This is a genomic window from Streptomyces sp. NPDC030893 (genome assembly GCF_055571535.1).
Genome location: NZ_JBVIFC010000003.1, coordinates 183,838 through 240,034 on the forward strand (window position 1 = coordinate 183,838; position 56,197 = coordinate 240,034).

48 protein-coding genes (1 of these 48 cut by a window edge) are annotated in these 56,197 nt (G+C 72.8%); 17 read left to right on the plus strand and 31 right to left on the minus strand.

All coding sequences use genetic code 11. The features are described 5' to 3' along the window. Positions 1-417: 417 nt before the first annotated feature. The 8 genes from ACZ434_RS08505 to ACZ434_RS08540 all read right to left on the minus strand — a co-directional run bounded on the left by ACZ434_RS08505 (position 418) and on the right by ACZ434_RS08540 (position 13,332). Positions 418-1,575 (minus strand): inositol-3-phosphate synthase, encoded by a 1,158-nt coding sequence (locus ACZ434_RS08505; protein WP_468453209.1) that lies wholly within the window; start codon positions 1,573-1,575, stop codon positions 418-420. 151 nt (positions 1,576-1,726) lie between these two features. Continuing rightward, the gene (locus tag ACZ434_RS08510) at positions 1,727-5,443 is read right to left on the minus strand and encodes a ThuA domain-containing protein (RefSeq protein ID WP_468453211.1); all 3,717 of its coding nucleotides are present in this window, start codon (positions 5,441-5,443) and stop codon (positions 1,727-1,729) included. 277 nt (positions 5,444-5,720) lie between these two features. Further along, entirely contained in the window at positions 5,721-6,719 is a 999-nt protein-coding gene (locus ACZ434_RS08515; RefSeq protein ID WP_468453213.1) for a sugar phosphate isomerase/epimerase family protein, read from the minus strand. Between the two features lie 15 nt (positions 6,720-6,734). Next, entirely contained in the window at positions 6,735-7,943 is a 1,209-nt protein-coding gene (locus ACZ434_RS08520; RefSeq protein WP_468453216.1) for a Gfo/Idh/MocA family protein, read from the minus strand. 79 nt (positions 7,944-8,022) lie between these two features. Then, the gene (locus tag ACZ434_RS08525; RefSeq protein ID WP_468453217.1) at positions 8,023-9,069 is read right to left on the minus strand and encodes a substrate-binding domain-containing protein; all 1,047 of its coding nucleotides are present in this window, start codon (positions 9,067-9,069) and stop codon (positions 8,023-8,025) included. Between the two features lie 17 nt (positions 9,070-9,086). Next, positions 9,087-10,106 (minus strand): ABC transporter permease, encoded by a 1,020-nt coding sequence (locus tag ACZ434_RS08530; protein WP_468453219.1) that lies wholly within the window; start codon positions 10,104-10,106, stop codon positions 9,087-9,089. After that, positions 10,103-11,620, minus strand: coding sequence for a sugar ABC transporter ATP-binding protein (locus ACZ434_RS08535; RefSeq protein WP_468453221.1), 1,518 nt, complete (start codon positions 11,618-11,620; stop codon positions 10,103-10,105). The genes ACZ434_RS08530 and ACZ434_RS08535 overlap by 4 nt, the downstream gene beginning before the upstream one ends. A gap of 530 nt (positions 11,621-12,150) precedes the next feature. Beyond that, a complete protein-coding gene (locus tag ACZ434_RS08540) occupies positions 12,151-13,332 on the minus strand; it encodes an ROK family protein (protein WP_468453223.1) in 1,182 nt (393 codons plus the stop codon). Between the two features lie 349 nt (positions 13,333-13,681). Between ACZ434_RS08540 and ACZ434_RS08545 the strand changes: the two genes are divergently transcribed. Further along, positions 13,682-15,415, plus strand: a complete 1,734-nt coding sequence (locus ACZ434_RS08545; RefSeq protein WP_468453225.1) for a serine/threonine-protein kinase — start codon at positions 13,682-13,684, stop codon at positions 15,413-15,415. After that, positions 15,412-16,062: a hypothetical protein gene (locus ACZ434_RS08550; RefSeq protein WP_468453227.1), complete on the plus strand. Its 651-nt coding sequence runs from the start codon at positions 15,412-15,414 to the stop codon at positions 16,060-16,062. Before ACZ434_RS08545 ends, ACZ434_RS08550 begins: the two co-directional genes overlap by 4 nt. A 10-nt stretch (positions 16,063-16,072) precedes the next feature. On the opposite strand, the gene ACZ434_RS08555 is transcribed toward ACZ434_RS08550, so the two are convergent. Further along, positions 16,073-17,020, minus strand: coding sequence for a beta-ketoacyl-ACP synthase III (locus tag ACZ434_RS08555; RefSeq protein ID WP_468453229.1), 948 nt, complete (start codon positions 17,018-17,020; stop codon positions 16,073-16,075). Between the two features lie 216 nt (positions 17,021-17,236). Between ACZ434_RS08555 and fdhD the strand changes: the two genes are divergently transcribed. Continuing rightward, positions 17,237-18,088 carry a formate dehydrogenase accessory sulfurtransferase FdhD gene (gene fdhD / locus ACZ434_RS08560; protein ID WP_468453231.1) on the plus strand — a complete coding sequence of 284 codons (852 nt, stop codon included), beginning with the start codon at positions 17,237-17,239 and terminating at the stop codon, positions 18,086-18,088. Positions 18,089-18,432: 344 nt separating this feature from the next. Beyond that, a complete protein-coding gene (locus tag ACZ434_RS08565; protein ID WP_468453233.1) occupies positions 18,433-19,665 on the plus strand; it encodes a DUF4185 domain-containing protein in 1,233 nt (410 codons plus the stop codon). On the opposite strand, the gene ACZ434_RS08570 is transcribed toward ACZ434_RS08565, so the two are convergent. Then, on the minus strand, positions 19,601-20,656 hold the full coding sequence (locus ACZ434_RS08570; RefSeq protein ID WP_468453235.1) for a bile acid:sodium symporter family protein: 1,056 nt from the start codon (positions 20,654-20,656) through the stop codon (positions 19,601-19,603). The two genes, ACZ434_RS08565 and ACZ434_RS08570, sit on opposite strands and share 65 nt — an antisense overlap. A 410-nt stretch (positions 20,657-21,066) precedes the next feature. On the opposite strand from ACZ434_RS08570, the gene ACZ434_RS08575 reads away from it, so the two are divergent. Both ACZ434_RS08575 and ACZ434_RS08580 read left to right on the plus strand, forming a co-directional pair. Continuing rightward, a complete protein-coding gene (locus ACZ434_RS08575) occupies positions 21,067-22,893 on the plus strand; it encodes an AMP-dependent synthetase/ligase (protein ID WP_468453688.1) in 1,827 nt (608 codons plus the stop codon). A 127-nt stretch (positions 22,894-23,020) separates the two neighbouring features. Continuing rightward, a complete protein-coding gene (locus ACZ434_RS08580; RefSeq protein ID WP_468453690.1) occupies positions 23,021-23,812 on the plus strand; it encodes an aldo/keto reductase in 792 nt (263 codons plus the stop codon). Between the two features lie 94 nt (positions 23,813-23,906). On the opposite strand, the gene ACZ434_RS08585 is transcribed toward ACZ434_RS08580, so the two are convergent. The 3 genes from ACZ434_RS08585 to ACZ434_RS08595 all read right to left on the minus strand — a co-directional run bounded on the left by ACZ434_RS08585 (position 23,907) and on the right by ACZ434_RS08595 (position 27,486). Then, positions 23,907-24,611 carry an SDR family oxidoreductase gene (locus tag ACZ434_RS08585; RefSeq protein WP_468453237.1) on the minus strand — a complete coding sequence of 235 codons (705 nt, stop codon included), beginning with the start codon at positions 24,609-24,611 and terminating at the stop codon, positions 23,907-23,909. A gap of 67 nt (positions 24,612-24,678) precedes the next feature. Beyond that, complete coding sequence (locus tag ACZ434_RS08590) at positions 24,679-25,599, minus strand: class I SAM-dependent methyltransferase (protein WP_468453239.1); 921 nt, start codon at positions 25,597-25,599, stop codon at positions 24,679-24,681. Between the two features lie 168 nt (positions 25,600-25,767). Continuing rightward, positions 25,768-27,486 (minus strand): glycoside hydrolase family 6 protein, encoded by a 1,719-nt coding sequence (locus ACZ434_RS08595; protein ID WP_468453241.1) that lies wholly within the window; start codon positions 27,484-27,486, stop codon positions 25,768-25,770. 491 nt (positions 27,487-27,977) lie between these two features. Here ACZ434_RS08595 and ACZ434_RS08600 point away from each other — a divergent pair, with 491 nt between their 5' ends. From ACZ434_RS08600 to ACZ434_RS08610, 3 genes are all read left to right on the plus strand, one after another. Then, the gene (locus ACZ434_RS08600; RefSeq protein ID WP_468453243.1) at positions 27,978-30,893 is read left to right on the plus strand and encodes a glycoside hydrolase family 48 protein; all 2,916 of its coding nucleotides are present in this window, start codon (positions 27,978-27,980) and stop codon (positions 30,891-30,893) included. Positions 30,894-31,156: 263 nt separating this feature from the next. After that, complete coding sequence (locus ACZ434_RS08605) at positions 31,157-31,714, plus strand: chloramphenicol phosphotransferase CPT family protein (RefSeq protein WP_468453245.1); 558 nt, start codon at positions 31,157-31,159, stop codon at positions 31,712-31,714. A 17-nt stretch (positions 31,715-31,731) separates the two neighbouring features. Beyond that, complete coding sequence (locus ACZ434_RS08610; RefSeq protein WP_468453247.1) at positions 31,732-32,424, plus strand: Type 1 glutamine amidotransferase-like domain-containing protein; 693 nt, start codon at positions 31,732-31,734, stop codon at positions 32,422-32,424. Between the two features lie 18 nt (positions 32,425-32,442). On the opposite strand, the gene ACZ434_RS08615 is transcribed toward ACZ434_RS08610, so the two are convergent. Continuing rightward, positions 32,443-33,198 carry a class I SAM-dependent methyltransferase gene (locus tag ACZ434_RS08615; protein ID WP_468453249.1) on the minus strand — a complete coding sequence of 252 codons (756 nt, stop codon included), beginning with the start codon at positions 33,196-33,198 and terminating at the stop codon, positions 32,443-32,445. A gap of 5 nt (positions 33,199-33,203) precedes the next feature. Further along, positions 33,204-33,509 carry a 4a-hydroxytetrahydrobiopterin dehydratase gene (locus ACZ434_RS08620; protein ID WP_468453251.1) on the minus strand — a complete coding sequence of 102 codons (306 nt, stop codon included), beginning with the start codon at positions 33,507-33,509 and terminating at the stop codon, positions 33,204-33,206. A gap of 127 nt (positions 33,510-33,636) precedes the next feature. On the opposite strand from ACZ434_RS08620, the gene ACZ434_RS08625 reads away from it, so the two are divergent. Next, positions 33,637-34,464 carry a helix-turn-helix domain-containing protein gene (locus ACZ434_RS08625; RefSeq protein WP_468453253.1) on the plus strand — a complete coding sequence of 276 codons (828 nt, stop codon included), beginning with the start codon at positions 33,637-33,639 and terminating at the stop codon, positions 34,462-34,464. Here the strand turns inward: ACZ434_RS08625 and ACZ434_RS08630 are convergent. Continuing rightward, positions 34,446-34,871 carry a hypothetical protein gene (locus ACZ434_RS08630; RefSeq protein WP_468453255.1) on the minus strand — a complete coding sequence of 142 codons (426 nt, stop codon included), beginning with the start codon at positions 34,869-34,871 and terminating at the stop codon, positions 34,446-34,448. The two genes, ACZ434_RS08625 and ACZ434_RS08630, sit on opposite strands and share 19 nt — an antisense overlap. Before the next feature lie 238 nt (positions 34,872-35,109). Here ACZ434_RS08630 and ACZ434_RS08635 point away from each other — a divergent pair, with 238 nt between their 5' ends. Then, positions 35,110-35,973: a helix-turn-helix domain-containing protein gene (locus tag ACZ434_RS08635; protein WP_468453257.1), complete on the plus strand. Its 864-nt coding sequence runs from the start codon at positions 35,110-35,112 to the stop codon at positions 35,971-35,973. Positions 35,974-35,992: 19 nt separating this feature from the next. Here the strand turns inward: ACZ434_RS08635 and dnaK are convergent, their stop codons facing one another. From dnaK to ACZ434_RS08675, 8 genes are all read right to left on the minus strand, one after another. Then, the gene (gene dnaK / locus ACZ434_RS08640) at positions 35,993-37,873 is read right to left on the minus strand and encodes a molecular chaperone DnaK (protein WP_468453259.1); all 1,881 of its coding nucleotides are present in this window, start codon (positions 37,871-37,873) and stop codon (positions 35,993-35,995) included. A 95-nt stretch (positions 37,874-37,968) separates the two neighbouring features. Further along, positions 37,969-38,712: a glycerophosphodiester phosphodiesterase family protein gene (locus ACZ434_RS08645; RefSeq protein WP_468453261.1), complete on the minus strand. Its 744-nt coding sequence runs from the start codon at positions 38,710-38,712 to the stop codon at positions 37,969-37,971. Between the two features lie 80 nt (positions 38,713-38,792). Continuing rightward, a complete protein-coding gene (locus tag ACZ434_RS08650; RefSeq protein ID WP_468453263.1) occupies positions 38,793-39,221 on the minus strand; it encodes an OsmC family protein in 429 nt (142 codons plus the stop codon). A gap of 98 nt (positions 39,222-39,319) precedes the next feature. Then, positions 39,320-41,122, minus strand: coding sequence for a vWA domain-containing protein (locus tag ACZ434_RS08655; RefSeq protein ID WP_468453266.1), 1,803 nt, complete (start codon positions 41,120-41,122; stop codon positions 39,320-39,322). After that, on the minus strand, positions 41,119-42,180 hold the full coding sequence (locus ACZ434_RS08660) for an ATP-binding protein (protein ID WP_468453268.1): 1,062 nt from the start codon (positions 42,178-42,180) through the stop codon (positions 41,119-41,121). Before ACZ434_RS08660 ends, ACZ434_RS08655 begins: the two co-directional genes overlap by 4 nt. Before the next feature lie 141 nt (positions 42,181-42,321). Further along, entirely contained in the window at positions 42,322-42,828 is a 507-nt protein-coding gene (locus ACZ434_RS08665) for a hypothetical protein (protein WP_468453270.1), read from the minus strand. A 44-nt stretch (positions 42,829-42,872) separates the two neighbouring features. After that, positions 42,873-44,957 (minus strand): phage holin family protein, encoded by a 2,085-nt coding sequence (locus ACZ434_RS08670; RefSeq protein WP_468453272.1) that lies wholly within the window; start codon positions 44,955-44,957, stop codon positions 42,873-42,875. A gap of 93 nt (positions 44,958-45,050) precedes the next feature. Further along, a complete protein-coding gene (locus tag ACZ434_RS08675) occupies positions 45,051-45,452 on the minus strand; it encodes a hypothetical protein (RefSeq protein WP_468453273.1) in 402 nt (133 codons plus the stop codon). 78 nt (positions 45,453-45,530) lie between these two features. Between ACZ434_RS08675 and ACZ434_RS08680 the strand changes: the two genes are divergently transcribed. After that, positions 45,531-46,304 (plus strand): MBL fold metallo-hydrolase, encoded by a 774-nt coding sequence (locus ACZ434_RS08680; protein ID WP_468453275.1) that lies wholly within the window; start codon positions 45,531-45,533, stop codon positions 46,302-46,304. 38 nt (positions 46,305-46,342) lie between these two features. Continuing rightward, positions 46,343-46,975 carry a DedA family protein gene (locus ACZ434_RS08685; protein ID WP_468453692.1) on the plus strand — a complete coding sequence of 211 codons (633 nt, stop codon included), beginning with the start codon at positions 46,343-46,345 and terminating at the stop codon, positions 46,973-46,975. Between the two features lie 98 nt (positions 46,976-47,073). Here the strand turns inward: ACZ434_RS08685 and ACZ434_RS08690 are convergent, their stop codons facing one another. The 5 genes from ACZ434_RS08690 to ACZ434_RS08710 form a co-directional block, all read right to left on the minus strand. Then, complete coding sequence (locus ACZ434_RS08690; protein WP_468453277.1) at positions 47,074-48,144, minus strand: MBL fold metallo-hydrolase; 1,071 nt, start codon at positions 48,142-48,144, stop codon at positions 47,074-47,076. Next, a complete protein-coding gene (locus ACZ434_RS08695) occupies positions 48,141-49,388 on the minus strand; it encodes an aminotransferase class I/II-fold pyridoxal phosphate-dependent enzyme (protein WP_468453279.1) in 1,248 nt (415 codons plus the stop codon). The genes ACZ434_RS08690 and ACZ434_RS08695 overlap by 4 nt, the downstream gene beginning before the upstream one ends. Before the next feature lie 95 nt (positions 49,389-49,483). Beyond that, positions 49,484-50,227 (minus strand): hypothetical protein, encoded by a 744-nt coding sequence (locus ACZ434_RS08700; RefSeq protein ID WP_468453281.1) that lies wholly within the window; start codon positions 50,225-50,227, stop codon positions 49,484-49,486. 145 nt (positions 50,228-50,372) lie between these two features. Continuing rightward, positions 50,373-51,173: an RNA polymerase sigma factor SigF gene (locus tag ACZ434_RS08705; RefSeq protein ID WP_468453283.1), complete on the minus strand. Its 801-nt coding sequence runs from the start codon at positions 51,171-51,173 to the stop codon at positions 50,373-50,375. A 143-nt stretch (positions 51,174-51,316) separates the two neighbouring features. After that, positions 51,317-51,457, minus strand: coding sequence for a hypothetical protein (locus ACZ434_RS08710; RefSeq protein WP_468453285.1), 141 nt, complete (start codon positions 51,455-51,457; stop codon positions 51,317-51,319). 158 nt (positions 51,458-51,615) lie between these two features. Between ACZ434_RS08710 and ACZ434_RS08715 the strand changes: the two genes are divergently transcribed. Genes ACZ434_RS08715 through ACZ434_RS08725 form a run of 3 tightly spaced genes read left to right on the plus strand, consistent with a single transcriptional unit; the run spans position 51,616 to position 53,023 of the window. Next, a complete protein-coding gene (locus tag ACZ434_RS08715; RefSeq protein ID WP_468453287.1) occupies positions 51,616-52,008 on the plus strand; it encodes a DUF2795 domain-containing protein in 393 nt (130 codons plus the stop codon). Between the two features lie 29 nt (positions 52,009-52,037). Further along, positions 52,038-52,472 carry a CBS domain-containing protein gene (locus tag ACZ434_RS08720; RefSeq protein ID WP_468453694.1) on the plus strand — a complete coding sequence of 145 codons (435 nt, stop codon included), beginning with the start codon at positions 52,038-52,040 and terminating at the stop codon, positions 52,470-52,472. Between the two features lie 8 nt (positions 52,473-52,480). Continuing rightward, positions 52,481-53,023 (plus strand): type 1 glutamine amidotransferase domain-containing protein, encoded by a 543-nt coding sequence (locus ACZ434_RS08725; RefSeq protein ID WP_468453289.1) that lies wholly within the window; start codon positions 52,481-52,483, stop codon positions 53,021-53,023. Between the two features lie 100 nt (positions 53,024-53,123). Here ACZ434_RS08725 and ACZ434_RS08730 read toward each other — a convergent pair whose 3' ends face one another. Beyond that, positions 53,124-53,411, minus strand: a complete 288-nt coding sequence (locus ACZ434_RS08730; protein ID WP_468453291.1) for a DUF6158 family protein — start codon at positions 53,409-53,411, stop codon at positions 53,124-53,126. A 61-nt stretch (positions 53,412-53,472) separates the two neighbouring features. On the opposite strand from ACZ434_RS08730, the gene ACZ434_RS08735 reads away from it, so the two are divergent. Next, the gene (locus ACZ434_RS08735; RefSeq protein ID WP_468453292.1) at positions 53,473-54,582 is read left to right on the plus strand and encodes a baeRF2 domain-containing protein; all 1,110 of its coding nucleotides are present in this window, start codon (positions 53,473-53,475) and stop codon (positions 54,580-54,582) included. Between the two features lie 107 nt (positions 54,583-54,689). Here ACZ434_RS08735 and ACZ434_RS08740 read toward each other — a convergent pair whose 3' ends face one another. Then, positions 54,690-56,197, minus strand: the 3' portion of a protein-coding gene (locus tag ACZ434_RS08740; RefSeq protein ID WP_468453294.1) for an ABC-F family ATP-binding cassette domain-containing protein. It continues 115 nt past the right edge of the window; the window shows 1,508 of its 1,623 coding nt (coding positions 116-1,623); the start codon falls outside the window, past its right edge; its stop codon occupies positions 54,690-54,692.

The following is a 56,197-nucleotide window of genomic DNA, read 5'->3' on the forward strand; positions in this document are numbered from 1 at the left end:
CGTTGTGCGGGTGCGTGGGGGTTGGTCGCGCAGTTCCCCGCGCCCCTGGGGGGTTGCCCTGCACGGGCTCGTGCTGTGCGGGCTCGTCCCGGGCAGGCGTGGGCGTGTGCGGGTGCGTGGGGGTTGGTCGCGCAGTTCCCCGCGCCCCTGGGGGGTTGCCCTGCACGGGCTCGTGCTGTGCGGGCTCGTCCCGGGCAGGCGGGCTCTGCCCGTGTCCCGTTGTCGGCGTGTGCGGGTGCGTGGGGGCTGGGCGCGCAGTTCCCCGCGCCCCTGGGGGGGTGCCCTGCACGGGCTCGTGCTGTGCGGGCTCGTCCCGTGCAGGCGTGGGCGTGTGCGGGGGCGTGGGGGTTGGGCGCGCAGTTCTCCGCGCTCCTGGGGGGGTGCCCTGCACCGGGGATTCCTGTGCGGGCTTGCGGGTCATCGGTGGGCCTCGGTGGTGGTGGGTCGGAGGTGTTGGGCGAAGTGGCGTAGGTGGGTGTACTGCTCGGCCAGGGCGGAGGGGCCGTCGCCTAGCGGGTCCTTGAAGTAGAAGCCCAGGTCGGTCAGCGGGCCGCTGAGGCCCTTCTGGTGGGCGCGGGCGGTGAGGCGGGCCAGGTCGAGGACGAGGGGGGCGGCGAGGGCGGAGTCGCAGCCCTGCCAGGTGGTCTGGAGGATCATGCGGGCGCCGAGGAAGCCGTCGAAGGCGATGTGGTCCCAGGCCGTCTTCCAGTCGCCGAGGGCCGGTACGTCGTCGATGTGGACCTCGCCCTCGGGCACGGTCCCGAGCGTGTCGGTGAGGACGCGTTCCTTGCCGGCGTTCTTGGCGGCGGCGGCCGCGGGGTCGGCGAGGGCGGCGCCGTCGCCGCCGCCCAGCAGGTTGGTGCCGGACCAGGCGCGTACGGCGAGGGCGCGCTGGAGGAACATCGGCCCGAGTACCGAGCGCAGGAGGGTCTGGCCCGTCTTGCCGTCGCGGCCCGCGTACGGCAGGCCCGAGGACGCGGCGAGCCGGGCCAGCGCCGGGTGGTGCAGGCCCGTGGAGGGGGTGAAGTTGACGTAGGGGCAGCCGGCGCGCAGGGCGGCGGCCGCGTAGAGGGAGCTGGGCGGCAGGGAGCCGTCGGTGGGGGCCGGCTCGGTGGAGGCCACGTTGATCACGACGGCGCCGGCGAGGTCCTGGCGGCGCACGAAGTCGCGGATGTCGGCGGCGAACACGTCGATCCACTGGTCCTGGGTGCGGCCGGTGTCGCCGGGCGGGGGGCCGCCGGGCCTGATCTCGGCGTCCGCGGCGACGAGTTCGGCGTGCACGGCGGACGGCAGGCCGTGCGGCAGGACGCCGCCGGCGGCGAGGTGCTCGGCGCGCTTGGGCAGCGGGCAGTCGAGGGTGTCGTGACCGCCGAAGACGAGGGAGGACAGCGGTGGCAGACCGCACGCGGCGAAGTCGGGGGTCTCGGTGACCATGCCGGTCGGCGGGTGGAGCCCGGCGGCGACGGCGGCGCAGCCCGTGATCGCGGTCGTGGCGACGGATCCGCGGGCCCCGATGAACCAGACGCCGTGGCGGGGGGCCGGGGTGGGGGTGGGGAGGGACGGTTCGGCGGACATGGGCAGCCTCCTTGTCGTACGCGAACCGGGTGCGAGCGCCGGAGGGGGGCGAGCGGGGGTGCCGGGTGCGGGCCCGGCGGGACGGCGGGCGGAGGTCCGGCGTCCTCCGCCCGCCGCCGTTCCGGTGGCCCTCAGGGCCTGTCGTAAGCCCTTAGGAGGGCAGTTCCTTCAGCTGGATGTTGCGGAAGGAGACCTGGTCGCCGGCGCCGTGGTTCTGCAGGCCGATGTAGCCGTCGGTCAGGCTCCGCTCGGGGTCCTTGTTGGTGAAGTCGTTGATCTTGACTCCGTTGAGGAACACCTGGAGGCGTTCGCCGCGGACCTTGATCTCGTAGGAGTTCCACTGGCCGGGCGGGCGGAGCACCTGGTCACGGGCCTTGATGTTCGCCGACTTGAAGGAGTAGACGGAGCCCGTGGTGCGGTCGGGCGCGTCCGTGGCGTCGATCTGGATCTCGTAGCCCTTGTTCACCGCGGACCAGGGGTCGTCGGAGGCGGGGAAGCCCACGAAGACTCCGGAGTTGTCGTCGCCCTGCATCTTCCAGTCGAGCTTGAGGGAGTACGACTTGAGCTCCTTGGCCTGGTACCAGAGCAGGCCCATGCCGCCCTCGGTCTCCATCACGCCGTCCTTGACGGTGAACGTGCCGGGGCCGGCCTGCTTCCAGCCGTCCAGGGTCTCGCCGTTGAAGATGGTCCGGTAGCCCTTGTCGGGCTTGCAGTCCGCCTTGACCTGGCCGGTGGCGTACTGCATGCCGCCGAGCAGGTGGCTGCGGAACGCCTCGTCGGCGTAGGACTCCTTGGTGTGGCCGCCGCCGGTGTAGAAGGAGCGGCCGCCGCCGTAGCTCTGGCACCAGGCGATCGGGTGGTCGCCCTTCATCGTGCCGCCGTCGTACGTGGTCTCGTCGAGGGTGGCGAGGACCTTGGCCTGCTCACGCGGGTTGGTGCGGTAGTTGTACCACTCGTCGGTGCGCTCCCAGGTGTCGCCGAGGTGCGCGGTGGAGGGGTGGTCGTGGTCGTGGACGCGCACGGTGGCCTTCTGGATGGCCGGGTGCGAGTCGAAGTAGGCGCCCACGAGACCGCCGTAGAACTCCCAGTCGTACTCGGTGTCGGCGGCGGCGTGGATGCCCAGGTAGCCGCCGCCGTTGGCGACGTAGTTCTCGAACGCCTTCTGCTGTTCGGCGTTGAGGACGTCACCGGTGGTGGACAGGAAGGCGACCGCGTCGTACTTGGCGAGGTTGGCCGTGGTGAACTGTCCGGCCTCCTCGGTCGCGGTGACGGAGATGCCGGCCGGGGTGCCGAGCTCCTTCAGGGCGGCGATGCCCTCCGGGATGGAGTCGTGGCGGAAGCCGGCCGTCTTCGAGAAGACCAGGACCTTCTTGCCGGCCTTGAACGGCTCCTTGGAGAACTCGAAGTCGTCCACGTCGTACAGGGCGCCGTCGCCGCCCCGGAAGACCAGGAAGATCTCCGTGGTCTTCTTCGGCAGCGACCGCAGCGGCACGTCGACGTTCTGGAACGTCTCCCAGCCGCCGGTCGGCGGGATGTAGGCCGAGCCGTGCAGCTTGCCGGTGGGCGAGCCGGTGCGCAGTTCGATGAAGCCGCCGCTGCCGCCGGAGGAGGCCCGTACGGTCATCTTCTTCTGGCCGTCGAACTTGTAGGGGGTGAAGGAGATCCAGTCGCCGTCGTTGATGTCGCCGACGGTCTTGCCGCCGTTGGCGCCGGTCTTGTCGATCAGCGCCACGCCCTGCTGGGTGGTGAAGTGCTCGGCCTGGCGGTGCAGCGGCTGGAGCACGGTGCGGGCGGTGCCGGTCAGGGCCTCCTGGCCGTTGGCCCCGCCGTCGGTGTAACTGGCGCCGACGACACCGTAGATGTTGGCGTTGGGGTCGTGACCGCCGTCCCCGGCGGGCGGCTTGAGGGTGCCCTCACAGCCCATCTCGCTGGTCAGCTCGTGGGCGTGGGAGTCGTGGCCGAGGCTGTAGACGACCTTGACCTTGGAGCAGTCGATCCGCTCCTCGGGGTCGGTGACGGTCACCTTGAAGGGGACGGGCTCGCCGAAGGCGGCCAGGCTGCCGTTGCCGGGCACGGTGATCTTCACCGTGGGCTCGGTGTTGCCGACCACGATCCGGACGCTGGCGTTGCCGGTGTTGCCCTCGGGGTCCTTCGCGGTGAAGGTCGCGGTGTAGGTGCCGGCCTTCTTGTACTTGTGGGTGGGGGTGAGTCCCTCGCCCTTGGTGCCGTCGCCGAAGTCCCAGCTGTAGGTGAGGTCCGGGGAGTCGGCGTCCTTGACGGAGGCGGTGAACCCGACCTTCAGGCCGACCGCGCCGGAGGTCTTGTTCGCGCTCACCTCGGCGATCGGGGAGAAGCCGTCCTCGGCGTTCTCGATCCGGTACAGGGCGGAGTTCTCGTCGCCCTGGAACCAGGAGACGCCGTAGTCGAGGACGTAGAGCGCGCCGTCGGGGCCGAACTCCATGTCCATGATCTGGGTGCCGGTCCACGGGAAGTCGTTGATCTTCGCGACGGAGCCGTCCTCGGTCTGCTCGATCCGCTTGATCCAGCGGCGGCCGAACTCGCCCGCGAAGAAGTCGCCGTCGTACGCCTCGGGGAACTTCACCGAGGAGTCGAGGTCGGGGTCGTAGCGGTAGACCGGGCCGGCCATCGGGGACTCGGAGCCGCTGCCGAACTCGGGCACGCTGCCGCCGTCGTAGGGGATCCAGGCGGGCTGGGCGGGCGGCAGGTCGACGAGGCCGGTGTTGTGCCGGGAGGTGTTCTTCGGGGCGGCGCAGTCGAACTTCCCGCCGGAGGTGCCGGTGGCGAAGTCGTAGTCGTTGTAGGCGTCGTTGTCGCCGGTGCAGAACGGCCAGCCGAAGTTGGCGGCCTCGGTGACCTTGGCGAACTCGACCTGGCCGGCCGGGCCCCGGTTCGGGTCGGCGGCGCCGGCGTCGGGGCCGTAGTCGCCGACGTAGACGATGCCGGTCTTGTCGTCGACGCTCATCCGGAACGGGTTGCGGAAGCCCATCGCGTAGATCTCGGGGCGGGTCTTCTCGGTGCCGGGGGCGAAGAGGTTGCCGTCCGGGATCGTGTAGGAGCCGTCCTCGGCGACCTTGATGCGGAGGATCTTGCCGCGCAGGTCGTTGGTGTTGCCGGAGCTGCGGCGGGCGTCGAAGGCCGGGTTGCGGTCGGCCCGTTCGTCGATGGGGGTGTAGCCGTCGGAGGCGAAGGGGTTGGTGTCGTCGCCGGTGGACAGGTAGAGGTTGCCCTCGGCGTCGAAGTCGATGTCGCCGCCGACGTGGCAGCAGGTGCCGCGGGTGGCGGCGACGTCCAGGACCTTCTTCTCGCTGGCCATGTCCAGCGTGCCGTTGGGGTTGAGGACGAACCGGGAGAGGCGGTTGACGCCGTCGAACTTCGCGAAGTCCTCGGCGGTGCCGTTCTCCGGGGCGTCTCCCGCGGGGGTGTCGAGCGGCGGGGCGTAGTAGAGGTAGATCGCCCGGTTGTTCTCGAAGTCGGGGTCGACGCCGACGCCCTGGAGGCCCTCCTCGTCGTGGCTGTAGACGGGGATCCTGCCGGCGACCTTGGTGACGCCGCCCTGGTCGGTGAGGCGGAGGGTGCCGTCGCGGGAGGTGTGCAGGACGCTGCGGTCCGGGAGCACGGTGAGCGACATCGGCTCGCCCATCTCGGGTTCGCCCTTGGCGAGCGGCACCTGCTGGAACTGCCCCTCGGCGGCGGCCGGTTCGTCGTGCTCGGGGTGTCCTGGGTGGGCGCCGGCGACGGTGGCCGGGGTGCCCACGGCCAGCAGCAGGCCGGTGAAGAGGGCGAGTCCGGTGCGAAGCCCGGGACGACGCCTCTTGGCGTGGGTGGATGTGAGTCTGCTTCTGTGCACGAAGTCCCTCCGGGAACGGGGTGGGGCCGTACGGAACAGGTGCGAAGACATGTACTGCGTGCGGTGCGTGCGAGCGCCGGGGTGCGCCGTCACCCCGGAGGCGTGGGTGTCCTGAACACTTCAGGGACGGTAACCGCGTTCTTCCGGGGCGAACAGCCCTTGGACCGCGTCCGGTTGAACTTTTTCCCAACTCAGGACAAAGCAGGATGCGGGCAGGCCGGACCGGGGACCGGCCACATCGCGGGTCCCCGTCCCCGGCCTGCGGCCGGGCGTGCGGTCAGCTGTTGAACGCGGCGTCGAAGGAGGCGCTGGGCGGCTCGTAGTCGAACGCCTTGAGGCGGGCCAGGGCCTCGGGGGCGCCCTGGAGGCGGTCCATGCCGGCGTCCTCCCACTCGACGGAGACCGGCCCCCGGTAGTCGATGGAGCGCAGCATGCGGAAGACGTCCTCCCAGGGGACGTCGCCGTGGCCGGCGGAGACGAAGTCCCAGCCGCGCCGGGGGTCGCCCCAGGGCAGGTGGGAGCCGAGGCGGCCGTTGCGGCCGTCGAGGCGCTTGCGGGCCTCCTTGCAGTCGACGTGGTAGATGCGGTCACGGAAGTCCAGGAGGAAGCCGACCGGGTCGAGGTCCTGCCAGACGAAGTGGGAGGGGTCGAAGTTGAGGCCGAAGGCCGGCCGGCGGCCGACCGCGTCCAGGGCGCGTACGGTCGTCCAGTAGTCGTAGGCGATCTCGCTGGGGTGCACCTCGTGCGCGAAGCGCACGCCCTCGGCGTCGAAGACGTCCAGGATCGGGTTCCACCGCTCGGCGAAGTCCTCGTAGCCGCGCTCGATCATCGACTCGGGGGCGGGCGGGAACATGGCGACCAGGTGCCAGATGGCGGAGCCGGTGAAGCCGATGACGGTGTCGACGCCGAGGAGGGCCGCGGCGCGCGCGGTGTCCTTGATCTCGGCGGCGGCCCGCTGCCGTACGCCCTCGGCCTCGCCGTCGCCCCAGACGCGGGCGGGCAGGATCGCCCGGTGGCGTTCGTCGATGATGGCGTCGCAGACCGCCTGCCCGACCAGGTGGTTGGAGATCGCCCAGCACTTCAGGCCGTACTTGTCCAGGAGCTGGTGACGCCCGGCGACGTAGGCGGGGTCGGCGAGTGCCTTGTCCACCTCGAAGTGGTCGCCCCAGCAGGCGAGTTCGAGGCCGTCGTAGCCGAAGTCGCGGGCGAGTCGGCAGACCTCCTCCAGGGGCAGGTCCGCCCACTGGCCGGTGAACAGGGTGAAGTTGCGCGGCATCCGTTGTCCGTCCTCTCAGGCGGCGATCGGGGTGTAGACGGAGTTCTTCTCGGCGCTCTCCTCCACCGCCGCCAGGACGCGCTGCACCTGGAGCCCGTCGGCGAAGGAGGGTTCGGGGCCGCGGCCCTCGGCGACCGCGTGGACCAGGTCGCGGGCCTGGTGCACGAAGGTGTGCTCGTAGCCGAGGCCGTGGCCCGGCGGCCACCAGGCCTCGAGGTAGGGGTGGTCGGGCTCGGTGACCAGGATGCGCCGGAAGCCGCCGTGCGTGCCGGGCCCGGTGCCGTCGTGGAACTCCAGCTCGTTGAGCCGCTCCAGGTCGAAGGCCAGCGACCCCAGCTCGCCGTTGAGTTCGATGCGCAGGGCGTTCTTGCGTCCGGTGGCGTACCGGGTGGCCTCGAAGGAGGCGAGGGCGCCGGAGGTGAAGCGGCCGGTGAACAGGGCCGCGTCGTCGACGGTGACCGGTCCGGTGCCGGAGGCGGAGACGGCCGCCAGGCCGCTGCTCGGGGCGTCCGGCAGCGGCCGTTCCCGTACGAACGTCTCGGTGAGCGCGGAGACGCCCGCGAGCTGCTCGCCGGCCAGGTACTGGGCCAGGTCGACGATGTGCGCGCCGAGGTCGCCGAGCGATCCGGAGCCGGCCTGCTCGCGGCGCAGCCGCCAGGTCAGCGGGAACTGCGGGTCCACCAGCCAGTCCTGGAGGTAGGCGACCCGCACGTGCCGCAGGGTGCCGATCCGGCCCTCGGCCACCATCCGCCGGGCCAGCGCGGTCGCGGGCACCCGGCGGTAGTTGAAGCCGACCATCGCCAACTGGCCGCGCCGCCCGGCCTCTTCGGCGGCACGTGCCATCGCCTCGGCCTCGGCGACGGTGTTGGCGAGGGGCTTCTCGCACAGTACGTGCTTGCCCGCGGCGAGTGCGGCCAGCGCGATCTCGGCGTGGCTGTCGCCGGGGGTGCAGATGTCGACGAGGTCGATGTCGTCCCGCTCGACCAGGGCGTGCCAGTCGGTCTCGGTGCCGGCCCAGCCGTGCCGGTCGGCCGCGGCGCGCACGGCCTCGGCGTCCCGGCCGCAGATCACGGCCAGTTCGGGCCTGAGCGGCAGGTCGAAGACATGGCCCGCGGTGCGCCAGCCCTGGGAGTGGGCGGCGCCCATGAAGGCGTAACCGACCATGCCGATGCGCAGCGGCGGCTTCCCCCTCCGGTCCCCTGCGGACGCTTGCGGCTGTGCCATTCGGATGTCCTCCTCGTCGTCGTGGCGGGCGGGGTGGGCCCCGCCCGGTGGGCTGGTCAGGCCCGCGGGGCGGGGCTCCTCACTTGAAGCCGGTGGACATGTACTGGTCCACGTTCTCCTTGTCGACGACGGCCGAGTAGCAGGTCACCGACGAGGGGATCTCGAACTCCGCGAGGCCGCTCACCCCCTTGCCCTGGCCGAGGGCGCGGGCGAGGTCGATCGCGGAACCGGCCATGGTCGGCGGATACAGGACGGTGGCCTTCAGGACACCGTTGTCGGCCTTGATGGCCTCGAACGCGGAGAGCGCTCCCGCGCCGCCCACCATCAGGAACTCGTCCCGCCCGGCCTGTTCGATGGCGCGCAGCGCGCCCACGCCCTGGTCGTCGTCATGGTTCCACAGCGCGTCGATCTGCGACTGCGCCTGGAGCAGCTGGGCCATCTTGGCCTGGCCGGACTCGACGGTGAACTCGGCGGCCTGGCGGGCCACCTTCTGGATGTTGGGGTAGTTCTTCAGCGCGTCGTCGAAGCCCTGGGTGCGCTGCTTGGTCAGCTCCAGGTTGTCCAGGCCGGCCAGTTCGACGACCTTGGCGCCCTGCTTGTCCTTGAGCTTCTCGCCGATGTAGTGGCCGGCGTTCAGGCCCATGCCGTAGTTGTCGCCGCCGACCCAGCAGCGGTACGCCTGCGGGGTGTTGAAGATGCGGTCGAGGTTGACGACGGGGATGCCGGCGCGCATCGCCTTCAGCCCGACCTGGGTGAGGGCCTTGCCGTCGGCGGGCAGGATCACCAGGACGTCGACCTTCTTGTTGATGAGGGTCTCGATCTGGCCGATCTGCTGGGCGGTGTCGTTGGAGCCCTCGGTGACCTCCAGGGTGACGTCGGAGTACTTCTCCGCGCGCTTCTTGGCGTTGTCGTTGATGGCGTTGAGCCAGCCGTGGTCGGCCAGCGGTCCGGCGTAGCCGATCGTGACCGGCTTGCCGGGCTTGTCGTCGGCGGCGGGCTGGTCCTTCGCAGCCGGCTCGTCGTCGCTGGACTCGTTGCTCGTACAGCCGGTGACGAGCACGCCGGCGGATACGGCGGCCGCTCCGAAGAGCAGTCCTCTGCGGCTGGTGAAAGGTGTCTCTGGCATGGCGGTGAACCCTTTCCCTAGGTCGTGCTCGCGGTACGGCGCTGGACCAGCACGGCGGCGACGATGATCGCGCCCTTGGCGATCTGCTGGACGTCGCTCTGCAGGTTGTTCAGGGCGAAGATGTTGGTGATGGTGGTGAAGATCAGGACGCCGAGGACGGAGCCGACGATGGTGCCGCGGCCCCCGGTGAGCAGGGTGCCGCCGATGATCGCGGCGGCGATGGCGTCGAGTTCGTAGAGGTTTCCGTTGGTGTTCTGGCCGGATCCGGCCAGGACGATCAGCAGGAAGGCCGCGATGCCGCAGCACAGTCCGGACAGCAGGTACAGGTAGAGCTGCTGGCGGCGCACGTCGATGCCGGCCAGCCGGGCGGCCTCCGCGTTCCCGCCGACGGCGACGGTGCGGCGGCCGAAGGTGGTCCGGTTGAGCACCAGCCAGCCGATGACGGTGACCGCGGCGAACACGAGCACCAGCGGCGGCACACCGAGGATGTAGGAGTCGCGCTCGCCGAGGTCGAGGACGCCGTCGACGGTGACGATCTGGGTGCGCCCGTCGGTGATCTGCAGGGCGAGACCGCGGGCCGAGGCGAGCATGGCGAGGGTGGCGATGAAGGGAACCATCCCGCCGTACGCGATGAGCACTCCGTTGACCAGCCCACATCCCAGGCCCACGAGGACGGCGGTGAAGAGGATGCCGCCGAAGCCGTACTCCTGGGTGGCGACCGTGGTGGCCCACACCGAGGCGAGGGCGACGATCGCGCCGACCGACAGGTCGATGCCGCCGGAGATGATGACGAAGGTCATGCCGACGGTGACGACGCCGATGACGGAGGCCTGGGTGAGGACGAGCTGGAGGTTGCGGGTGTCCAGGAACTGGTCCGGTTTGGTGATGCCGCCGATGAGGACCAGGACGGCGAGTACGCCGAGCAGCGACATCGTACGGACGTCGGCGCGGAACAACACGGCGCGCCAGGCGGGTGGTTCGGCGGCCGACGACACCTTTCCGGTGCTGTCCCGCGGCGGGGAGACGGGCTGCGTCATGACGCCGGGCTTCCTTCCATGACCAGGTCGAGTACACGGTGTTCGTCGAGTTCGCGGGCGGGTGCGGTGTGGACGACGTCGCCCTCGCGCAGGACCAGGACGCGGTCGGCGAGGCCGAGGACCTCGGGCACCTCGCTGGAGACCAGCAGTACGGCGAGGCCTTCGTCGGCCAGCCGGCGGACGACCGCGTACAGTTCGGCGCGGGCGCCGACGTCGACGCCGCGGGTGGGTTCGTCGAGCAGCAGCACCCGGCAGCCGCGCAGCAGCCAGCGGGCGAGCACGGCCTTCTGCTGGTTGCCGCCGGACAGGGTGCGCACGGGCACGTTCGGGTTGTCGGGCCGCAGGGACAGTTCGCGGACCGCCGCGCGCGCCGCCCCCAGTTCGGCGCCGCGGTCGATCCAGCCGAGCCGGGCGAAGCGGGACATGGAGGAGACCGACACGTTGCGGGTGACGGACTCCAGCATGAGCAGCGCCTGTGCCTTGCGTTCCTCGGGGGCGAGCCCGAGACCTGCCCGTACGGCCGCCCGCACACTGCCCGGTTTCAGCGGCCGCCCGTCGACGAGCACGCGGCCGGTGTCGGGCTTGCGGGCGCCGTAGACGGTCTCCAGGATCTCGGAGCGCCCCGAGCCGACGAGTCCGGCCAGTCCGACGATCTCGCCGGGGCGCACCTGGAGGTCGATCGGCGCGAACTCCCCCTTGCGGGAGAGCCCTTCGACGACCAGTACCGGTTCGCCCTCCGGTGCGGAGGCGGGCCTCGGCGGGAAGACGTACTCGACGTTGCGTCCCGTCATCAGCGCGACCACGTCACTGGTCGGTGTCGACTCGGCGGGCAGTCCGCCGGCCACGGCCCGGCCGTCCTTGAGCACGGTGACCCGGTCGCCGATGCGCCGGATCTCCTCCAGGCGGTGGGAGATGTAGACGACGGCGACCCCGTCGGCGGTGAGGTCGCCGACGATGCGGAAGAGGTTGTCGACCTCGTCCGGGTCGAGGGCGGCGGACGGCTCGTCCATGACGATGAGCCGCACCTCGTGGGAGAGGGCCCGTGCCATCGACACGATCTGCTGCTGCGCCGCCGACAGGTCCCCCACCAGCCGGGCCGGGTCGATCTCCGGGTGCCCGAGCCGTGCGAGGAGTTCGGCGGTCGACGCCCTGGCGGCCCGGCTCCGTACGACGAACCCGGCGGTCGTGGGTTCGTGGCCGAGGTGGACGTTCTCGGCGACCGACTGGTGTTCCAGCAGGTCGAGTTCCTGGTAGATGGTGGCGATGCCGAGGCGCATGGCGGCGATCGGCGAGCGGAGCGTGACGTCGTCGCCGCGCCAGCGGATGGTGCCCGAGTCGGGCTGGTGGGCGCCGGCCAGCACCTTGATCAGGGTGGACTTGCCGGCACCGTTCTGGCCGAGCAGGCAGTGCACCTCGCCGGCCTGGACGTCGAGGTCGACGCCGTCCAGGGCCCGGACTCCGGGGAACGACTTGGTGATGCCGGACATGCTGAGCAGCGGTGGTTCTGATGCCATGCGGATTCCCCTCGGCGGGCGTGCGGGGCCGGTGTCAGGGCGATCCCCTCGCGGGGCAAGCGTTTTCGGGCAGGGCGGAGCAGAGCGGTGGCGGGGGGTTGTTGCTCGGGGGTGGCGCGGGTGCGACGGGGTGCGGGGCTGTTGCTTCGGGCGATCGGGCGGGGCGGGAACTGAGCTGAACCGTGCAGGTGGTGCGGGGAGACGCGGAGTTGTTTCTTGCGGCGAGGCAAGTGGTGCGGGAAGCGGAGCTGTTCCGTGCGGTGGAGCGCGTGGGGCGAGGGGCTGAGCTGTTCCGTGCGGTCGAGCAAGTGGGGCGAAAGGCCGAGCTGTTCGTTCCGTGCGGTCGAGCAAGTGGGGCAAAAGGCCGAGCTGTTCGTTCCGTGCGGTCGAGCAAGTGGGGCGAAAGGCCGAGCTGTTCGTTCCGTGCGGTCGAGCAAGTGGGGCGAAAGGCCGAGCTGTTCGTTCCGTGCGGTCGAGCAAGTGGGGCGAAAGGCCGTGCGGTCGAGCAGGGTGACGACGGGTGGTGCTGCTTACGCGGGTGAGAACAGGTGGTCGCTGATCAGCCGGGCTCCGCCGATGACTCCGGCGGTGGGGCCCAACTCCCCCAGGACGATGGGCAGGTTGTTGGTGGCCAGGGGCAGCGACCCGCGGTAGACCTGGGTGCGGATCGCGGCGAGCAGGGTGTGGCCGAGGCCGGTCACCCCGCCGCCGATCACCACCAGGCCGGGGTTGAAGAAGCTGACCAGGCCGGCGATGACCTGGCCGGTGCGGTTGCCGCCCTCACGGATCAGGTCGAGGGCGGTGGCGTCACCGGCCGCGGCCGCGGCGGCGACGTCCACGGCGCTGAGCGCGCCGTTCGACTCCAGCCGGCCGGCGAGTTCGGCGGAGCGCTGCTGCTGGGCGGCCTCCGTGGCGTCCCGGGCGAGGGCCGCGCCGGAGAAGTGCGCCTCCAGGCAGCCCCGGTTGCCGCAGGCGCACGGGCGTCCGTCGGGCACGGCCTGGATGTGCCCGATGTCGCCCGCGCTGCCCGTCGTACCGCGGTGGACCTCACCGCCGACGACGATGCCGCAGCCGATGCCGGTACCGATCTTGACGCAGAGGAAGTCGGCGACGGTGCGGGCGACCCCGGCGTGCTGCTCCCCCATGGCCATCAGGTTCACGTCGTTGTCGACCATGACCGGACAGCCGAGGTCCTGGCTGAGCGCCTCCCGCACGGGGAAGCCGTCCCAGCCCGGCATGATCGGCGGGGCCACCGGGATGCCCTCGGGGAAGCGGACCGGGCCGGGGACGCCGATGCCGGCGCCGTCGAACCCCTCCGCCAGCCCCGAGGCCTTCAACTTGGCGGCCATGGAGAGTACGTGCTCGAAGACCGCGACCGGCCCCTCGCGTACGTCCATGGGCTGGTTGATGTGTCCGAGGATCTCCAGTTCGGCGTTGGTGACGGCGACGTCGATCGAGGTCGCGCCGATGTCGACGCCGAGGAACCGCAGGTGCGGGTTGAGCCGGATGTTGTGGGAGCGCCGGCCGCCGCGCGAGGCGGCGAGTCCGTCGGCCACGACGAGTTCGGTCTCCAGCAGCCGGTCCACCTCCACGGCCAGCTTCGACCGCGAGAGGTCGACCTGGTCGCCGAGCTGGGCACGGGAGTTGGGGCCGCCGTCGCGCAGCAGCCTGAGCAGCCGGGCCTGGTGGGCGTTGGCGGGTCGCGCTGTCATACGTCTCACGAGCCCCTCCCCGCCTCGTCGGCCTGTGCGCGCCGGATTCCGGCCACGTGTGTGGCGTTCCTTCGGATGGGAAAGTAGCAGCGCCTGCCGAAGGTGGGAAGAAGTCGCGCAGGAATTGACCCCTACTTTTTCCACTCACAGGACAAAGGCGGGTCCGCGGCCCCTCGGTCGCCCGTCGCGCCGGGCGTGGGCGGTCGGCCGTGCCGGGGCCCGCCGGGGTGCGAAGAGGGGTGGTTCCGCAACCGCGGTGGCCGGAAGCGTGTCTGTCATCGCGAGGGCCGGAATCCCCGGAGTGCCGCGATGCTCCCGGGGACGGAGACCGGCCCCCGGGGGGTTGTCGATGAGTACGTGGACGGTTCCGGGATACACCGAGTCGCTGGAGCTCGGTGCCGGGGCGAGCGGGCGCGTCGTCCTGGCCATCCACGAGGTGACCGGTGTGCCGGTCGCGGTCAAGTACCTCAGCGAGTCGCTGCACACGCGCCCGGGTTTCGTGCACGGCTTCCGCGCCGAGGCGCGGCTGCTCGGGGGCCTGGACAGCCCGTACGTCGCCGGTCTGTACGAGTACGTGGAGAGCCCGGACGGGGCCGCCATCGTGATGGAGCTGGTGGACGGCGTGTCCCTGCGGTCGCTGCTGGCCGGGCGGGGCCCGCTGGACCCCGAGGCCGCGCTGCTGATCCTGAAGGGGTCGCTGCTGGGCCTCGCCGACGCGCACCGCCTCGGCGTGGTGCACCGTGACTACAAGCCGGAGAACGTCCTGGTCACGCCCGGCGGGGCGTCGAAGCTGGTGGACTTCGGGATCGCGGTGGACAACCGGGCGCGGGCCGGTGTGGCGGGCACTCCCGCCTATATGGCGCCCGAGCAGTGGCGCGGCGAGCCCGCCTCTCCGGCCACCGACGTGTACGCGGCCACGGCGACGTTCTTCGAGTGTCTCACCGGCCGCAAGCCGTACGCGGGCGACAACATCGCCGAGCTCGCGCTGCGCCATGTCGACGCGCCGGTCCCGGCGGAAGCGGTGCCCGAGGCGGTGCGGTCCCTGGTCCGCCGGGGTCTGGCCAAGGAGGTCTCCGGGCGGCCGGCCGACGCCGAGGCGTTCGTCGCCGAGCTGGAGGCGGCCGCCGGTGCCGCGTACGGGCCCCGCTGGGAGGAGCGGGGCCGCGGGCGGCTGGCGGCGCTGGTGGCGCTGCTCCCGCTGCTGCTGCCGTCGGCCCGCACGCCGGGGCGGTCGACGACCGACACCGCGCGCACCGTGCTGCGGCAGCCGCCCGGCCGGGGCTGGGCGCAGGCCTGGAAGCCGACCGGGCCGGGGATGCTCGCCGCCGCGGCCGCCGCACTGCTGGCGGTCCTGCTGGCGTATGCCGCGCCGCCGGACTCCGGTGGGCCCGCGGAGCGGACGGCCGAGGCGCTCGCCACGACCAGTGCCCTCCCGGAGGTGACGTCGGGGCCCACCGATCCGTCGGCGTCCGCCCCGGCGGGGTCGCCCTCCGCACCGGTGACCGCGAGCCCGGGAGGGCCGTCGCCCGGTGCCACCGGGACGCCCGCGGATCCCGGGACGACGCCCACCGCGCCGGATCCGGGTACGGACCCCGGGGCAGGTCCGGGTACGGACCCCGGGGCGGGTCCGGGTACGGGCCCCGGGGCGGATCCGGGTACGGACCCCGGCACGGGCCCCGGGGCGGGCGCGCCCACCGGTCCGGGCACCGCGCCCGGCACCCCGACGGCACCCCCTGCCGACACCGCCCCGGCCGCGCCCGCGGTCAAGGACGTCACCGTGTCGGAGTTCCGGCAGACGGGCTCCGGCACCGCCACGGCCACGGTCACCGTCGTCACGGATGGCCCCGGGCCGGTGTCGATCGAGCTCCGCTGGTTCGCGGGCGACACCGCCGGCACGCCGGGCGCCCCGGACGGCGCCGGCCAGGTCTTCCGGCGCAGCGGCGCCACCCAGTACACGGTGACCGCCGAGCACGCCTTCCAGAACCTGGGCTGCTACTGGACGGTGACGGCGACGACCACTCCGGCGTCCGCGGACGGGGGCGCGTCCCAGCAGCTTCTCACCAGGCGGTGCGACCTGCGATGAACGCCACCGACGAGCCCGCTCCCCCGCCCGGCGACGACTACAGCGCCACCGTCCTGGGGAGCCACTGGGTGCAACGGCCCGACCCGGACACCACGGCGACGGCGACGGTACGGGACGGCGGCGGTACCCGGCCGGACCGGGTGGAGGGCGCCGTACTGCGCTTCGGCCCGGGTGTGCAGTGCGCGCTCGCGCACCGGTCCACCCGGCCGCCGCCCCCCGTACCGCCGCCCTCCCCGCCCGGACGGCACGGTGCACGCCGGTACGCGCTGCCGGTTCTCGTCCTGCTCGCCGTGCTCGCCTTCCTGGCCTGGCAGCGACTCGGCCCGGCGCTGACGGTGCGCGGCGCGTCGGTCACGGCCCCGTCCGCCGCGGTGGACTGCGACGGCACCGCGGACCTCGTGGGCACGGTCACCACCAACGGCCGCCCGGGCACCCTGACCTACCGCTGGACACGCAGCGACGGCACCTCGTCCGGCGTACTGCGCGAGGAGGTGACACGGGGTCAGGAGCAGGTGCGGCTGCGTCTGTTGTGGACCTTCGAGGGCACGGGCCGCTACGAGGCACGGGCCGAGCTGCGGATCCTCTCCCCCGCCGGCCGCACCGCCACGGCCGGTCTGACGTACGACTGCCGGCCGGGTCGGCGGTAGCGGGGCCCGTTCAGGGGCAGCGCACGACCTGGCCCGCGTACGACAGGTTCCCGCCGAAGCCGAAGAGCAGCACGGGGTCGCCGCTCGACACCGCGCCCTGCTCGACGAGTTTGGAGAAGGCCAGCGGGATGCTCGCGGCCGAGGTGTTGCCGGACTCGGTGACATCGCGGGCCACGACGGCGTTGACGGCGCCGAGCCGGCGGGCGAGGGGTTCGATGATCCTCAGGTTGGCCTGGTGGAGCACCACCCCGGCGAGGTCCTCGGGGGCCAGGCCCGCCTTCTCGCAGGCCTTGCGGGCGACGACCGGCAGCTGGGTGGCCGCCCAGCGGTAGACGCTCTGTCCCTCCTGGGCGAACCGCGGCGGCGTCCCCTCGATCCGTACGGCGTTCCCCATCTCGGGCACCGAGCCCCACAGCACCGGGCCGATCCCCGCCTCCCGCCGCGGGGCGCAGGCCTCCACGACGGCCGCGCCCGCCCCGTCGCCGACGAGGACGCAGGTGGAGCGGTCGGTCCAGTCGGCCACCTCGGACATCTTGTCGGCGCCGACGACCAGCACCCGGCTCGCGCCGCCGGCCCGTACGGCGTGGTCGGCGGTGGCGAGGGCGTGGGTGAAGCCGGCGCACACCACGTTGATGTCCATGACGGCGGGCCCGGGCATGCCCAGGCGGGCGGCGACCCGGGCGGCCATGTTGGGCGAGCGGTCGATCGCGGTGGACGTGGCGACCAGGACCAGGTCGATGTCGGCGGGGGTGCGGCCGGCCGCCGCGAGTGCCTTGGCGGCGGCGTGCGCGGCCAGCTCGTCGACGGGTTCGTCGGGGCCCGCGATATGACGGGTACGGATGCCCACCCGGCTGGTGATCCACGCGTCGCTGGTGTCGACCATGCCCGCCAGGTCCTCGTTGGTGAGGACCCGGGCGGGCTGGTAGTGGCCGACGGCGGCGATGCGCGAGCCGATCATGGGTGGGTCCCCCTCGTTTTCGGTTGCGGGATGCACCAGTCTGATCAGTGACTCACCGGTACGAGGGCAGGTGATACGACAGGAAACGCGTGCCTGGCTTGTCGGCTTCCGTCAGCCTCATGCCGCACGAGCCGGCCACGGCGGCCTTCCCCGTCCCCTCCTCTCGGGCCCCGCCCCGGGCCGCCCCGGGCGCAGGACAATGAGATCGTGGGGGGCATGGGACGAGTCACGGAACGACGCAAGGTGCTCCGCATCAGGGACGGAGCGGTCTCCAGCCGGCCCGACACACTCGTCGCCGAGGAACCGCTGGAGATCAGGCTGAACGGCAAGCCGCTCGCCGTCACCATGCGCACACCGGGGGACGACTTCGCCCTGGCGGCCGGGTTCCTGGTGAGCGAGGGGGTGCTCGCCACCGCCTCCGACCTGCGCAACATCGTCTACTGCGCGGGAGCGACGGGTGAGGGAGGCGCGAACACCTACAACGTGGTCGATGTGCAGACCGCTCCCGGCGTGGCCGTCGCGGACATCACGCTGGAACGCAACGTCTACACGACGTCGTCCTGCGGTCTGTGCGGCAAGGCGAGCCTGGACGCCGTGCGGACGACGGCCCGTCATCCCATCGCCGACACTCCCCCGCTGCGCGTGGAACCGGAGCTGCTGGCGGACCTCCCGGACCGGCTGCGCGCCTCGCAGCGGGTCTTCGACCGCACCGGTGGGCTGCACGCGGCGGCCCTGTTCGACGAGCGGGGCGAGCTGCTCGACGTACGCGAGGACGTGGGCCGGCACAACGCGGTCGACAAGCTGGTCGGCCGTGCCCTGCAGAGCGGCGGGCTGCCGCTGTCCCGGACGATCCTGCTGGTCTCCGGGCGGGCCTCGTTCGAGCTGGCGCAGAAGGCGGTGATGGCCGGCATCCCGATGCTGGCGGCGGTATCGGCGCCGTCCTCACTGGCCGTGGACCTGGCGGCGGAGACGAGGCTGACCCTGGTGGGCTTCCTGCGCGGCAGGTCCATGAACGTGTACGCGGGCGAGGACCGCGTCGTCGTACGAACTCCGGCGCCCCAGGGCTGACGGCCCCGCTCGCCACGGGGTGGCGGACCGGCGCCGCGGGATGGCGTCCCCACCACCCCAAGGTTGCGGACCGGCACCACGGGAAGGCGTCCCCCGCCACCCCAAAGCTGCCGACCGCCACACGGGAAGGCGTCCCCGCCACCCCAAAGTTGCGGACCGGCACCACGGGAAGGCCTCCCCCGCCACCCCAAAGCTGCCCACCACCACCAGGCGGAGGCGGGGACCACCACACCGCGTGGTCGCGGGTGGCGTCCCGGCGAGTGGGGCAGCCGGTCACCCCCCGCCCCACGGATCGCCGAGGCCCCATGGACCCGGGGCCCGGCGACCCACTAACGTCCCCGGTCATGGCCGACGACGCTGCCGGAGCACGGCGACGGACGGGGGCCGGGATCGCGTTGGCGCTGGCCCTGGTCCTCGGCGCCGTGCTGGTCACCGGCCGGGCCGGCGACTCCGGTGGACCGGACGACGCCGGCTGCCGGCCCCGTACGGTCGCCTCCTGGTCCGCCGACGCCGCCCTCACCGGTGAGTTCGCCCGCTACGGCGACGACGCCGCCCGCACCGACGACTGGACCGGCGGCGACGGCACCCACTCGGTGCGGCTGCCCGACGGCCGTCTGTTGTGGCTGTTCTCCGACACCTTCCTCGGCCCGGTGCACCGTCCGCCGAACCCGGCCGGCGAGTCGTACACCTGGCGGGACGCCACCGCGCCGATGGTGCGCAACTCGGCCGTGCTCATGCGCGACGGCCGGCTCGAGGGCACGCTGCCCGCCCCGCTCTTCCCCGACCCGGCACCGGACCGCTGGCGCTGGCCGGTCGCCGCCCGGGTCGAGCCCCGCTCCCCCGGCTCCGCCGAGCAGGTCGTGAGGGTGCTGCTGTGGGTGCGCCAGACCGGACAGCACCCGTGGATCTACGGTGTCCCCACCGCCACCGAGGTCGCCACGCTCTCCCTGCCCGGTCTGCGCCTGGAGTCGATCGCCACGGTGTTCGACCAGCAGCAGGTCGCCGACCCGTCCCGGCGGGTGCTGTTCGGGACCACCCTCGTCGAGGAGGACGGCTGGACGTACGTCTTCGGCGGTGACGACGGCCGCCCCGCCTCCCGCCCGGCCTCGCACGCGTACGTGGCGCGGGTTCCGGAGGGCGGGCTCGCCGACCCGGCCGCCTGGGAGTTCTGGAACGGCTCGGCCTGGCAGACCCGCGCCCGCCCGGACCCCGTGCTCGGCGACGGGCGGCGCACCGGCGTGGGCAGCGCGTTCTCCGTGGTCCGGGACGAGGGGACGTACGTCCTGTTCACCATGGCCGCCGGCGCCGAGGGGCTGACCACGGTGGCGGCCTACTGGGCCTGCTCCCCGACCGGGCCCTGGCACGGGCCGGCGCACGAGTTCACGCCCGCGCTGCCCGAAGGCGGCACGGGCGCCTACAACCCGCAGACGCACCCGGAGCTGAGCGGGGACGGGCGGCTGGTGCTCAGCTACGACGTGAACTGGCTGGAGATGTCCCAGGCCGCCACCATGCTCAGCCGGAACGTGTCGCTGTACCGGCCCCGGTTCCTGCACGTCCGGCTCGGTCCGGCGCGGTGACCTCCCCGGACCGGGCCGGACCGACGGGGTCGTGCGAGCGGCGTCTGGCGATCACCGCGCAGACCATCAGCTGCATCTGGTGGAACAGCATCAGCGGCAGCACGGCCAGCGAGGCCTGCGCCCCGAACAGCACGCTCGCCATGGGCAGCCCGGCGGCCAGCGACTTCTTCGAGCCGGCGAACTGGATCGCGATCCGGTCCTCCCGGCCGAACCGCAGCGCCTTGGCGCCGTACCAGGTCAGCAGCAGCATCACGGCGAGCAGGACGGCCTCGACGGCGAGCAGTGCGCCGAGCCGGGCGGGGCTCACCCTGCTCCAGACGCCCCGGACCATGCCCTCGCTGAACGCGGTGTAGACGACCAGCAGGATCGACCCCCGGTCGACCAGCCCCAGCACCCTGCGGTGACGGGTGAGGAACCCTCCGATCCATCGCCGCAGCAGTTGCCCGGCGACGAACGGCACCAGCAGCTGGAGCACGATCTTCAGCACCGATCCCCCGGAGAACCCGCCCCCGCCGCCGCCCAGCAGCGTCGCCGCGAGCAGCGGGGTGACGACAATGCCGGCCAGCGAGGAGAAGGAGCCGGCGCAGATCGCGGCGGGCACGTTGCCGCGGGCGATGGAGGTGAACGCGATCGACGACTGGATGGTGGACGGGACGAGGGTGAGGAAGAGCAGGCCCTGGTACAGCGGGTCGGTCAGGAGCACCGGGACGAGCCCGCGGGCGGCGAGACCGAGCAGCGGGAAGACGACGAAGGTACAGGCCAGCACGGTGACGTGGAGCCGCCAGTGTTTCAGCCCGTCCAGGGCCTCACGGGTGGACAGGCGGGCGCCGTAGAGGAAGAAGAGGAGCGCGATGGCGGCCGTGGAGGCGCCGGAGGCGATGTCCGCGCCCGTTCCGCGGGCGGGCAGCAGCGCGGCGAGTCCCACCGTCCCGAGCAGGAGCAGGACGTACGGGTCGATCGGTATCCAACTCGGCCATTGCGGGCGTTTCACGGTGCTCCACTTGCTCGATACTCGGTGCTCGGTGCTCGGTGCTCGGTGCTCGGCGCTCGGTGCTCGGTTCCGGGCCCTGTCGGCCCGGGGTCATGTCCCCCATCCTGGCCCCTCCCCCCTGCGATCGGGAATCCCGTGCAGCGGGGCGGCCCGCCCTGGCACCCCAAGGGCCGGTCATGTGGTCGTACAGATTCGGTGGAGATTGCTCCACCGAAACTTACTCATCGGTCAGGTTTCTGTCCGGCCCTTCCCCTTGTGCGCGCATTTTCCTCCCCTGACCAGCGCGGACGGCGGCTCCGCCCGCTCCGCGGACCCCCTCCCGCGCCGCGTCCGCGTGGGGTAGCTTTCACGGCGCCGTGCGGGACGACGACGTCGCGCGCGATCCGGGAGCCGAGGAGCGGGGAGTGGGTTTGCGCGAATTCACCAGCCCGTCACTGGCCCTGGAGCCCCCGGTGGGCGGCCTGGCCGACGTGGTCTTCCGGTACGCCGAGGAGGACCCGTCCCGCGTGGTGCTCGGCCGCAAGGACGACTCCGGGCGGTGGCGGGACGTGACCGGCGCCGAGTTCCGCGACGAGGTGCTCGCCCTCGCCAAGGGCCTGCTCGCGGGCGGGGTCCGGTTCGGCGACCGGGTCGCGATCATGTCCCGCACCCGCTACGAGTGGACGCTGTTCGACTTCGCGCTCTGGACCGTCGGCGCGCAGGTGGTGCCCGTCTATCCCACGTCGTCGGCCGACCAGTGCTTCTGGATGCTGCACGACGCCGAGGTGACGGCCGCGGTCGTGGAGCACGAGGACCACGCGATGACCATCGCCACCGTCATCGACCGGCTGCCCCGGATGCGCCGGCTGTGGCAGCTCGACGCCGGCGCGGTGCAGGAGCTGTACGACGCGGGCGCGCACCTCGACGACGAGGTGGTGCACCGGCACCGGAAGGCGGTCACGCCCGACTCGGTGGCGACGGTCATCTACACCTCGGGCACCACCGGCCGCCCCAAGGGCTGTGTGCTCACGCACGGCAACTTCATGTACGAGGCGGACACCGTCGTCGCTCGCTGGGAGCCGGTGTTTCGCTCCCGCAGGGGCGACGAGCCGTCGACGCTGCTGTTCCTGCCGCTCGCGCATGTCTTCGGGCGGATGGTGGAGGTCGCGGCGATCCGCGGCCGGGTGAAGTTCGGCCATCAGCCGCAGCTCCACGCGGCGGCCCTGATGCCGGATCTGGCCGCCTTCCGGCCGACGTTCATCCTGGCCGTGCCGTACATCTTCGAGAAGGTGTTCCACGCGGCGCGGCGCAAGGCCGAGCGCGAGGGCCGCGCGGGGCCGTTCGAGAAGGCCGTCGACGTGGCCGTCCGGTACGCGGACGCCATGGAGGCGAAGGCGTGGGGCAGCGGCCCCGGACCGTCCGCGGCGCTGCGGATGCAGCACCAGCTCTTCGACCGGCTCGTCTACTCCAAGCTCCGCGCGGCGATGGGCGGCAGGATCCGGCACGCCATGTCGGGCGGTTCGGCGATGGACCGCCGGCTCGGGCTGTTCTTCGCGGGCGCCGGTGTGCACGTCTACGAGGGGTACGGGCTCACCGAGTCGACCGCGGCGGCCGTCGCCAACCCGCCCGAACGCACCCGCTACGGCACCGTCGGCCGGCCCGTCCCCGGCGTCACCGTGCACATCGCGGAGGACGGCGAGATCTGGCTGCACGGCGACAACGTCTTCGAGGGCTACCTCAACAACGCCGAGGCCACCGGCGAGACCCTGCACGACGGCTGGCTGGCCACCGGGGACCTCGGAAGCCTGGACGAGGACGGCTACCTGACCATCACGGGGCGCAAGAAGGAGATCCTGGTGACCTCCGGCGGCAAGAGCGTCTCGCCGGGGGTGCTGGAGGAGCGGGTGCGCGACCATCCGCTGGTCGGCCAGTGCATCGTGGTCGGCAACGACCGCCCGTACGTCGCCGCCCTGATCACCCTCGACCAGGAGGCCGTGGAGCACTGGCTGGCGATGCGCGGCAAGGCGCCGATGCCGCCGGCCGAGCTGGTGCACGACGCGGACCTGGAGACGGAGGTGCGGCGCGGGGTGGTCGCGGCCAACACCCTGGTCTCCCAGGCCGAGTCGATCCGTACCTTCCGCATCCTGGCCCAGCCGTTCACCGAGGAGCACGGGCTGCTCACACCGTCGCTGAAGCTGAAGCGCAGGGCGATCGAAAAGGCGTACGGGGACGAGGTCGAGGCGCTCTACGGCGCGTGAATTCTCCGGTCAGGAATGCGCCACGGGCCGTGATCGTTGACGATGGGGTCAGCAACCGACCACAACCGAAGGATCGAGAGAGCTCGTGAGCAAGGTCCCCCCGATCATCCTGAACAACGGCGTCGAGATGCCCCAGCTGGGGTTCGGCGTCTGGCAGGTGCCGGACACGGAGGCCGAGACGGCCGTGGCGACGGCACTGGAGGCGGGCTACCGCAGCATCGACACCGCGGCGATCTACGGCAACGAGGAGGGCACCGGCCGGGCCCTCGCGCGTTCGGGCGTCCCCCGCGAGGACCTCTTCGTCACCACCAAGGTCTGGAACAGCGACCAGGGGTACGACTCCACCCTGCGGGCCTTCGACACGTCCCTGGCGAAGCTCGGTCTCGACCACGTCGACCTGTACCTCATCCACTGGCCGACGCCCGCCCGCGACCGGTACGTCGACACGTACAGGGCGCTCGAGAAGCTGTACGCCGACGGCCGGGTCCGTGCCGTCGGAGTCTCCAACTTCCTGCCGGAGCACCTGGAGCGTCTGATCGCCGAGACGTCGGTCGTCCCGGCGGTCAACCAGATCGAGCTGCACCCGCATCTGCAGCAGCGGGCCGTGCGCGAGTACCACGCCGAGCAGGGCATCGCCACGGAGGCGTGGTCGCCGCTCGGTTCCGGCAAGGGCATCCTGGAGATCCCGGCGATCGTGGCGATCGCGCAGAAGCACGGCCGGACGCCGGCCCAGGTGGTGCTGCGCTGGCACCTCCAGCTGGGCAACGTCGTCATCCCGAAGTCGGTGACGCCGTCCCGGATCGAGGAGAACATCGACGTGTTCGGGTTCAGCCTGGACGCCGAGGACCTCGCCGCGATCAGCGCGCTGAACGAGGACCGGCGACTGGGTCCGGACCCGGCGGAGTTCAACGGCGGCTGACGCCGGGCGCGTACGGCCGGCATCCGGCCCGTACCGCTGCCACCGGGCGCGTACGACGGCCTCCCCGCGGTGGGGAGGCCGTCGGCGGGTCCGGCTAGTTGGGCTGCCCGACGGGGCGTACGACCACGGTGTTGACGTCGACTCCGGCGGGCTGCCCCATGGCCCACACGATGGAGTCGGCGATCTGGTCGGCGGTGAGCAGACGGCCGGGCGGGAGGCTGCCGTGGGCGTCCCAGAACGGGGTGTCCACGCGGCCCGGCGCGATCAGGGTGACGCCGACGCCCCAGTCGGTGACCTGCCGCCGGGTGTTCTCGGCGAGCCCGGTCACCGCGTACTTGGTCGCGCCGTAGAGGTTGCCGGGCGTGGGCACGAACCCGGCGACGCTGCCGACCAGCACGATCCTTCCGCGGGTCTCCTTCAGCGCGTCGACGGACGCCCTGATCAGCAGGGCGGGCCCGAGGACGTTGGTCAGCACCATCTCGGTCCACCCCGCGGGATCGCCCTCGGCGACCGAGTCACCGGTGGCGAAGCCCGCGTTGGCGACGACGGTGTCCAGCCGGCCGAACTCCGTCAGCACGGTGTCGACCGCCGACCGCACGTCGTCGTACACCGCCGTGCTTCCGGGGATCGTCAACAGGTCCTCCGGCTCGCCGAGTTCCTTCGCGAAGCCGCGCAGCCGTTCCGCGCTCCGCCCGGTGACGGCCACCCGCTGCCCCTGCTCCAGCAGCCGCCGTGCGACGGCCGCGCCGATGCCGCTGCTGCCACCGGTGACGAGTGCGACCCGGGATTCTCCGGTCATGGACACCCCCTGTGTGTCGTTGGGTGCCGGGCAGTCCATCACTTGGAGAGCTCTCGAAGTCAAGCCGTCACACGGGCCGTACCGCCGAGTGGACGGTGTGGGCGGCCAGGACGAACACGTCCGGGCGGTGGTGCACGCTCGCGGTGTCGTCGGGGTCGAGGAGGCGGTCGAGGGTGGCGCGGTCGTCGGCGTCCAGGTCCTCGGCGAGGACGTCCCGGGTGCGGGTGAGGGCGGTGACCACGTAGGCGCGGGCGCGGTCCGTGGCCGGGGCGGGGAGGTCGAGCAGGAAGGTGCGCGAGCGGGTGTGGTGCAGGCCGGCCGAGGTCAGCAGGGCGGGCCAGTCCTCGACGGCCGGCACCGAGCCCGGCAGTTCGGCCCGCATCCGGCTGAACCGGTCCTCCTGCACCGCGTCGATGCGCGCCTGGAGTCCCGGCCGGCCGAAACCGATGTCGCGGGGCAGGAACCGGGCCGGCAGTCCGCCCTCCAGCACGGCCAGGGTGCCGCCCGGCGCCAGCCGCTCGGCGCAGCCGGCGAGCGCGGCGCGCTGGTCGCCCAGGTGGTGGATGCTGCGGCTGGCCCACAGCAGGTCGGCCGGGTAGTCCAGTTCGCCGAGCACCTCGGGGAGTTCACCGGCGAGGGTGCCGAAACGGTCGGCCGCGCCCTGGCGTTCCGCCCGTGCGCGGGCCCGCTCCAGCAGTTCCTCGGAGCCGTCGACGGCCATCACCCGTGCGCCGGGGAAGGTCTCGGCGAACAGGCATGCGATGACGCCGGGACCGCTGCCGGCGTCCACGATCAGTCCCGGTTCGGTCACCTCCTTCGCCAGCCAGTTCAGGGCGCGCTCGTACAGCGGGGCGAGCAGTTCCGCCTCCGCTTCGAGCAGGGGGGCCATCTCGGCCCAGTCGATGTCGTCGTGGTCGTGGCCGTGGCCGTGGCCGTGCTGGTGACCGTGGCCGTGGCCGTGCCGGGGTTCGTGGTCGTGGTGCGCCATGGGGGTCAGCCTCTCCGCTCGGATGCCGCCAGCCTGCGACGACGCACCGGGGAGGGGCAATCGATGTTGCCGCTTCCGCAAAGACCCGCCCGTCGGGGCGGGGGGGGTGCGGCGGTGCGCCGGGGCCGGACCTGGCCGGCCCGGTCCCGGCGTACCGCGGTCAGCCCGTCACGGCAGCGGCGGGTAGGCGTTCTTCATCAGCTCCTGGAACTGGGCGGAGAACCAGTGCCCGGAGACGGGGGCGTCGGGCAGCGCCCCCGACATGTTGCCGTTGTTGCGCGGGTTACCGGTGTACGTGGGGTCGCACATCCGGTCGAAGCCCTTGCCCTCGTCGTTGTCGATGGGCTCGCTCGACCCGTCGGACTCGCCCGGGGGCTTCATCCACACGTAGGCGTCGATCCCGGCCTCCGGGGAGGCCTGGGGCCGCTCGCCGAGGCCCGCGCCCGACTGGTTGCACCAGTTGCCGAGGTGGATCCGGCGGTCGTAGCGGCCGCCGTCGACGTAGGTGTCCACGCTGGTGGTGGCGCCGGGTCCGGTGGGCCGCTCGGTGCCGCCCCAGCCGTTGCGGGAGGTGTCGATCAGCATGCCGATGTCCGAGTCGAAGCCGATCGAGACCAGTTCCCCGCGCAGTGCCTGGGCGTAGGAGAGCTCGTCGGTGTAGCGGTTCCAGTCGACCCACTTCGACTCGCGCACCGACTTGCCGGCCACGTTGTCGCCGATGGAGAAGTTCTCCTCCTTCAGGGCGCTGTAGTTGGCCGTGTTGGCGATGAAGCCGTGCACGTCGGCGACGGTGGCGCCCTCGGCGTTCGCGGCCTGCCGGAACAGTTCCGCGGAGGCGCCGAAGTTGTCGTCCCAGCCCAGCCAGCCGTGGTGGCCGGCGTCCACGTAGTTGTAGACGTTGGGCGCGTCGCCGAGCTTGTTCAGGGCGTAGCCGACGCCCTTCACGTAGTTGCCGTTGGCCTTCATGACGTCGCAGTTCTCCGTGGCGGTGGGCCTCGGGGTGACGTTGGTGACCAGGTTGGGCAGGGAGTCGATCTCGACCGTGGTGACGATCCGCAGGCCGGCGTACTTCGGGTCGGAGAGGATCTCCGCGATCGGGTCGATGTACTCGCTCTTGTAGCGGTCGATCTCCGTCGGGCCGAGCTCGCCGTTGGAGGCGAGGGCGGCGCAGTCGCGGCCGGGCAGGTTGTAGATGACGACCTGGAAGACGAGTTCGCCGGAGCCCTTCTGCTCCAGTGCCTCGTCGAGGTGGTCGCGCAGGCCCATCTTGCCGTTGGCGCCGCTGATGGCCGCGATGCGGTCCATCCAGACACCGGTGGGCTGGTCGGCGATGCGGTCGCCGCCCGGCTCGGCGGCGGCGTTCGCGGACCACTCGGGGTTCACGTACACCTGGGCGCCGTCGTAGGGGTTGTCGACCCGCTCCCCCTCGGGCGGGTCGGTCGGGTCGGGCGGATCGGTCGGGCCGCCGGAGTCGACGTTGCAGGTGACGCCGTCGAGGGTGAAGGTGGCGGGGACCGCGTTGCTGCCGCTGTAGGTGCCCTGGAAGCCGAAGGTGGCCGAACCTCCGGTGGCGAGCGTCCCGTTGTAGGACTCGTTGGCGGCGGTGACGTTCGCGCCGGACTGGGTGACCTTGGCGTTCCAGCCGCTGGTGACCCTCTGGTTGCCGGCGTAGGACCACTTCACCGTCCACGACGACTTCGCGGCACCGTTGTTGGTGACCTTCACGGACGCGGTGAATCCGGTGTCCCACTGGTTCTGCACCTGGTAGTCCACGGTGCAGGGGACGGCGGCCGCGCCGACGTCGCCGGGGGCGGCGGCGATCGCCGTTCCGGTGGCGCCTGCGACCAGCGCCGTGGCGGCGAGGAGCGCGGTTCTGGTGCGACTCATGGTGCGGGTTTCCTATCCGTAGGGGGCTGTCCTTCAGGGGCGCGCGCAGACGATCGCGCGGCCTGGTGCCTTACGGGTGGGGATGCCGTCCGGGCCGGCCGGGACGGGCCGGTGAGGCCGCCGGGGATGTTTCCGGGCAGCACGGACGACACACGGATCCCACGGGAGAGCGACCCCGCGTCAGGTGCTCCACAGGTGCACGGGGGTGGCTAAAAGTACTGAACGCGGGGGGTGGCGCATCGAGCGTCTCCTTGCAGCTCGGACGCGTCGTGACGGACGCGTCGACTGATGGAAGCGCTCCCACTGGTGCTCTTGAAGCTAGCGTCAAGTGACGGCGAAGAACAGAGGGTGTGCCGACTTTCGCCCGACTCTCGCCGTCGAATCTTTTCGATTCTCCACAAGGCTTGACCGCCCACCACCCCGTCTCCACTATGGGAGCGCTCCCACTGGTTCAAGGCTTGTCATGTCCGAGTCGCAGGAGGAACCAGCACATGCATCCCCCACCCAGGAGACGCAGCGGCGTCCGGCGATGGTCAACGGCCGCCGCGGCGGCTCTGGCACTCCCGCTGACGATGCTCTCGACCGGCTCGACCCCCGCTCAGGCGGCCGCCGTGCAGTGCAGCGTCGACTACAGAACGAACGACTGGGGCTCCGGATTCACCGCCGAGCTGACCCTCACCAACCGCGGTGCGGACCCCATCGACGGCTGGACCCTGACGTACGGCTACACGGGCAACCAGAAGCTGGTGAACGGCTGGAACGGCAGCTGGTCGCAGTCCGGCTCGACCGTGACCGTGAAGAACGCCGGGTACAACGCCCGGATCGCCGCCGGCGCCGCCGTCACGACCGGCGGCCAGTTCACCTACAGCGGCGGCAACGCCGCCCCCACGTCCTTCGCCGTCAACGGCACCACCTGCGCCGGGGCGCACCAGCCGCCGATCACCGTGCTGACCAGCCCGCAGGCCGGCGCCGTCTACACGCGGGGCGAGACGGTCCCGCTCGCGGCCACCGCCGCGGCGGCCGACGACGCCACGATCACCGAGGTGGAGTTCTACGACGACACCGAGCTGCTGGGCACCGACACCAGCGCCCCCTTCACCCTGTCGGTCGCCGGCTTGACCGTGGGCAGTCATTCACTGGTGGCGAAGGCGTACGACAGCTTGGGCGCCTCCGCGAGTTCCACGCCGGTCGGGATCACGGTCGCCTCGGGGCCCGCCGTGGTCGCCTCCCCGTCCCAACTCGGCGTCCAGCAGGGCGAGTCGGGCACCTACGAGGTGAAGCTGTCCAAGCAGCCGAGCACCAACGTGACCGTCACGACGGCACGGGCGAGCGGCAACTCGGGCCTGTCGGTCTCCGCCGGCGCCTCGCTCACCTTCACCCCGGCGAACTGGAACACCGCGCAGACGGTGACGATCACCGCCGACGACTCCGGCAGCGGCACGGCCGTCTTCGAGTCCTCCGCGCCCGGCCACGCCGAGGCGGCGGTCACGGTGACGCAGCTGGGCGCGTCGAAGACGTACGACGCGCGCTTCCTGGAGCTGTACGGGAAGATCACCGACCCGGCCAACGGCTACTTCTCCCCCGAGGGCATCCCGTACCACTCGGTGGAGACGCTGATCGTCGAGGCGCCGGACCACGGTCACGAGACGACCTCGGAGGCGTACAGCTATCTGATCTGGCTCCAGGCGATGTACGGCAAGGTCACCGGTGACTGGTCGAGGTTCAACGAGGCCTGGGGGATCATGGAGCGGTACATGATCCCGACCCGTGCCGACCAGCCCACCAACTCCTTCTACAACGCCTCGAAGCCGGCCACCTACGCGCCCGAGCACGACACCCCGGACGAGTACCCCTCGCAGCTCGACACCGGTGTCTCGGTCGGCCCCGACCCGATCGCCGCCGAGCTGAAGAGCGCGTACGGCACGGACGACGTGTACGGCATGCACTGGATCCAGGACGTCGACAACGTGTACGGCTACGGCAACTCGCCCGGCAAGTGCGAGGCGGGCCCGGCGGACACCGGGCCGTCGTACATCAACACCTTCCAGCGCGGTCCGCAGGAGTCGGTGTGGGAGACCGTCCCGCAGCCCACCTGCGACGCCTTCGAGTACGGCGGGACCAACGGCTATCTGGACCTGTTCACGAAGGACGCGTCCTACGCCGAGCAGTGGAAGTTCACCAACGCGCCGGACGCCGACGCCCGCGCGGTGCAGGCCGCCTACTGGGCGGACCTGTGGGCGAAGGACCAGGGCAAGGGTTCCCAGGTGTCCGCGACCGTCGCCAAGGCCGCGAAGATGGGCGACTACCTGCGCTACGCCATGTTCGACAAGTACTTCAAGAAGATCGGCGACTGCACCAGCCCGTCGTGCCCGGCCGGCACCGGCAAGGACGCCTCGCACTACCTGCTCTCCTGGTACTACGCCTGGGGCGGCGCGACCGACTCCTCGGCGGGCTGGGCCTGGCGCATCGGCTCCAGCCACGCGCACGGCGGCTACCAGAACCCGCTCGCCGCGTACGCGCTGAGCGAGTACGCGCCGCTGAAGCCGAAGTCGGCGACGGGCGCGGCGGACTGGGGCAAGTCGATGCAGCGGCAACTGGAGTTCTACCGCTGGCTGCAGTCCGACGAGGGGGCCATCGCGGGCGGCGCGACCAACAGCTGGGCGGGCCGGTACGCCGCCCCGCCGGCGGGCACGCCGACCTTCTACGGCATGCACTACGACGAGAAGCCGGTCTACCACGACCCGCCGTCGAACCAGTGGTTCGGCTTCCAGGCGTGGTCGATGGAGCGGGTGGCCGAGCTGTACCAGCAGACCGGCAACGCGCTCGCCAAGACGGTCCTCGACAAGTGGGTGGACTGGGCGCTGTCCGAGACCACGGTCAACCCTGACGGCACCTTCCTGATGCCGTCGACGCTGCGGTGGTCGGGCAAGCCCGACACCTGGAACGCGTCGTCCCCCGGCGCCAACGGCGGTCTGCACGTCACGGTCGCGGACTACACCAATGACGTCGGAGTGGCGGCGGCCTACGCCAAGACGCTGACGTACTACGCCGACCGCTCCGGTGACACGGAGGCGGCGGCCACGGCGAAGGCGCTGCTGGACGGCATGTGGGAGAACAACCAGGACGCGCTCGGCATCGCCGTTCCGGAGACCCGCGCCGACTACAACCGCTTCGACGACCCGGTGTACGTCCCCAGCGGCTGGAGCGGCACCATGCCGAACGGCGACACGATCGACTCGTCGTCGACGTTCGCGTCGATCCGGTCCTTCTACCAGGACGACCCCGCCTGGTCGAAGATCGAGAGCTACCTCGAGGGCGGCGCCGCGCCGACCTTCACGTACCACCGGTTCTGGGCCCAGGCCGACATCGCCCTGGCCATGGGCTCGTACGCGGAGCTGCTCGAATAGCCCCCGCGAAGCGCTCCGCGGGTCGGGCGGTTCTCCGGCTGCGGGCCGGTCGCGCAGTGCGCGGTGGGTACCGCTTCGTCCCGGTGGCGCTTGACGGCTCCGTGTACACGGCCCCGTCACAGGACGACGGGACCACCGACCGGGCGGCCCCACCCACGCGGGGGGCCGCCCGGTCCGCTTCGAGGGACACCGGCCCGGCCCGCTGAACCCCGCCCGTGGACAATGGTCACTCCACCCCACCGGCGACAGTGAGGAATCCCCAGGTGTCCGGCCGGATCATCTTCCTGAACGGCACGTCGAGTTCGGGAAAGTCCAGCATCGCGCAAGAACTGCTGCGCGTGCTGGACGAGCCGTACTTCCACATGCCCGTGGACTCCTTCCACGCCATGCGTTCACGCCGGCCGATCGCCCCGGACGACCTCCCCGACGTACTGCACCGCACGTGGCGGGGGTTCCACCGGGCGGTCGCCGGCATGGCCGCGGCGGGCAACAACGTGATCGTCGACCACGTACTGAGTGAGGAGTGGCGCCTGCGGGACTGTCTGGAGCTGTTCCCCGCCCCGGACGTCGTCCTGGTGGGAGTGCGCTGCTCGCTGGAGGAACTGCGCCGGCGCGAGCAGGCGCGGGGCGACCGCCCCGCCGGTCTCGCGGCCCGGCAGTTCGAGCAGGTCCACTCCCACGGCGTGTACGACATCGAATGCGACACGACGACGGCCGACGCGGCGGAGTGTGCCCGGCGGATCCGTGGTTTCCTGGCACGGCGGCCGGTTCCCACCGCGTTCGAGAGGCTTCGGGGCGGGATGGCGGAGGCCGGCCGGTGAGCGGGGCATCGCGTCGCTTGGCACTGCTCGGGGGTGGTTTCTCCACCGACGGTGACGGGCTGCTGGACGACTGGGTGCTCGGGCATGCGCGGAGGGCGCGGCCCAGGGTGTGCTTCGTGCCCACGGCCAGTGGGGACGCCCCCGCCTACGCCGAGAAGTTCCTGACCGCGTTCGGGGAGCGGGACTGCGAGCCGTCCGTACTGTCCTTGTTCCGGCGGGAGTCGGACGACGAGGCGTTGCGGGACTTCCTGCTCGCCCAGGACGTCGTGTACGTCGGGGGCGGCAACACCGCCAACCTGCTGGCGGTCTGGCGGGTGCACGGGGTGGACCGGCTGATGCGGGAGGCGTACGAGGGCGGGACGCTGATGTGCGGGATCAGTGCGGGCGCCAACTGCTGGGCCGAGGGGTCGCACACCGACTCCTTCGGTCCGTTGACGTATCTGCCCGACGGGCTGGGGCTGTTGGCGGGCTCGGTGTGTCCGCACTACGACAGTGAGCCCGGCCGCCGGGACTCCTACCGGGCGGCCGTCGCGGGCGGCAGGCTGCCCGCCGGGTGGGCCGTGGAGGACGGGGTGGGTGCCCTGTTCACGGACGGCCGGCTCACGGAAGCGGTGACGCGGACGCCGGGGGCGCGTCTGCACCGGGTGGAGGCGGGCAGGGGCGCCGACGCCGTCGAACAGGCGGTGGCGTGCCGTTCGCTCGGACGGTGACGTCCCCGGGTCCGGCCCTCAGGCGCCGGCGAGTGGCGGCCTGCGGTACGCCCGGAGGGTGAACACCGGGTCGGGGCGGGGGCGTTCCTGGTCGGGCAGCGCGGCCAGGCGGGCGGCGAAGGTTTCGGCGAGAGGCTGCCCGGGAGGCAGGGTGACGAACCAGCCGCGCCGCAGGTCCGCGACGGTGCGCCGGGGGCTGCGCCCCTGACCGTGTCCCCGGAAGCGGGCCTCCCCCGCCGGGAGCAGGCCGTGCGCCGTGGCACTGGCGTCGACGGCGGCGGAGGCGTCGGACACCGGGCTGGGCGGGCGGGCGGCGAGGACCGCGTCGATGTCGCTGCCGACGTTGTGGGAGGCGCCCTTGTCGACGGTGGTGACGTACACCCCGCCGGGCCGCAGCACACGGGCGCACTCGCCGACCACCTCCCGTACGCCCTCGGGGCCGGACACGAGGTGCAGCAGCCACACGCTGACCACGGCGTCGAACCGGGCGTCGCCGAAGGGCAGCCGGCGGCTGTCCGCGCGAACCACGGCGCCCGGCAGCCGGGCCGCGGCCCGGCGCGTCATCGACGGGGCCAGGTCGACACCCGTGACCCGCAGACCGGGGCGGGCGGCCGGGAACCGCCGGGTCACGATGCCGGTGCCGCAGGCCACGTCCAGCAGGTCCCGCGCACCGCCCGGTACGAGGCTCAGCACGGCCTCGGCGGCGGCCGCCGCCCGGGGCTCACCGCCGCGCAGGACGTCGTACCGTTCCGCTTCCTCGTCGTAGTCCAGCACGCGCCTCAGTGTGCACCGTGTCCGGGCGCCAGGTCCTCCACCCTGCGGGCGAGATCGAAGTCCTTGGCGGTGACGGTGCCACCCGCGCTGTGGGTGTGCACGGACAGGGACACGGTGTCGTAGCCGAGGGTGAGGTCGGAGTGGTGGTCCAGCTCCTCCTGCACCTGGGCGATGTGGACGACCATCGCGGTCGCCGCGAAGTGCGAGCCGAGCCGGTAGGAGCGGCTGAGGCGGCCCTCGTCGAGGGACCAGCCCGGCAGCTCCGCCAGCCGGTCCTCGATCTCCTTCTGCGACAGCGGTTCGACGGGCATGGGCTGCGCTCCTTCGCCGGGTCCGGTTCTCCTGCGGGACTCCCAGGCTGCCACAGGAGGGCCCCCGGGGCCCTGGTCACGGGGGCGTGGCTCCCCGGTTCGGCCGCTTCTCGACTACCGTCCTGTCATGACCACAGTCCCGTCCCGAGCCGCCTCCGCCGACGGCGTGGGCCCGCTGCTGCGCGCCTGGCGGGAGCAGCGGCGGGTCAGCCAGCTGGAGCTGGCCCTGCGCGCCGACTCCTCCGCGCGGCACATCAGCTTCATCGAGACCGGCCGCTCCCGGCCCAGCGAGGAGATGGTGCTGCGGCTGGCCGAGCGGCTGGACGTGCCGATGCGGGAGCGCAACGCGCTGCTGCTGGCGGCCGGTTACGCGCCCCGGTTCCCGCACACCCCGCTGGACGATCCTGCGCTGGACGCGCTGCGGGACGGCATCGAGCGGCTGATCGGCGGCTTCGAGCCGTACCCGGCGCTGGTGGTGGACGCGATGTACGACGTGGTGGCGGCCAACCGCGGGGTCATGATGCTGTTCGACGGGGTGCCCGAGTCGCTGCTGACGCCGCCGCTGAACGCGGTGCGGCTGACCCTGCACCCGCGGGGGCTGGCGCCGCGGATCGTGAATCTGCGGGAGTGGCGAGGCCATCTGCTGGAGCAGATGCGCCGGCACATCGCGCTGCGCCGCTCCGCACCGCTGCGGGAACTGTACGAGGAGGTCTCGGCCTATCCGGTCCCGGACACCGGCGGGCGGTCCCCGAAGGAACCGGAGGAAGCCGAGGAGCCGGTGGCGTACTTCGCGCTGCCGTTGGTCGTCGAGCACGAGGGGCGCAGGCTGTCCTTCGTGTCGTCGATCTCGACCTTCAACACACCGATGGACGTGACCGTCGCCGAGCTGGCCGTGGAGACGCTGCTCCCGGCGGATCCGGCGACGGCCAAGTACCTTCAGTCCTGGTTGAGTTGACGCTCCCTCAGGGCGGTGTGCTGGAGTACGGCGAACCCCGCCACGGTCAGCGCCTGCAGGACCGTCCACACGGCGCCCGCCGTGGTCGGGGTGAGCCACAGCGCGAGGGCGGCGAGACTGAGCGCCGTCCAGGCGAGGTTGGCCTCGACGACGATCCGTACACCGGCCGCCGGCGGATGCGGCCGGGCGGCCAGCAGGCCCACGCCGGCCGCGTACACCGCGAGGAACGCGCCGAGCGCGAGCAGGAGGCCCTGGCCGGCGCCGAGGAAGCGTCCGAGCGGGCCGGAGAGAGCGAGGTAGGCGAGCGCGTTGGCGCCGGTCACCGCGGCGTCGAGGGCGAGGAAGCGGCGCAGCATCCGCTGCGGCTCCACGGTCCGGGCGAGCACGGCGAGCTGGGGCGCGGACATGATGAATCATCCTCCGTCGGGTTCGGGTCGGGGCGGTTGGTGCCGGGGCCCGGGCCGGAGTGCGCCGGCCCGGGACCCGGTGCGTCCACGATCCCGCGGAGGCCGGGCCGGGTCGATTACCCGCCGGGTAATGAGGCGTGGGGAGCATCGAAACAGGGCGGTTTCCCGCGGCTCGTGAGAGTGTCGGAGGAACATGACAGACTGAGCGCATGCCCGGGCGCGTTGGGGAGGCGTGGCGTTGAGTGAGCGGCGGGCCGCACCGACCGTGGGCCAGGTGGTTCTGGGAAGGCGGCTGTACGAGCTGCGGGAGGCCGCCGGCCTCTCGCGGGAGGAGGCGGCCCGGATCCTGCGGGTGGCTCCGGCGACCGTGCGGCGGATGGAGAACGCCGAGGTCGCGCTGAAGATTCCGTACGTCCAGCTGCTGCTGACCGCGTACGGGGTGCCCGACAGCGAGTCCGTGGCCTTCGTGGAGCTCGCCGAGGAGGCGAACCGGCCGGGCTGGTGGCAGCGGTACCACGACGTGCTGCCCGAGTGGTTCAGCCTGTACGTGAGTCTGGAGGGCGCCGCCCGGATCATCCGCTCCTACGAACCGCACTTCGTGCCGGGGCTGCTGCAGACGGAGGACTACGCGCGCGCCGTCATGGAGGCCGGCACGATCGGCACCGCGGGAACGGAGGCCGTCGAGCGGCATGTGTCGCTGCGCATGGAGCGCCAGCGGCTGCTGGAGCGGGCCGACCCGCCGCACCTGTGGGTGCTGATGGAGGAGACGGTGCTGCGGCGCCCGGTCGGCGTCGACGGCCGGGTGATGCGCGACCAGCTCGACAAGCTGCTCGAATACTCCGAGCGGGACCGGATCACCCTGCAGGTCGCCGAGTTCGCCGACGGGCCGCACCCGGGCACGTACGCGCCGTTCTCCCTGTTCCGCTTCGCCGAGCCGGAGCTGCCGGACATGGTGTTCACCGAGTATCTGACCGGGGCGCTGTATCTGGACTCCCGCAAGGAGGTCTCGGTGCACCTGGAGGTGCTGGACCACATGACGGCGCGGGCGGCCTCGACCCAGCGCACCGAGAAACTGCTGCGGGAGTGCCGCGAGCACTACTGAGACAGGGCGCGGACGGGTCTCAGGCCGCGCCGTCCCGGCGCCCGCCGCTGTCGCCGGTGTCCCTGTCGTCGTCCACGATCTCCGCGTCGACGACGCCCTCCTCCTCCTGCGGTGCGGTGTCCTGTTCGGTGCCCCCGGTGGGCGGCGGGGACTGCGCGTACATCGCCTGGCCCATCTTCTGGCTCACCGCGGCGAGCTTCTCCACCCCGGTGCGCAGCTCGGCCGTGTCGGTGGCCTCCCGCTCCAGCAGCTGCTTCAGCTCCGCGACGGCCGACTCGACCTCCGACTTGGTGTCGCCGGGCACCCGGTCGCCGTTCTCCGCCAGGAACCTCTCGGTCTGGTAGACGAGTTGCTCGGCCTGGTTGCGGGTCTCGGCGGTCTCACGGCGCCTGCGGTCCTCCTCCGCGTACTCCTCCGCCTCCCGCATCATCCGGTCGATGTCGTCCTTGGGCAGCGCGGAGCCGCCGGTGACGGTCATCTTCTGCTCACGGCCGGTGGCGAGGTCCTTGGCGGAGACGTGCATGATGCCGTTGGCGTCGATGTCGAAGGCCACCTCGATCTGCGGGATGCCGCGCGGGGCCGGCGGCAGGCCGGTGAGGTCGAAGACGCCGAGCTTCTTGTTGTACGCGGCGATCTCGCGTTCGCCCTGGTAGACCTGGATGCCGACCGAGGGCTGGTTGTCGACGGCGGTGGTGAAGATCTCCGAACGGCGGGTGGGAATCGTGGTGTTGCGCTCGATCAGCTTGGTCATGATGCCGCCCTTGGTCTCGATGCCCAGGGACAGCGGGGTGACGTCGAGCAGCAGGACGTCCTTGACGTCGCCGCGGATGACACCGGCCTGGAGCGCGGCGCCGAGGGCCACGACCTCGTCGGGGTTGACGCCCTTGTGCGGCTCCTTGCCGGTGAGTTCACGGACCAGGTCGGTGACGGCGGGCATCCGGGTGGAGCCGCCGACGAGGATGACGTGGTCGACCGCGGAGAGCTTCACACCGGCGTCCTTGACGGCCTGGTGGAAGGGCTTCTTGCAGCGCTCCAGCAGATCCTCGGTGAGTTCCTGGAACTGGGCGCGGGTGAGCTTCTCGTCGAGGTGGAGGGGGCCTTCGGCGGAGGCGGTGATGTAGGGCAGGTTGATGGTGGTCTCGGTCGACGACGACAGCTCGATCTTCGCCTTCTCGGCGGCCTCCCGCAGCCGCTGCACCGCCATCCTGTCCTGGGCCAGGTCGACGCCGTACTGCCCCTTGAAGCGTTTGGCGAGGTACTCGACGACGCGCTGGTCCCAGTCGTCGCCGCCGAGGTGGGTGTCGCCGTTGGTGGCCTTCACCTCGATGACGCCCTCGCCCATGTCGAGCAGCGACACGTCGAAGGTGCCGCCGCCCAGGTCGAACACGAGGACGGTCTGGTCGTTCTCCTTGTCCAGGCCGTACGCCAGGGCCGCCGCCGTGGGCTCGTTGATGATCCGCAGCACCTTGAGGCCGGCGATCTCCCCGGCCTCCTTGGTGGCCTGCCGCTGCGTGTCGTCGAAGTACGCCGGTACGGTGATGACGGCGTCGGTGACGTCCTCGCCGAGGTACGACTCGGCGTCCCGGCGCAGTTTCTGCAGCACCCGGGCGGACAGTTCCTGCGCCGTGTAGCGCGTACCGTCGACGGAGCCGTGTTCGGGGAAGCGCCACTGGGCGTCGCCCATGTACCGCTTGACCGAGCGGGCGGTGCGGTCGACGTTGGTCACCGCCTGCCGTTTGGCGACCTCGCCGACGAGCACCTCGCCGTTCTTGGCGAAGGCCACCACCGAGGGCGTGGTGCGCGCGCCCTCCGCGTTGGCGATGACGGTGGGCTCACCGCCCTCCAGCACGGCCACCACCGAGTTCGTGGTTCCCAGGTCGATTCCGACGGCACGTCCCATCGCTGTCCCCTTCCGCCAGGGCACCTCTGTGGACTTTCGGCTCTTCCAGCACAAAACTTGAGCGCCCTGTTGTCAATGGTTTGAACGGGTGGTCGTCAACGAGGGGTGCGGGCGCCGGTGTGCCCGCGCAGTTCCACGGCGCGGCGGGGACGGTCCGTGATCAGCACGTCCACGCGCGGGTCGCCGAGGAAGCCGCGCAGCGCCGCGTCCTCGTTGACGGTCCACACCATGGTGAACAGTCTGTTACGCGCGGCCTCGCGCAGCACGGTGGCGCGGGCCAGACGCTGGTGCACGGCTACCCCGTGGGCGCCGCAGGCACGCACCCGGCGCATGGGCAGCAGTTCGCTGATCCGGGTGGCCACCAGACGGCGCCGGCCGACGTCCTTGCCGTCGCGGCCGAGGGACAGCACGGTGCGGACGCGCGGGTGGGCGGCGGTGATGGCGGCGACGGACCGGTCCTCCAGGGTGGTGGCGACGCATCCGTCCGCGCCGAGCAGGGCGACCGCGCGGTCGATCAGCTCCCGCTCGTGGCCGGTCTCCTTCAGGTCCAGATGGGCGACGAGCCTCCCCGCGACCAGCTCCATCACCTCCTCCACGGCCGGCACGGGGTGTCCGGCGCGCGCGTTCAGCTCGGCGTGGGTCAGCGTGGACAGCGGCGGGCCGGTGCCGGCCGCCCGGGGGTCGTGGTGGACGACGAAGACGCCGTCGGCGGTGCGCCGGACGTCGAGCTCGACGTACTCCGCGCCGGAGGCGAGGGCGTCCTCGTACGCCTCCCAGGTGGCCGGGGCGGCGCGCTCGGAGCCTCCCCGGTGGGCGGAGACGGCGGGGCGTGGCGTCATGGTGGTCGGCTCCCGGAGGGGGACGTGCCGCAGGCCGCCCCGGGTGGAGCGGCCTGCGGTGGCTCGACGGGGTGTGCCGGTCAGGCGAGCTTCGCCGTCAGGGTGATGTCGGTGCCCTTGAGCGCCTGGCTGACCGGGCAGTTCACCTTGGCGTCCTCGGCGGCGGCGAGGAATCCGGCCTCGTCCAGGCCGGGGACGGTGCCCTCGACGGTGAGATGGATGCCGGTGATGCCCTCACCGGGCACGAAAGTGACGTCGGCGGAGGTGGTCAGCTTGGTCGGCGGGTTGCCGGCCTTGTCGAGACCGTTGGACAGGGCCATGGAGAAGCAGCTGGAGTGCGCGGCGGCGATCAGCTCCTCGGGGCTGGTCCTCCCGTTCGCCTCCTCGGCACGCGACGCCCAGGTGACCGGCTGCTCGGCGATGCTGCCGGAGGAGTCGAAGGCGACGACCCCGCTGCCCTTGAAGAGACTGCCTTCCCAAACGGTGTGTGCGGAGCGCGTGGCTGCCATGACGCATCCTTTCGAAAATGTCCGGCCGTGTGTCCGGCGGTGCTCGGTCCGGGTGCCCGGATCACCGGGCACCCTCCCCCATCCGATCACATCACGGCTCAACTCACCCGGAAGACGGGCCCTCTCGCGGTGAACGGCAGCCGCGCGCCCTGCGGGATCAGGTACGCGTGCTCGCGCCGGACCCGCAGGACGTCGTCGCACCAGCCGTCGGTGATGACCAGGATCGGCGCGGTGGGCGGGAAGTCGTCGGCGCGCTGGAGGAGGTCGATGCCCGGCTGGAGCACGGTGCCGCCCCGGCCGTGCACCCGTACCCGGCCGGCGATGTCGGTGACCTGGACGTAGCCCGCGTCGTGCGGGGCCGCGTCGCAGAACACCACGCGGGCGGCCGGTACGTCACGGGCCCCGGCGTAGGAGGCGATGGCACCGAGCGCCTTGCCGAGCAGGACCCGGTCCATGGAGCCGGAGGTGTCCAGGACCACGCCGAAGGTGCAGCGGGCGATCTCCTCCGGCGGGAAATGGCGTCCCGCGCGGGGGATGTCCGGGGTGGACGCCTGGCGGCGGGCGGGACGCGCGTACGACCGCAGCGGTTCGGGACTCGGTACGAACTCGTCGAACCAGCGGGCGAGGCGGGCGTCCCAGGGCAGCGGTGGATGGCTGAGCGCGCGGATCTCCTGGACCAGGCCGACGGGCAGGAGGCCGCGCTCCTGCCGGTCGTGCAGGTCCAGGCCCTGGGCGAGACCGCGGCGGTAGAAGCCGTCGAGGTCGACGTAGTCGCAGGGAGGGCCGAGGGGGGCGCCGAGCAGGTCGCCGAGTCCCTTGCCGCGCAGGGTGGAGAAGCGCCTCAGGCGGCGCGGGTCGCCGGCGACGCGGTCGTAGACCTCCTCGGCGGACAGTCCGGCGAGCTCCTTGTCGTACAGCAGGCCCTCGGGCATGGTGCCGACCCGCATCTCCGCCAGCCAGCCGTTGACGACGTAGTCGCAGGCGACGTTGAACAGGAACGGGTCGCGGGCGCCGCAGCGGTCGCCGTGGCGCAGGGCGGCGTGCAGCATCTCGTGGGCGAGCACGAACCGCCATTCCTCGTCGTCGAGCCGGCGCAGCGGGTTGACGTAGATCTCGCCGGCCTCGGCGTTGACGGCGGCGACGGAGATGCCGTGGGCGCGGGCCAGTTCGGCGTCGGCGACCAGGGTGATGCCGGCGGCGATGCCGCCGAGCAGCGGGTAGGAGGAGACGAACCAGCCGAGCGCCCGCTCCCAGGGGCGGCGCGGGACGGGCTTGCCGTCCAGGCTGTCGAGGCGGCCGGCCGCCATGTCCATCGCGGCGGACACGGTGCGGGTGAGGGCGGTGGCGAACGCGAGCTGGTGGTCGGGCGGCTGCCCGTACCAGCCGTACCACTCCTGGAGGAACAGGTCCGCCTCGCCGCCCGCCGTGCCGCAGCGCTCGTACACCGCCGGGACGCCGTCCCGGCGCCAGCGGGCGGCGAGCCGCTCCTCGTCGCCGTCGGGGTAGGCGGCGGGAAGGTGGTCGGGGGTCCTGCCGACGGGGAAGCCGAGCAGGAAGCGGTTGACGACCACGCAGCGGGCGGCGAGTTCGCAGCGGTCCGGCTGTTCGCGGGTGCCCGCGGCGGCCGGGACGTGGCCGAAGCCGAGGTGGAGGACGGCGTGCGCGAGGGCCCACGCCCAGGCCTCCGGGTCGGCCATGCGGTCCGGGTGGGCGTGCAGGACGGCCTCGGAGTCCACGCGGACCAGCCCGTCGCGGGGCGCGAGCTCGCAGTTCTCCCGGCGGCAGACGTCGAACTCGACGGCGGCCAGCGCGGGGTTGGCCCGCATCAGCCGCAGTCCCGCGTCGAACGCCTCCTGTGCGAGGTCGCGCTTCTTCGGGCCCTTCGCGCGGGCGCGGTTCACCGGCGCGCCTCCACCAGCCGGGGCATGTCCCGGGCCGCCTCGACGAGGAACCAGGACGGCAGCACCGGGTTTCCGTCGCCGTCGGAGGCGATGACGGTCTGGGCGACCTCGACGGAGATCTCGGCGAGCTGCACCAGCAGCGCCTTGGCGCGGTAGGCGGTCTGCCGGCCGTTCGCCGACATGTGCTCCTTGCTCGCGGGGAGTTCCTTGACGAGGCGTCCGCGGAAGGACTCGGCGAGGTAGTAGAGCAGGTCGCGGTCCTCGAGGCGGTGCGGCCAGCGGGCCTCGCCCTTGATGACCGCGTCGATCCCGAAGCGGCTGCGCACGATCTTGACGTAGCCGCAGAAGGCGGTGGCGTGCGCGGGGGTGAGCGTGCCGTGGGCGAGGACCTTCAGGGTGTTCTCGTCGAGGTCGTGGCCGAAGGAGTGCAGCGCGTCGGAGAGCATGTGCCAGGAGCGGGGGGTGGAGAACGGCTCCTCGGTCTTCGGCGGCTTGGACCACAGGTGGTCCGGGCGGTCGGTGAGGTGGTCGGTGATCCACGGGTGGATGCCGTTGTTCCCCGCCCAGACCAGCCAGTCCCGGGCGGACACCTCGAGGTGGACGTGGGTGAGGCGGTTGACCAGCGCGGAGGCGATGGGGCGGGCGAGCGCGTTGTCGGTGGCGCGGTTGCCGGCGCCGATGACGATGGAGCCCTTGGGCAGCTCGTAGTCGCCGATCCGGCGGTCCAGGATCAGCGAGTAGAACGCCTTCTGCACATCGGGGGTGGCCGCGTTGAGCTCGTCCAGGAACAGGCAGTAGGGCTCGTCGCGGGCGATCGCCTCCGGCGGGCAGAACACCGAGCGGCCGTCGCGGATCTGCGGGACGCCGATCAGGTCCTCCGGGGCGAGCTGGGTGCCCAGCAGACTCACGCACTCCAGCCCCAGCGACTCGGCGAACTCCCTGACCAGGGAGGACTTTCCGATACCGGGCGCCCCCCAGAGGAACACCGGCCGCACGGTGGCCAGGCCGAGCAGCAGCTCGGGGACGCGGGAGGGGGTGACGGTGACGGCTGCCTGCACGCAGTGGCTCCAGAGGGTCGGGCGGGAGGTCGGACGGTGCGCGCCGGTCGCCGGCGTCGGGCCGGAGCACTCGGGCCGGGGCGGGCACCGGAACCAGTGAACTGTGCCCCACGGAGGCGGGGCAACGCGTTTTCCGCGGCGTCAGCCCCGCCGGGCACGGTCGAGCGTCTCGGGCACCCAGTCGTGGAACACCAGGCGCGGGAAGAGCCCGCCGCCGGTACGGAAGGGGAACGAGAAGCCGGGCGCCAGTGGCAGCTCCCGGTGGGCCACACGGACGTGGACCCGCGTGTCCGGGGCGAACCGGGGTGAACCGAAGGGGCCGATCCGGTTGATCCTCGCGTGGATCCGGTCGCCGTACACCAGGGCGGCGCAGCCGTGCTCCCGGGCCCTGGCCGCCGGGACGCCCCGCTCCCAGCGGTGGAACTCGTCGAGGTACCCGTACCCGGCCAGCTCCCGCAGGCCGGTCCGCTCCGTGCGGGCCCCGCCCCGGCCGTCGAGGACCACCATGAGCTGGGGGACGCCCCCGCGGCGGCTCCAGCGGTCGGGGAGGTCCGCGACGACGCGCTCCAGGACGCACAGGACGTCCGCGCGCACCGCCGGGTCCAGTTTCCGCAACTCGTCCAGGGTGTACGCGGCGGCCCGGTTCATCGGGCCATCGTGCGCGACGGCCCCCCGGCGCGGCAACGGCGGGGTCAGGCCGCGCGCTTGTGTCCCGCGGCTCCGGGCCGTTCCGCGTCGTCCGATTCCGTCAGCCAGCGGCGCAGCACCCGGTGGATCTGCTCGGCTCCGGCGAGTTCCGTGCCGTCGGCGACGGGCGGGGTCAGGGCGAGCGGGGACAGCAGGAAGGGGCGGGACTGGGCGCCGCCGAGGCCGCCGTGGGAGCCGATCTGCTCCTCGAACGCCAGCACCTCGCCGTCCGCCGGGTCGTGGAACGAGTTGACCATGATGTCGGCGGTGTGCGGGAACGTGTGGGTGCGGCGTACGACGTCGGCGGCGCCGGGGCCGAAGGCGGCCAGCGGACCGGGGTCGGCGTCCAGCTCGTCCAGGGGTATCTCCGCGCCGTACGCGCCGAGCACGACCCCGCCGTGGCGTTCGCTGCGGACGAGGAGGAAGCCGATGCCGGGGTGGTTGGCGAGGGTCGCCAGCAGGGCGGGGTGCCGGGCGTCGATCTCCTCCTTGGTCATCCGGTGCGGCACGTCCGGGAAGGAGACCAGGCCCAGGTTGCCGGAGGCGAGCACGATCGGCTCCGAGCCGCGGGAGGGGCGGTAGTGCTCGATGCCCTCCTCGACGGGGATGCGCAGCGCGGCCCGGACCGCCGCGCGGGCCTCGGCGCCGCTGTGGGTGCGCCGGGCGCGGCGCGGCACGGGCAGTCCGCAGCCGGCCCGCACCAGGTCGCCGAGGGTGAGGCCGTAGCGGGAGCGGAAGGTCTCGCCGGGGCTCTGCCCGTGGTCGGAGAGGACGACGATGCGGTAGGGGCGGGGGGCGTGCTCGGCGACGTTCTCGATCAGGGCGAGGGAGCGGTCGAGGCGCTGGAGGACCTTCTCGGTGTCGCGGCCGGTGGGCCCGGAGTGGTGGGCGACCTCGTCGTAGGCCACCAGGTCGGCGTAGACGGCGGTGCGGCCGGCCAGCAGGTCGCCCATGACGGCGGCGACGACCACGTCCCGTTCGACGACGGTCGCGAAGGCCCGTACGAACGGGTAGAGCCCGCCGCGCGAGACGCGCGGGCGCTGTTTGCGCAGCCGCGCCCGGGTGGACTGGCCGATCTCCCGGCCCACCTCGGCGGCGAAGGACAGGGCGGTGCGCACCGCGTTGGCGGGGTCGGAGAAGTACGCGAAGTAGCCCGCGCGGGAGCGGGCCGCGGGATTCCGCCGGCGGGTGGCGATGGACAGCACCAGCGCCTGCTCGTCGGCGCCTCCGCTGAACAGGTTGCCGCGGCTGGCGCCGTCCCTGGCGAGCAGTCCGGCGTGCCCCGCGTACTCGATGGCGCGGGCCTGGAGCTCGGCGGCGCTGGTGGGCCGGTTGCAGACCATGACCTCGCGGCGGGCCTTCTCGTACCAGCGGAAGGCGGGGACGTCGTGGTTGCTGCCGTGCAGGATGCCGAGCTGGCTGGCACCGGTCTGGCTGGACCAGTCGGTGCGCCAGGGAGTGAGGCGGTGCGTGGGGTGGTCGCCGTCGGTGCCCGTGCCGAGCCAGCGGGCGACGGTCGGCATCAGGCCCTTGTCCACGGCGTCGAGGAGCACCTCGTGGCCGACGCCGTCGAGCTGGAGGAAGACCGTGCCGGGGGTGGCCGGGCAGGGCGGGGTGGAGCGCCGTCTGCGGTGGGCGAGCCGGTAGAGGCGGCGGCGGTAGGCGTCGTCGTCGCGTACGGCGAGGGCGGCGCCCGTGGCCGAGGCGACGGCGGACATGACCGCGGCGACCACGACCGCCGTCTCCGGCGCGGCCGCACCCCGTTCGACGGGGTTGACGTACAGGGCCACCCAGAGCAGGGCGCCGTTGAGGAAGAACACCAGCAGGCCGAGGACGAGCGCCGGTACGAGCAGCAGCAGCCGCACCAGCAGTGGCCAGACCAGGGCGGACAGCAGACCGAAGGCGCCGGCGCCGAGGGCGGCGGTGACCGCGATGTCGGTGGCGCTGTCGCCGTCGGCCGAGCGCAGCCGGAAGTCCGGGAGGATCCCCGCGAGCAGCAGCATGGTGAGCGTGGAGACCGCCCACACGGTCACGCTCCGCCCGATCTGACTGGCGATCCGTCGCCACCGCCCGCCGCCCACGCCCCGCACACCTCACCGTCCCGGCCGGTCCCGGCCTCCGTCCACCCTGTCACAACGGCCGGAGCAGGCGTTTTGTCCCCGGACGCCCGGGCCGCCGGTACCTCAGCGGCCGTCGTAGCCCGCGGTCGGCATCGACAGCCTGCGGTGCACCCGCGCCTTCATCGCCGCGTCGTACGAGGGTTCCGCGCCGCCCACGGTCTCCACGCGCACCCCGCGCCGCGCGCACTCGGCGGTGAACTCCGCGGCGGAGGACAGCGCCCGCTCGAGTACCCGCAGGCTGGGCACCACGAACAGGTCGGCGCCGGGCCGCACCCCCTCCCACAGCAGGCAGTGGTCGGGGCGCAGCCCCCGCACGAGCAGTTCCCGCGCCACCACGTAGCCCTGTTCGGCGGCCCAGCGGGCGCACATGGCGTACTGGCTGCGGGAGTCCACCAGGAAGGGATCGGTGTCCAGTTCCTCCAGCGGTGTCAGACTCGCGATCGCCGTCACCCGCACCGGCCCCATGGCGTCCCCCCTCGGATTTCGCCGCCGACCCTACTCCTGCACGTAGGCTTCGGGGAGTCGCGCGAGGGAGGCGAAGAAGTGCCGGTGGAGGTCACGTGGTGGGGTCACGCCACCTGCACGGTCGAGGACTCGCACACGCGCGTGCTCACCGATCCGCTGTTCGCGCGCCGGCTCGCGCATCTGCGGCGCCGGCGCGGCGCGGTGCCGCCCGCCGAGGCCCGCCGCGCGGACGCGGTCCTCGTCTCCCATCTGCACGCCGACCATCTGCATGTGCCGTCGCTGGCCCTGCTCGCCCCGGGCACGCGCCTGCTCGTGCCCCGGGGCGCACCACGTGCGGTGCCGGGGCTGCGCCGGCTCACGCATCTCCGCGTGAGCGAGATGGCGCCCGGCGAGTCGACCGAGGTCGGCCCTCTGGTGGTGCGGGCCGTGCCCGCGCTGCACGACGGGCGGCGGCTGCCGGTCGGACCGCACCGTGCCCCGGCCCTCGGTTACGTCGTGGAGGGCGAGGCACGGTCGTACTTCGCCGGGGACACCGGGCTGTTCGAGGGGATGGCCAAGGAGGTGGGGCCGGTCGACGTGGCGCTGCTGCCGGTGGGCGGCTGGGGACCGTACCTCGGGCAGGGGCATCTGGACGCGGGGCGGGCCGCCGAGGCGCTGTCCCTGCTGGGTGCGCCCAGCGCGGTGCCGGTGCACTACGGCACGTACTGGCCGATCGGGATGGACGCGGTGCGCCCGCACGAGTTCCACGCGCCGGGGCACGAGTTCGAGCGGCTGGCGGCCCGGCACGCCCCCGGGGTGGCCGTGCACCGGCTGGGGCACGGGGAGAGCGTGCGCCTGGGGGTCTCTCGGTGATCCTTCCCGCCGCGGTGGTCCAGGCGGCCGGCGCGTCCCTGCCGTCGGCGGCCGCGCTGGCGGCCCTGCCGGTCGTGGCGCCCGACGCGACCCAGCAGGCCGTCGGCTATCCCTCGCTGTTCCTGCTGGTGCTGATCGGGGCGCTGGTGCCGGTGGTGCCGACGGGGGCGCTGGTGAGCTCGGCGGCCGTGGTCGCCTTCCACCGGGCGGCACCGTTCTCGATGGCGCTGCTGCTCGTCACGGCGTCGCTGGCCGCGTTCCTCGGGGACATGGCGCTGTACTGGCTGGGGCGGCGCGGGATGAAGTCGCGCAGCGGCTCGCGCTGGCTGGAGGAGATCCGCCGGCGGGCCCCGGAGGACCGGCTGAAGCAGGCGCAGCAGAAGCTCGCCGACCACGGGGTGGCCGTGCTGGTGCTGTCCCGGCTGGTGCCCGCCGGGCGGCTGCCGGTGATGATGGCCTGTCTGCTCGCGAAGTGGCCGATGCGCCGCTTCGTACGGGGCAACCTCCCGGCGTGTGTGGCCTGGGCGGCGACGTACCAGCTGATCGGCGTCCTCGGTGGGTCGCTGTTCAAGGAGCCGTGGGAAGGCGTCCTCGCGGCGATCGTGCTGACCCTGCTGATCAGCGCGGCCCCGGGCATGTGGCGGCGGCTGCGGGGGACGACGGCGGGCTGAGCACGGTCGGCGACTGCGGATCCGTCGGGGCCGGTCGCGCAGTTCCCCGCGCCCCTCGCGCGGGGGGTGCCGGGAGGGTGGGCGCGGTGGGGTTCGGGTCAGTCCAGGATGCGGGAGGCGCCCACCGGCAGGTCCCACAGGTTCTCGCGCGGCAGGCCCGCCCTCTCCCAGGCGGCGCGGACGCGGAGCAGGGGCTCCAGGACCGGTTCCGCGGAGAGGACGAAGGTGCCCCAGTGCATGGGGGCCATGCGGCGGGCGCCGAGGTCCTGGGCGGCGCGGACCGCTTCCTCCGGGTCGCAGTGGACGTCGGCCAGCCACCAGCGGGGGTCGTAGGCGCCGATGGGCAGCAGGGCGAGGTCGATGCCGGGGTAGCGGCGGCCGATGCGGGAGAACCAGTGGCCGTAGCCGGTGTCGCCGGCGAAGTGGACGCGCCGGCCCTCGGGGTCGGTGAGCACCCAGCCGCCCCACAGGGAGCGGCAGGTGTCGGTGAGGGTGCGCTTGGACCAGTGGTGGGCCGGTACGAAGTCGAAGCGCACGCCGTCCAGTTCGGCGGCCTCCCACCAGTCGAGCTCGGTGACCCGGGTGAACCTGCGGCGGTGGAACCAGCGGCCGAGCCCGGCCGGGACGAACACCGGGGTGTCGCGCGGGAGCCGGCGCAGGGTGGGGGCGTCCAGGTGGTCGTAGTGGTTGTGGCTGATGACGACCGCGTCCACGCGGGGCAGCGCCTCCCAGGCGACGCCGACGGGGGTGACCCGGGCGGGGGTGCCGAGGATGCGGCGGGACCAGACGGGGTCGGTGAGCACGGTGAGCCCGCCGATCCGCAGGACCCAGCTGGCGTGGCCCGCCCAGGTGACGGCGACGGTGCGGGCGTCCACGCGGGGCAACGGGCCGGGCTCGTACGGCAGCCGGGGGATGTCCGCGAGACCGTCAGGGGTGGGGCGTACGGCGCCCTCGCGGGCGAAGCGGGCGAGGGCCCTGAGGCCGGGGAGCGGGGCGGTCAGCCGGTCGTGGAAGGCGCGCGGCCACACCCGGTGTTCGGCGAGCGGGCGGGGCTCGGCCAGTGGGGGGTACGGCGGCGCGGCGGACGACGGGGGGCCGGAGTCCGATGCGGATCCGCCGGGGGGTGTGGTCGTGCGGGTCCGCCGCGTCGGCCCGGGCCGCCGCGTCATCGGGGGGACTCCCCTCGCCGGGCCGCGTCACGGAGATCGCCGAAGACCGCCGTCAGATGGCTCAGCGCGCGTCGCACGTGAGGCAGCTCCAGCGGCTCGGACGAGCGCAGGCATTCCGCGCGCAGGTCGGCGGTGTCGCCCAGCAGGGGTGCGGTGGACAGCCGTACGCGCGGTGCTTCGAGCTCGTCGCCGAAACGGTGACCGCCCGGGGCGGGCATGCCGAGCCGGGTGGTGAGGAAGTCCTCCAGTTCCTGGGCGTCCCCGACCCCGTGCGCGGTGAGCGCGGGCACCAGCGGTGTGAGGTCCACGTACAGGTGGCGGCCGCAGCACGGGGGCCGGGACACGGCTCCGGCGTCGACCACGGCACGGTGCGCGGCGGCGGCCAGGCGCGCGTGCAGGCGTACGGAGTCGGCGACACGCGCGGTGACCGGTTCGGGCTCGGACAGCGCGTACGCCGCCGCGGCGGCCACGGGTGCGGCGACCCGCGCGTCGAGCGCGGTGAGCGCGTCGAGCACCCGCGCGTGCAGCGCCTCGCCCTGCTCGCCGGCCGGGAAGCGGGCCACGGCGGCGGGCCAGCCGGGCGGGAGCAGCGCGCCGACCAGGTCGGTGACGACGGTGACCCGGTCGGGCAGCATCTCGGCGGGGCTGAGCAGCACGGTGTCGTGCGGGTCGTGCAGGGTGTCGCGCCAGGTCTCGTCGCTGACCAGGTGCAGTCCTTCGGCGACGGCGGCCTCGACGGTCTCGTGCAGCAGTTCGGGCGGGGCGACCGTGGCGGTGGGGTCGTCGGCGACGGAGAGCACCAGCAGACGCGGGTCGCCGCCCTCGGCGCGCAGCCGGCGGACGGTCTCCAGCAGGGCGTACGGGTCGGGCACGCCGCCGCTCTCGGCGGGGGTCGGCACGGAGAAGGCGGGTCTGCGCAGCAGCCGGGCGTAGGGCGCCCACCAGGCGGCGCAGGGTCGGGGCACCAGGACGTCGCCGCCGATGGCGGCGGTCAGGGCCACGAGCAGGGCGGGGGCCCCGGGTGCGACGGCCACCCGGTCGGGGGCGGCGGGCAGTCCGCGCCGGTCGCCGTAGCCGCAGGCCGCCTCCAGCAGGGCGGGGCCGCCGCCGACCGGCTCGGCGCCGGCCCGGGAGGCCGCCGCGGCCAGTACGGCGGACAGCTCGGGCAGCACGGGGAGTCCGTCCTCGGGGTCGGGCGGCCCGAAGCGGACGGGTCCGTGGCCTTCGGGGTCCGTCCGCCGCATGCCTGCCTCCGCTGTCCCTGGTGTGGGGGTGCCGTGCCCCGGCGTTCGCTCGTACCGCCCTCGGCCAGTCAGTACCCCGCGTGCCGCGAGGGATGTCACGCGTCCGCGCGGGTGGTCCGGTCCCGGTACACGCGGTGGGCGGCGGCGCCGAACGCGCCCGCGATCAGCAGGCCGCCTGCGGCCAGGGCGGGCATGGAGTCGGTGAAGGCGCCGCCTCCGCCGGCGTGGACGCCCTGGTGCGGCGGGGGCGCGGGGGGTGTGGCGGCGCAGGGGGCGCCCTTGGACGCGGTGGGCTTCGGCTCGACCGGCTTGGGTTCGACCGGCTTCGGTTCCAGCGGCTTGGGTCCCAGCGGCTTCGGTTCCAGCGCATCGGATGGGGCGGTTTCCGGCGCGACGGTCCTCGGATCCATGGCCCTTGGTTCCATGGCCTTCGATCCAGCGGCGGGGTCGGTGCCCGGCGGGGCGGGGATCCCGGCGTCCTCGGGGGCGGGGTCCGGGACGAGTCCGTCCGGGGCGGTGTCCTCCGGGACGAGCGCCTCCTCGTCGAGGGCCTCGTCCTCCAGCGCCTCTTCCCCGAGCGCCTCTTCCCCGAGCGCCTCCTCCCCGAAGGCCTCCGGTTCCAGCGCTTCCGGCTGCCCGGCGTCCGGCCGGGCGCTCGTGGGCGCATGCCCGTCCCACGCGTGGTCCCCGGGCCGCGGGCAGGGCGAGGGTGAGGGCGACGCGGTGACCCATGACGGTCCGCTGCCCGGCGCCGTGCCCGCGACCGCGGCCGGTGCGAGCGCGCCGAGGACGGTGCCGGCGACGGCGGCGAGGGACAGGGCGCGGGCGGTGCGGCGCATGGTGCGGGCTCCTTCGAGCGGCGGACGGGGGCGCGGCGATCCGTCGCCCCCCGACCATCACAGCCCGCGGGCCGCCCCGCCGCGCGCGGCCGGACACCATTGGCGGGACCTGGCGCACCCGAGCGGGTGACGTCGGTCGGACGTGTCAGTCCTCGGCCGCGTCGTCCATGACCTGTTCCCGCACCCGGCCGCAGCAGCGGCTGATCAGGCGGGAGACGTGCATCTGCGAGATGCCCAGCTCCTCGGCGATGCCGCTCTGGGTCATGTCGCCGAAGAAGCGCATGTAGAGGATGGCCCGCTCCCGCTCCGGGAGCGCGGCCAGCCGCTCCTTGACGGCTTCCCGGTCGACCACGACGTCCAGCGCCGGGTCGGGACCGCCGAGGGCGTCGCCGAGCGAGTAGCCGTCGTCGCTGCCGGGCAGCACGGCGTCCAGGGACAGCGCGCTGAAACTCTCCAGCGCCTCCTGGCCGGTGCGTACGTCCTCCTCGCTGAGGCCGGCGCGCTCGCCGATCTCGGCCACGGTCGGCCGGCGTCCGGGGATCGTCTGGGAGAGGTCCTGGGAGGCGCAGCGGACGCGGTTGCGCAGGTCCTGGACCCGGCGGGGTACATGCAGGGTCCACATGTGGTCGCGGAAGTGCCGCTTGATCTCGCCGGTGATGGTCGGCACGGCGTAGCTCTCGAAGGCGTTGCCGAGCCCGGGGTCGTACCGGTCGACGGCCTTGACCAGGCCCAGAGCCGCGACCTGGCGCAGATCGTCGAAGCTTTCGCCGCGGCTGCGGAAGCGTCCGGCGAGGCGGTCGGCCATGGGCAGCCACGCCTCGACGAGCTCGTCGCGGAGCGCGTCGCGCTCCGCGCCGGCGGGGAGGGCGGCGAGCCTGCGGAAGGCGGCCGCGGTGTCGGGTGCGTCGTCGTGCGGGTGGTGCTTCGCGGTCGCTCGGGTCGGCATGGTGCGTCGCAACTCCCTCAGGGGTGCTCGGGGACGTCACCGTGGGGGGCGCACCGGCCGGGACAGATGCGCCCGGGGCGGCGTTCCGCCGTTCCCACGGACGTGCCTCCTGTCCGAAGCACTCTCGTGCGCTTGCCCCCGCTTCACGGTCCCAAACGTCCGAGTCCGGACTCCGCGGGTTCCTCCGGTGGCCGCGCGGGCGGCAGCAGGAGGTCTTCGTAGCGGCCCAGCATCAGGATCACACCGAGCATGAAGGAAGGGATGAGCAGGGCGAGCACCGCCATGACCGGGCCTTTCCGGGAGGCTCGTGGGGGGTGTGCGCTCCGGGTCTCCCGGCCTCCGGGCGGCAAACCCGGGCCGTGACGATCCACCGCCCGATCCCTGTGTCGGCCCGCGCTGCCCGGGTACGCGGTGCGCACCCCCGAAGGATCTGGAGGGAGACATGCAGCGAGGCAGTGACCGGCTCAGCGTCCACCGTGACGACGAGATGAAGCACGAACTGCAGGGGCTGCTCAGGTCCGGGCATCCCACCCGCACCGAGGAGTGGAACGACCCGGAGCCGTTCGCCGAGGACGACCCCGAGGTCGCGTACGGCCCGGTGACGCCGGGCCGCGGCCCGACCTCACTGGAGTCGGTGCGGCTGGAACTGGCCAGGATCCTGAGCCGCGGGTCGTTCCCCGCGGGCCCGCGCGAGCTGATGCGGACGCTGGACCGGCGGCACGCGCCCGACGCGCTCGTCGAGGCGCTGGAACGGCTGCCGCAGAAGGCCCGCTACGGCAACGTCCAGGAGCTGGCCGAGGCACTGACCCGGAGCCGGGAGACGGAGACCGCGTGACCGGCCCGGCCGAGTACGTCAAGGACGTGATGACCCCGGGCGTGGTCGCCGTGCGCCCGGACGCCTCGGTCGTCGAGGCGGCGCGGCTGATGCGCGCGCAGAACATCGGCGACGTGGTGGTGGCCGACGGGCAGCACGTCGTCGGGGTGCTCACCGACCGCGACATCACCGTGCGGGCGGTGGCGGAGGGCGCGGACCCGTTCGATGTGAGCGTGCGGGCGGTGTGCACCTCCGGGCCGCTGACGCTCACTCCGGACGATCCGGTGTCCGCGGCCGTCGCCCTCATGCGGGAGCACGCCGTACGCCGGCTGCCCGTCGTCGAGGACGGCCTGCCCGTCGGGCTGGTGAGTCTCGGCGATCTGGCCGAGGCGCGCGACCCCGGATCCGTACTGGCCGGCATCGGCCGCGCGGCCCCGGACGAGAGCGGTGTACGACAGCCGCCGAACGCTGACGAAGGGACGTAGGAACCATCATGCGTATCGCTTTTCTGACCGCGCCCGAGGGCGTCGAGCAGGTGGAGCTGACCGAGCCGTGGCAGGCCGCCGTGGACGCCGGTCACGAGGCCGTGCTCGTCTCGACGCAGCCGGGCACCATCCAGGCCTTCGACCATCTCGACAAGGCGGACACCTTCCCGGTGCAGGAGGTCGTCGGCGACACGTCGGCGGACTCCTTCGGCGGGCTGGTGCTGCCGGGCGGGGTGGCCAACCCGGACTTCCTGCGCATGGACGAGAAGGCCGTGTCCTTCGTGCGGGACTTCTTCGAGCAGGGCCGGCCGGTCGCCGCGATCTGCCACGCGCCCTGGACTCTCGTGGAGGCCGATGTCGTACGGGGCCGGGAGCTGACGAGCTGGCCGAGCCTGCGCACGGACCTCCGCAACGCCGGCGCGACCTGGGTCGACGAGCAGGTGAAGGTCTGCGGGAACGGCCCGAACAAGCTGGTCACCAGCCGTAAGCCGGACGATCTGAAGGCCTTCTGCGAGACGTATCTGGAAGTGTTCGGGGCGGAGGCGGGCTGACGCCCGTCGTGGGACACGGCCGACGGGGCCCGCACACGTGCGTACGCGTGTGCGGGCCCCGTCGCACGCCGGCGTCCGGAGGCGGCCGGTCGCGGGTGCGTCAGGTACCCGGTGCGGTGGGCGTCGCCGTGTCCGCGGCGCCCCGTTCGCGGGCTCCCTCACGCGTGCGGCCCGCGGCCACCGGGCGGCTCGGATTGCGGCGCAGGTACTCGCCCTCCAGCTGCGCCATCCGCTCGTTGTGCGCGCGCAGCGCGCCGTTGGAGCCGTACAGCAGCGTGTCGTGGCGCGTGCGGTGGATGGTCTCCAGCTCCTTCATGAGCTGCTGGTCGTCCAGGCGGTCCGGCTCGACTCCGGTCATCGTGTTGCCCCGCTCGTCGTGTGCGTCCATGGGGTCCGGGTACCCGCCCGGCGGCACAAGCACTACCCCGAACGGCAACCGGGAGGGAGCCATGGAACTCGCATTCCTGCATCCACTCTACGAACGTCCCGGCCCCTGGGCCTCCGTCTATGTCGACACCTCCCGGCACACGGAGAACACGCCCCATGAACGGCAGCTGACGGCCGAGGCGATGGCACGGGAGCTCGCCGACCAGGGCGCCGACGAGGCGACCTGTCAGGCGGTGCGCCGCGCGATCGAGGAACTGCGGCACTCCGCCGAACCGCACGGCCGCGCCCTGTTCGCCCGGGACGGCGAGGTGGTGCTGGATCCGCCGCTCGCCCGGGCCCCGCAGCGCGACTGGGCCGAGTGGGCGCCGCTGCCACGGGCCGCGCCGCTGCTGGATCTGGCCGGTGAGGACCCCGTGTGCGTGATCGCGTACGTGGACCGCAGGGGCGCGGACTTCGAACTGCGCAGCGCCCTCGGCCGGGACGACGCCGGCGGTGTCACCGGGCGCCAGTGGCCGCTGAGCAAGACCCCCTCCGTCGACTGGTCGGAGCGGCACTTCCAGCTGCGCGTGGAGAACACCTGGGAGCACAACGCCGCGGAGATCGCCGACGCGCTCGCCGTCTGCCAGGAGGAGACCGGTGCCGATCTGCTGATCCTCGTCGGTGACGACCGGGAGCGGCGCGCCGTGCGCGAGCGGCTGCCGCAGCGGTTGCACGGCATGGTCGCCGAGACGTCGCACGGTGCGGGCAGCCGGCTGCTCGACGGCGACGTGGAGCGGATCCGCGCGGAGCACGTCCACAGTCGTGCCGCCGACGAGGTGGAGCGTTTCCTCGCCGCCCGCAGTCCCGACGACGAGGGCCGCGCCGGTGCCGTGGAAGGCGTGCCGGCGCTGGTCGAGGCCGCGCGCGAGCACCGGATCGACCAGCTGCTGATCCGGGCGGACGGGCCGGACGCGCACCGGGAGGTGTGGATCGGTGAGGACCCGGACCAGGTGGCGGTGCGGCGTACGGACCTGAAGGTGCTGGGGGAGCAGAACTCGTGGTCGGCGCGGGCGGACGATGCGCTGATCCGGTCGGTGGTGGCGACGGATGCGTCGGCGCTGGGGGTTGCTGCGGCGGGGCCGCGGGAGGATGCGCCGGTGGGGGGGTTGGGGGCGTTGTTGCGCTGGAAGTGAGGGTGCCGTCCGGCGGTGGGGGGCGGGGCGTGGAGCACGGGTCTCCTCGCCCCCGCCGCCCCGTCCCTGGGGGCTCCGCCCCCGGACCCCCGTTCGCGACCGCGCCCCTACGGGCGCGGTCGCTGGACTCGGCGTTCGTCCCAGACCGGTTCCGGGGTTTCGCGGACGTGGCCGTCGGTGGCGAAGACCAGGTAGCGGTCGAAGGAGCGGGCGAACCAGCGGTCGTGGGTGACGGCGAGGACCGTGCCCTCGAAGGCCTCCAGGCCCTCCTGGAGCGCTTCCGCCGACTCCAGGTCGAGGTTGTCGGTCGGCTCGTCGAGCAGCAGGGCCGTCACGCCCTGGAGTTCCAGCAGCAGGATCTGGAAACGGGCCTGCTGACCACCGGAGAGCCGCTCGAAGGTCTGCTCGGCCTGGCCGGTCAGCTCGTAGCGGCGCAGCCGGGACATGGCGGCTCCCCGGTCCTGGGCGTGTTCCTTCCACAGGATGTCCAGGAGGGTGCGGCCCTCCAGCTCGGGGTGGGCGTGCGTCTGCGCGAAGTGGCCGGGGACGACACGTGCGCCGAGGCGCCACCCGCCGGTGTGGGCCACGTCGTCCCCGGCGAGCAGGCGCAGGAAGTGCGACTTGCCGGACCCGTTGGAGCCGAGCACGGCGACGCGCTCGCCGTAGAACACCTCCAGGTCGAAGGGTTTCATCAGGCCGGTGAGTTCGAGCCGCTCGCAGGTGAGCGCGCGCACCCCGGTACGGCCGCCCTTCAGGCGCATCGTGATGTTCTGCTCGCGCGGCGGCTCCGGCGGGGGCCCCGCCTCCTCGAACTTGCGCAGCCTGGTCTGGGCCGCCTGGTAGCGGGAGGCCATGTCGGGGCTGTTGGCCGCGGCCTGGCGCAGGTTCAGTACGAGCTTCTTGAGCTGGGCGTGCTTCTCGTCCCAGCGCCTGCGCAGCTCCTCGAAGCGGGCGAAGCGTTCCCGGCGGGCGTCGTGGTAGGTGGCGAAGCCGCCGCCGTGCACCCAGGCGTCGGCGCCGGCGGGGCCCGGTTCGAGGGAGACGATGCGCTGGGCGGCGCGGGCGAGGAGTTCCCGGTCGTGGGAGACGAACAGGACGGTCTTGCGGGTCTCCGCCAGCCGTTCCTCCAGCCAGCGCTTGCCGGGGACGTCGAGGTAGTTGTCCGGCTCGTCGAGGAGCAGCACCTGGTCGGTGCCGCGCAGCAGCGCCTCGAGGACGAGGCGTTTCTGCTCACCTCCGGACAGGGTGCGGACCTCCCGCCACTGGGCCTTCTCGTACGGGATGCCGAGCGCGGCCGTGGTGCACATGTCCCACAGGGTCTCCGCCTCGTAGCCGCGGGCCTCGGCCCAGTCGGCGAGTGCCTGGGCGTAGGCGAGCTGCGCGGCCTCGTCGTCGACCGTCATGATGGCGTGCTCGGCCCGGTCGACGGCGCGGGCCGCTTCCCTGATGCGGGGCGTGGCGACGGAGACGAGCAGGTCGCGCACGGTCGTCTCGTCCCGTACGGAGCCGACGAACTGGCGCATGACGCCGAGGCCGCCGGTGACGGTGACGGATCCGCCGTGCGGCTTCAGCTCGCCGGCGAGGAGGCGGAGCAGGGTGGTCTTGCCCGCGCCGT

What these genes read in the sequence shown, in the direction of transcription:
- ACZ434_RS08505 (WP_468453209.1), bottom strand. Translation starts at nt 1,575, where the DNA reads ATGTCCGCCGAACCGTCCCTCCCCACCCCCACCCCGGCCCCCCGCCAC.
- ACZ434_RS08515 (WP_468453213.1), bottom strand. Translation starts at nt 6,719, where the DNA reads ATGCCGCGCAACTTCACCCTGTTCACCGGCCAGTGGGCGGACCTGCCC.
- ACZ434_RS08520 (WP_468453216.1), bottom strand. Translation starts at nt 7,943, where the DNA reads ATGGCACAGCCGCAAGCGTCCGCAGGGGACCGGAGGGGGAAGCCGCCG.
- ACZ434_RS08525 (WP_468453217.1), bottom strand. Translation starts at nt 9,069, where the DNA reads ATGCCAGAGACACCTTTCACCAGCCGCAGAGGACTGCTCTTCGGAGCG.
- ACZ434_RS08530 (WP_468453219.1), bottom strand. Translation starts at nt 10,106, where the DNA reads ATGACGCAGCCCGTCTCCCCGCCGCGGGACAGCACCGGAAAGGTGTCG.
- ACZ434_RS08535 (WP_468453221.1), bottom strand. Translation starts at nt 11,620, where the DNA reads ATGGCATCAGAACCACCGCTGCTCAGCATGTCCGGCATCACCAAGTCG.
- ACZ434_RS08540 (WP_468453223.1), bottom strand. Translation starts at nt 13,332, where the DNA reads ATGACAGCGCGACCCGCCAACGCCCACCAGGCCCGGCTGCTCAGGCTG.
- ACZ434_RS08545 (WP_468453225.1), top strand. Translation starts at nt 13,682, where the DNA reads ATGAGTACGTGGACGGTTCCGGGATACACCGAGTCGCTGGAGCTCGGT.
- ACZ434_RS08550 (WP_468453227.1), top strand. Translation starts at nt 15,412, where the DNA reads ATGAACGCCACCGACGAGCCCGCTCCCCCGCCCGGCGACGACTACAGC.
- ACZ434_RS08555 (WP_468453229.1), bottom strand. Translation starts at nt 17,020, where the DNA reads ATGATCGGCTCGCGCATCGCCGCCGTCGGCCACTACCAGCCCGCCCGG.
- fdhD (WP_468453231.1), top strand. Translation starts at nt 17,237, where the DNA reads ATGGGACGAGTCACGGAACGACGCAAGGTGCTCCGCATCAGGGACGGA.
- ACZ434_RS08565 (WP_468453233.1), top strand. Translation starts at nt 18,433, where the DNA reads ATGGCCGACGACGCTGCCGGAGCACGGCGACGGACGGGGGCCGGGATC.
- ACZ434_RS08580 (WP_468453690.1), top strand. Translation starts at nt 23,021, where the DNA reads ATGCCCCAGCTGGGGTTCGGCGTCTGGCAGGTGCCGGACACGGAGGCC.
- ACZ434_RS08585 (WP_468453237.1), bottom strand. Translation starts at nt 24,611, where the DNA reads ATGACCGGAGAATCCCGGGTCGCACTCGTCACCGGTGGCAGCAGCGGC.
- ACZ434_RS08590 (WP_468453239.1), bottom strand. Translation starts at nt 25,599, where the DNA reads ATGGCGCACCACGACCACGAACCCCGGCACGGCCACGGCCACGGTCAC.
- ACZ434_RS08595 (WP_468453241.1), bottom strand. Translation starts at nt 27,486, where the DNA reads ATGAGTCGCACCAGAACCGCGCTCCTCGCCGCCACGGCGCTGGTCGCA.
- ACZ434_RS08600 (WP_468453243.1), top strand. Translation starts at nt 27,978, where the DNA reads ATGCATCCCCCACCCAGGAGACGCAGCGGCGTCCGGCGATGGTCAACG.
- ACZ434_RS08620 (WP_468453251.1), bottom strand. Translation starts at nt 33,509, where the DNA reads ATGCCCGTCGAACCGCTGTCGCAGAAGGAGATCGAGGACCGGCTGGCG.
- ACZ434_RS08625 (WP_468453253.1), top strand. Translation starts at nt 33,637, where the DNA reads ATGACCACAGTCCCGTCCCGAGCCGCCTCCGCCGACGGCGTGGGCCCG.
- ACZ434_RS08630 (WP_468453255.1), bottom strand. Translation starts at nt 34,871, where the DNA reads ATGTCCGCGCCCCAGCTCGCCGTGCTCGCCCGGACCGTGGAGCCGCAG.
- dnaK (WP_468453259.1), bottom strand. Translation starts at nt 37,873, where the DNA reads ATGGGACGTGCCGTCGGAATCGACCTGGGAACCACGAACTCGGTGGTG.
- ACZ434_RS08645 (WP_468453261.1), bottom strand. Translation starts at nt 38,712, where the DNA reads ATGACGCCACGCCCCGCCGTCTCCGCCCACCGGGGAGGCTCCGAGCGC.
- ACZ434_RS08650 (WP_468453263.1), bottom strand. Translation starts at nt 39,221, where the DNA reads ATGGCAGCCACGCGCTCCGCACACACCGTTTGGGAAGGCAGTCTCTTC.
- ACZ434_RS08665 (WP_468453270.1), bottom strand. Translation starts at nt 42,828, where the DNA reads ATGAACCGGGCCGCCGCGTACACCCTGGACGAGTTGCGGAAACTGGAC.
- ACZ434_RS08675 (WP_468453273.1), bottom strand. Translation starts at nt 45,452, where the DNA reads ATGGGGCCGGTGCGGGTGACGGCGATCGCGAGTCTGACACCGCTGGAG.
- ACZ434_RS08690 (WP_468453277.1), bottom strand. Translation starts at nt 48,144, where the DNA reads ATGACGCGGCGGCCCGGGCCGACGCGGCGGACCCGCACGACCACACCC.
- ACZ434_RS08695 (WP_468453279.1), bottom strand. Translation starts at nt 49,388, where the DNA reads ATGCGGCGGACGGACCCCGAAGGCCACGGACCCGTCCGCTTCGGGCCG.
- ACZ434_RS08700 (WP_468453281.1), bottom strand. Translation starts at nt 50,227, where the DNA reads ATGCGCCGCACCGCCCGCGCCCTGTCCCTCGCCGCCGTCGCCGGCACC.
- ACZ434_RS08705 (WP_468453283.1), bottom strand. Translation starts at nt 51,173, where the DNA reads ATGCCGACCCGAGCGACCGCGAAGCACCACCCGCACGACGACGCACCC.
- ACZ434_RS08710 (WP_468453285.1), bottom strand. Translation starts at nt 51,457, where the DNA reads ATGGCGGTGCTCGCCCTGCTCATCCCTTCCTTCATGCTCGGTGTGATC.
- ACZ434_RS08715 (WP_468453287.1), top strand. Translation starts at nt 51,616, where the DNA reads ATGCAGCGAGGCAGTGACCGGCTCAGCGTCCACCGTGACGACGAGATG.
- ACZ434_RS08720 (WP_468453694.1), top strand. Translation starts at nt 52,038, where the DNA reads ATGACCCCGGGCGTGGTCGCCGTGCGCCCGGACGCCTCGGTCGTCGAG.
- ACZ434_RS08725 (WP_468453289.1), top strand. Translation starts at nt 52,481, where the DNA reads ATGCGTATCGCTTTTCTGACCGCGCCCGAGGGCGTCGAGCAGGTGGAG.
- ACZ434_RS08730 (WP_468453291.1), bottom strand. Translation starts at nt 53,411, where the DNA reads ATGGACGCACACGACGAGCGGGGCAACACGATGACCGGAGTCGAGCCG.
- ACZ434_RS08735 (WP_468453292.1), top strand. Translation starts at nt 53,473, where the DNA reads ATGGAACTCGCATTCCTGCATCCACTCTACGAACGTCCCGGCCCCTGG.